The 41,909-nt window shown below is 44.1% G+C and carries 37 protein-coding genes and 1 rRNA gene (1 of these 38 only partly in view); 14 read left to right on the forward strand and 24 right to left on the reverse strand.

Features of this window, described 5'->3' with window-relative positions:
• Window positions 1–1,068, forward strand: partial view of a GntP family permease gene (locus tag AAA942_RS17505; RefSeq protein WP_338221596.1) — the 3' portion only. 264 nt of this gene lie to the left of the window's left edge; the window shows 1,068 of its 1,332 coding nt (coding positions 265–1,332); the start codon falls outside the window, past its left edge; the stop codon is at window positions 1,066–1,068.
• 10 nt (window positions 1,069–1,078) lie between these two features.
• Here AAA942_RS17505 and AAA942_RS17510 read toward each other — a convergent pair whose 3' ends face one another.
• The 4 genes from AAA942_RS17510 to AAA942_RS17525 all read right to left on the reverse strand — a co-directional run bounded on the left by AAA942_RS17510 (window position 1,079) and on the right by AAA942_RS17525 (window position 7,729).
• A complete protein-coding gene (locus AAA942_RS17510; protein WP_338221597.1) occupies window positions 1,079–1,873 on the reverse strand; it encodes an SDR family NAD(P)-dependent oxidoreductase in 795 nt (264 codons plus the stop codon).
• Between the two features lie 73 nt (window positions 1,874–1,946).
• Window positions 1,947–3,038 carry a sugar phosphate isomerase/epimerase family protein gene (locus tag AAA942_RS17515; RefSeq protein WP_338221598.1) on the reverse strand — a complete coding sequence of 364 codons (1,092 nt, stop codon included), beginning with the start codon at window positions 3,036–3,038 and terminating at the stop codon, window positions 1,947–1,949.
• Window positions 3,039–3,047: 9 nt separating this feature from the next.
• Complete coding sequence (locus AAA942_RS17520) at window positions 3,048–5,582, reverse strand: DUF7133 domain-containing protein (RefSeq protein ID WP_338221599.1); 2,535 nt, start codon at window positions 5,580–5,582, stop codon at window positions 3,048–3,050.
• 221 nt (window positions 5,583–5,803) lie between these two features.
• Window positions 5,804–7,729, reverse strand: coding sequence for an AAA domain-containing protein (locus AAA942_RS17525; protein WP_338221600.1), 1,926 nt, complete (start codon window positions 7,727–7,729; stop codon window positions 5,804–5,806).
• Between the two features lie 63 nt (window positions 7,730–7,792).
• On the opposite strand from AAA942_RS17525, the gene AAA942_RS17530 reads away from it, so the two are divergent.
• Both AAA942_RS17530 and AAA942_RS17535 read left to right on the forward strand, forming a co-directional pair.
• Complete coding sequence (locus AAA942_RS17530; RefSeq protein ID WP_338221601.1) at window positions 7,793–8,398, forward strand: acyl carrier protein phosphodiesterase; 606 nt, start codon at window positions 7,793–7,795, stop codon at window positions 8,396–8,398.
• On the forward strand, window positions 8,385–8,843 hold the full coding sequence (locus AAA942_RS17535; RefSeq protein WP_338221602.1) for a hypothetical protein: 459 nt from the start codon (window positions 8,385–8,387) through the stop codon (window positions 8,841–8,843). The genes AAA942_RS17530 and AAA942_RS17535 overlap by 14 nt, the downstream gene beginning before the upstream one ends.
• Window positions 8,844–8,859: 16 nt before the next feature.
• Here the strand turns inward: AAA942_RS17535 and AAA942_RS17540 are convergent, their stop codons facing one another.
• The 5 genes from AAA942_RS17540 to AAA942_RS17560 all read right to left on the reverse strand — a co-directional run bounded on the left by AAA942_RS17540 (window position 8,860) and on the right by AAA942_RS17560 (window position 15,648).
• Entirely contained in the window at window positions 8,860–9,399 is a 540-nt protein-coding gene (locus AAA942_RS17540) for an inorganic diphosphatase (RefSeq protein ID WP_338221603.1), read from the reverse strand.
• 71 nt (window positions 9,400–9,470) lie between these two features.
• Entirely contained in the window at window positions 9,471–10,562 is a 1,092-nt protein-coding gene (locus tag AAA942_RS17545; RefSeq protein WP_338221604.1) for a hybrid sensor histidine kinase/response regulator, read from the reverse strand.
• Window positions 10,555–12,573 carry a sensor histidine kinase gene (locus AAA942_RS17550; RefSeq protein ID WP_338221605.1) on the reverse strand — a complete coding sequence of 673 codons (2,019 nt, stop codon included), beginning with the start codon at window positions 12,571–12,573 and terminating at the stop codon, window positions 10,555–10,557. The genes AAA942_RS17545 and AAA942_RS17550 overlap by 8 nt, the downstream gene beginning before the upstream one ends.
• 85 nt (window positions 12,574–12,658) lie before the next feature.
• Window positions 12,659–13,369 carry a hypothetical protein gene (locus tag AAA942_RS17555; protein WP_338221606.1) on the reverse strand — a complete coding sequence of 237 codons (711 nt, stop codon included), beginning with the start codon at window positions 13,367–13,369 and terminating at the stop codon, window positions 12,659–12,661.
• 2 nt (window positions 13,370–13,371) lie between these two features.
• On the reverse strand, window positions 13,372–15,648 hold the full coding sequence (locus AAA942_RS17560) for an Rv1355c family protein (RefSeq protein ID WP_338221607.1): 2,277 nt from the start codon (window positions 15,646–15,648) through the stop codon (window positions 13,372–13,374).
• 177 nt (window positions 15,649–15,825) lie between these two features.
• On the opposite strand from AAA942_RS17560, the gene AAA942_RS17565 reads away from it, so the two are divergent.
• Window positions 15,826–16,299 carry a response regulator gene (locus AAA942_RS17565; protein ID WP_338221608.1) on the forward strand — a complete coding sequence of 158 codons (474 nt, stop codon included), beginning with the start codon at window positions 15,826–15,828 and terminating at the stop codon, window positions 16,297–16,299.
• On the opposite strand, the gene AAA942_RS17570 is transcribed toward AAA942_RS17565, so the two are convergent.
• From AAA942_RS17570 to porX, 3 genes are read right to left on the reverse strand one after another with little or no spacing between them, the layout of a single operon-like run.
• Complete coding sequence (locus AAA942_RS17570; protein WP_338221636.1) at window positions 16,300–17,481, reverse strand: alanine dehydrogenase; 1,182 nt, start codon at window positions 17,479–17,481, stop codon at window positions 16,300–16,302.
• A 19-nt stretch (window positions 17,482–17,500) separates the two neighbouring features.
• Window positions 17,501–17,932, reverse strand: a complete 432-nt coding sequence (gene tsaE / locus AAA942_RS17575; protein WP_338221609.1) for a tRNA (adenosine(37)-N6)-threonylcarbamoyltransferase complex ATPase subunit type 1 TsaE — start codon at window positions 17,930–17,932, stop codon at window positions 17,501–17,503.
• Window positions 17,933–17,935: 3 nt separating this feature from the next.
• Window positions 17,936–19,498, reverse strand: coding sequence for a T9SS response regulator signal transducer PorX (gene porX / locus AAA942_RS17580; protein WP_338221610.1), 1,563 nt, complete (start codon window positions 19,496–19,498; stop codon window positions 17,936–17,938).
• Between the two features lie 60 nt (window positions 19,499–19,558).
• On the opposite strand from porX, the gene AAA942_RS17585 reads away from it, so the two are divergent.
• From AAA942_RS17585 to AAA942_RS17610, 6 genes are read left to right on the forward strand one after another with little or no spacing between them, the layout of a single operon-like run.
• Window positions 19,559–20,788 carry an HD domain-containing protein gene (locus tag AAA942_RS17585; RefSeq protein WP_338221611.1) on the forward strand — a complete coding sequence of 410 codons (1,230 nt, stop codon included), beginning with the start codon at window positions 19,559–19,561 and terminating at the stop codon, window positions 20,786–20,788.
• A gap of 21 nt (window positions 20,789–20,809) precedes the next feature.
• On the forward strand, window positions 20,810–21,832 hold the full coding sequence (gene lpxD, locus AAA942_RS17590; protein ID WP_338221612.1) for a UDP-3-O-(3-hydroxymyristoyl)glucosamine N-acyltransferase: 1,023 nt from the start codon (window positions 20,810–20,812) through the stop codon (window positions 21,830–21,832).
• 32 nt (window positions 21,833–21,864) lie between these two features.
• The gene (locus tag AAA942_RS17595; RefSeq protein ID WP_338221613.1) at window positions 21,865–23,259 is read left to right on the forward strand and encodes a bifunctional UDP-3-O-[3-hydroxymyristoyl] N-acetylglucosamine deacetylase/3-hydroxyacyl-ACP dehydratase; all 1,395 of its coding nucleotides are present in this window, start codon (window positions 21,865–21,867) and stop codon (window positions 23,257–23,259) included.
• Entirely contained in the window at window positions 23,256–24,035 is a 780-nt protein-coding gene (lpxA, locus tag AAA942_RS17600) for an acyl-ACP--UDP-N-acetylglucosamine O-acyltransferase (RefSeq protein WP_338221614.1), read from the forward strand. The genes AAA942_RS17595 and lpxA overlap by 4 nt, the downstream gene beginning before the upstream one ends.
• A gap of 1 nt (window position 24,036) precedes the next feature.
• Window positions 24,037–24,657 carry an ABC transporter ATP-binding protein gene (locus tag AAA942_RS17605; RefSeq protein WP_338221615.1) on the forward strand — a complete coding sequence of 207 codons (621 nt, stop codon included), beginning with the start codon at window positions 24,037–24,039 and terminating at the stop codon, window positions 24,655–24,657.
• Between the two features lie 58 nt (window positions 24,658–24,715).
• Window positions 24,716–25,201 carry a hypothetical protein gene (locus AAA942_RS17610; RefSeq protein WP_338221616.1) on the forward strand — a complete coding sequence of 162 codons (486 nt, stop codon included), beginning with the start codon at window positions 24,716–24,718 and terminating at the stop codon, window positions 25,199–25,201.
• A gap of 111 nt (window positions 25,202–25,312) precedes the next feature.
• Here the strand turns inward: AAA942_RS17610 and AAA942_RS17615 are convergent, their stop codons facing one another.
• Together AAA942_RS17615 and AAA942_RS17620 are read right to left on the reverse strand one after the other, a co-directional pair.
• A complete protein-coding gene (locus AAA942_RS17615; RefSeq protein WP_338221617.1) occupies window positions 25,313–27,700 on the reverse strand; it encodes an endonuclease MutS2 in 2,388 nt (795 codons plus the stop codon).
• Window positions 27,700–28,053, reverse strand: a complete 354-nt coding sequence (locus AAA942_RS17620; protein ID WP_338221618.1) for a DUF4296 domain-containing protein — start codon at window positions 28,051–28,053, stop codon at window positions 27,700–27,702. Before AAA942_RS17620 ends, AAA942_RS17615 begins: the two co-directional genes overlap by 1 nt.
• Window positions 28,054–28,159: 106 nt before the next feature.
• On the opposite strand from AAA942_RS17620, the gene AAA942_RS17625 reads away from it, so the two are divergent.
• From AAA942_RS17625 to hemN, 4 genes are all read left to right on the forward strand, one after another.
• On the forward strand, window positions 28,160–29,038 hold the full coding sequence (locus AAA942_RS17625; protein ID WP_338221619.1) for a DUF58 domain-containing protein: 879 nt from the start codon (window positions 28,160–28,162) through the stop codon (window positions 29,036–29,038).
• Entirely contained in the window at window positions 29,031–29,927 is an 897-nt protein-coding gene (locus AAA942_RS17630; protein WP_338221621.1) for a hypothetical protein, read from the forward strand. Before AAA942_RS17625 ends, AAA942_RS17630 begins: the two co-directional genes overlap by 8 nt.
• Entirely contained in the window at window positions 29,908–30,951 is a 1,044-nt protein-coding gene (locus AAA942_RS17635; RefSeq protein ID WP_338221622.1) for a VWA domain-containing protein, read from the forward strand. Before AAA942_RS17630 ends, AAA942_RS17635 begins: the two co-directional genes overlap by 20 nt.
• An 85-nt stretch (window positions 30,952–31,036) precedes the next feature.
• A complete protein-coding gene (gene hemN / locus AAA942_RS17640; RefSeq protein ID WP_338221623.1) occupies window positions 31,037–32,395 on the forward strand; it encodes an oxygen-independent coproporphyrinogen III oxidase in 1,359 nt (452 codons plus the stop codon).
• Between the two features lies 1 nt (window position 32,396).
• Here the strand turns inward: hemN and AAA942_RS17645 are convergent, their stop codons facing one another.
• The 10 genes from AAA942_RS17645 to rrf form a co-directional block, all read right to left on the reverse strand.
• Entirely contained in the window at window positions 32,397–33,101 is a 705-nt protein-coding gene (locus AAA942_RS17645; RefSeq protein WP_338221624.1) for a sulfite exporter TauE/SafE family protein, read from the reverse strand.
• A complete protein-coding gene (locus tag AAA942_RS17650) occupies window positions 33,101–33,526 on the reverse strand; it encodes a FixH family protein (protein WP_338221625.1) in 426 nt (141 codons plus the stop codon). Before AAA942_RS17650 ends, AAA942_RS17645 begins: the two co-directional genes overlap by 1 nt.
• 2 nt (window positions 33,527–33,528) lie before the next feature.
• A complete protein-coding gene (gene ccoG / locus AAA942_RS17655) occupies window positions 33,529–34,959 on the reverse strand; it encodes a cytochrome c oxidase accessory protein CcoG (RefSeq protein WP_338221626.1) in 1,431 nt (476 codons plus the stop codon).
• Between the two features lie 48 nt (window positions 34,960–35,007).
• Entirely contained in the window at window positions 35,008–35,934 is a 927-nt protein-coding gene (locus AAA942_RS17660) for a cbb3-type cytochrome c oxidase N-terminal domain-containing protein (RefSeq protein WP_338221627.1), read from the reverse strand.
• A complete protein-coding gene (locus AAA942_RS17665; protein WP_338221628.1) occupies window positions 35,931–36,113 on the reverse strand; it encodes a cbb3-type cytochrome c oxidase subunit 3 in 183 nt (60 codons plus the stop codon). Before AAA942_RS17665 ends, AAA942_RS17660 begins: the two co-directional genes overlap by 4 nt.
• 11 nt (window positions 36,114–36,124) lie before the next feature.
• The gene (ccoN, locus tag AAA942_RS17670; RefSeq protein ID WP_338221629.1) at window positions 36,125–38,257 is read right to left on the reverse strand and encodes a cytochrome-c oxidase, cbb3-type subunit I; all 2,133 of its coding nucleotides are present in this window, start codon (window positions 38,255–38,257) and stop codon (window positions 36,125–36,127) included.
• Window positions 38,250–38,438, reverse strand: coding sequence for a cbb3-type cytochrome oxidase assembly protein CcoS (gene ccoS / locus AAA942_RS17675; RefSeq protein WP_338221630.1), 189 nt, complete (start codon window positions 38,436–38,438; stop codon window positions 38,250–38,252). Before ccoS ends, ccoN begins: the two co-directional genes overlap by 8 nt.
• Window position 38,439: 1 nt before the next feature.
• On the reverse strand, window positions 38,440–40,869 hold the full coding sequence (locus AAA942_RS17680) for a heavy metal translocating P-type ATPase (RefSeq protein ID WP_338221631.1): 2,430 nt from the start codon (window positions 40,867–40,869) through the stop codon (window positions 38,440–38,442).
• A gap of 72 nt (window positions 40,870–40,941) precedes the next feature.
• Entirely contained in the window at window positions 40,942–41,532 is a 591-nt protein-coding gene (locus tag AAA942_RS17685) for a hypothetical protein (protein WP_338221632.1), read from the reverse strand.
• Between the two features lie 279 nt (window positions 41,533–41,811).
• Window positions 41,812–41,909 (reverse strand): 5S ribosomal RNA (gene rrf, locus AAA942_RS17690); the annotation flags it as partial.

The raw sequence follows: 41,909 nt of genomic DNA on the forward strand, positions 1-41,909 counted from the left end.
GTACTCCGCTGGGTGGGAGAAAAATCCGTGAATTTATCCCTGATGCTTAGCAGTTGGATTCTTTCTATCCCTGTGTTTGGAGACAGTACCATTATCATGATGAATCCCATTGCCAAATCCCTTTCCGCAAAAAGTACTCTTTCCTATGCGGCGACGATTGTAGCCGTTTCCCTTGGTGCCATGGCCAGTCACTCATTGGTTCCACCCACACCAGGCCCTATAGCCACTGCAGGGATTTTGGGAGCTGATTTGGGACAGGTCATTTTCTACGGAGGATTGGTTTCATTGATTACACTCATTCCGCTCCTATTCTTTGTTCAGAAATGGGTCTCAAAAATCCCATTGAGACCTGTCATTGCTGCCAATGAAAAGACCATTGCCAAATCTGACCGCCCCAGCTTCTTTTCCTCTCTTCTACCGGTACTGATCCCTCTCACCCTGATTATTCTTGCCTCTATCGCCAATTATCCTTCCAAACCACTGGGAGAAGGTGCCTTTATCAAGGCTATTCAGTTTTTGGGAACACCAGTGATAGCTCTCCTCATCGGAGCGGTTCTTTCTTTTACCCTACCCAAAAAATTTAACAGAAAGCTACTCTCAGCCTCCGGATGGGTAGGAGAGGCGATTTTACTCTCAGCACCAGTCATCTTGATTACCGGTGCAGGGGCTGTATTCGGAAAAATGCTTCAGAACTCCGGAGTGGGTGATTTGGTCACTTCCACGATGAGTGATGCCAACTGGGGAATCTTCCTTCCTTTTCTGATTGCTTTTGGATTGAAAACAGCACAAGGCTCCACCACTGTTGCCATGATTACCACGGCTTCTATTGTAGCTCCCATTTTAGGGCCTTTAGGTCTAGATAGTGAAATCATGAAGGTTTTCACTTGTGTGGCTATCGGTGCTGGGGCTTTGGGTATTTCCCATGCCAATGATAGCGGTTTTTGGGTAGTCACTCAGCTCTCGGGCATGACCACGAAGCAAGGAAATCTTTCTCACAGCCTGGGAACCCTAATCGCTGGAATTACTGCGATAATGACCGTTTATTTCCTGACTTTGATTGTGGGGTAAGTTGCGGATATCATCTCGCAGTCCAACCACCGTCCACAGTCACCATGGACCCCACCATGTAGGTAGCGGCGTCAGAGGCCAAAAAAATCGCTGCCCCTTGGATCTCCTGAAGCCTTCCCCAGCGTCCTAAAGCCGTAGCTCCTACGACAAACTTTTTCCCTTCCTCGGTATCGGCAATAGGCAGATTCATTTCCGTAAGGAATGGCCCTGGACAAATCGCATTCACGGTAATATTCCAAGGAGCCAACTCCAAACCCAAGCCTCTTGTCATCTGCACCACCGCGCCTTTACTTGCCGTATAGGGGGTTCTATTTGCCAAGCCTACCAAGCCCAAGGTACTGGCTAGGTTAATAATGGATCCTTTCCCCTGCTTTTTCATTTGGGGAATTACCGCCTTGCAGGCAAGCCAAGTCCCTGTGACATTGACCTTCATTACCTGATCAAAATCCTCCTGACTAAGCTCGTCTATGGCTCCCCGGATATTGATGCCTGCTGAATTGATGAGCACATCGATTTTTCCAAAAGATTCCATGGCAAAAGCTGCCATAGCCTCCATTGCCTTTTGGTCGGTGACATCCGCGGCAAAGGTCAGGGCTTTTACCCCATACTTTTCGGAGAGCTCAGCGGCAGCATCTTGTCCTTCCTCCGCCTTTCTACTGACTAGAAGCACATCAGCACCGGCAGATGCCAACCCTGCGGCCATCGCCAATCCAAGTCCCTTAGTGCCTCCGGTTAGAATAGCTGACTTGCCTTGAAGAGAAAAAAGTGAAAGACCCGGAAGTTGTGAGAAATCTAGAGTTGCCATGATGGTGGATTTATAGAATGAATAAGTTTCTGTTTTTTTAATTGATCAATCGTTGTTTGAAGAGAAAAGGAGATCACGAAAGCTCTTTTCCGGCATAATTCAAGCAGGAAACTACATGCTTTTCTTCTAGGGCCAGTCGCTCTTCACCAGAAAGTCCACTGACTCCCAGCAAAGCCCCCTCAAAGGACCGATCTCTGACCATGGTGAGAATTTTGGCAAGCTGCTTGGCTTTTTCATCCGGAAAAGTGATCCAAAATTCCTCTTCAAGACAGGGGATTTCCAGAGGATCCCGAGTGATCATTTCCAAGCTGAAAGTGACTTGAGTATTGTATCTTTTACAAAGATCAACTCCTTCCTTAAGGTCAATTATTCCTTTGCCCAACTCCACTTCCGAGAGCAGAAAACCTTTTTCATAGCTTTTTACTCCCATATCCTTTACATGAGTTGAAAAAGCAAAGGGTGCCAATGTTCGAATCACCTCCATGGGATCTTCAACCAAAGAAATGTTGTTTCCAAAATCAAGGGTAACTCCCACCCACTCACTTCCTGTCTGTTGAATCAGCTGAGCCAACTCGGCAGCCTGCCAGTCTTTGTGATTTTCTATGGCCAATTTGACTTGGTGCTTTTTCACCATCGGTTCAGCCCGTTGAATCGACTGGACAGATCTTTCTTTGAATGCCTCCCATTCTTCTTCTGACTTGAAGTTTTCGTACCTCCTACCGCTTAGACAGACCGTTCTCAATACCTGAGCACCGGCTTCTTTGGCTAAGACTATTTCTTTTTCAAACCGAACCAAGTCCGCTTCATCTTTGGGAAGGCTGATGCTCCCCTCGAGATACATCCCCAACTTTTCTCTTTCTTCTCTTACTTTCTTGGCAAAATCTTCCGCCCATCCCCCTACCGTAGTTTGAATGCCGGCTGCACCCAAAGAATGACAATGCCTCATCAAATCCAAAGCATCCTTAAAACCCGGATATCGTTCACTGGGGATTTTTCCTCCATACCTCATTCCATAGGAATGAACCACCACACCCATGGATACACCTTTCAGACTTTCCGGGATAGCGGGAAATGGCCAAACCAATAAAGCACCTGCCATTGCGGATTTTTGTAAAAATTCTCTTCGGCTAGAGGTTGAATGAAATGTGATGGGCGTTTTCTTCATTGAGAAGGGTTAAGGTTTGGATGCAGAACTCAACTTTTCCATGTGGGCATTGAGCTCGGATGCGGACCAAGGATAAACTCTTCCCTGATTCAATACTCGAGTACTGCCCACAGTCCTGCCACTCACTGCGGGGGCTTGATTGCCCCATTCATTCCGAATATAAGTAAGAATTGCCGCTATGCTTCTATCATCCATAGTAGAATGTGAAGGCATCACCGGCAATATCTCCGGAGCATCGTATTTTTTGCCAGCTACTTCTATCGGACCTTCGATACCATGAAGCATAATTAAGCTAAGTCGTACTTCATCCCCCAAAACCCACTCAGAACCGGCCAATGGAGGCCCCATTCGGGAAGCTCCACGCCCGTTGTTGCCATGACAACCCGAGCAAGTTGCCAAGTATTTTTGACGGCCTTCGGCAAACAGCTTCATGCCCGCCTCATCCAGAGTAGTTTGAGAAGCCAATCTTTCAGAAGGTTTATATCCCGGCCAACTAAACACCCGATTGAGCATTGATTTTCTAATTTCATCCAAAGGCAAATCTTCTCGAGATAAGAGAGCAGGTTTTCCAGAAAGTTTGATTTGTCCGAGGGTCTCTATCTGACTGGCTTTGATTGCCAAGCCATTTAGAATAATCTCTCCATTCTTATCGATTTGAGGCTGATTGATTTCAGCAAAAAGCATTTCTATTTCCTTGGAATCCCCTTTTTCAAGAATAGCCGAAGCCAGTAACTCCATGAAAATGTCGCGATCCGCATTGGCTTTTTCTCCTTTCAAAAAGGATTGCAAGAAAGTCCATTCCATTCCTCCCAGACTACTCATGGAAGCATCGCGTATCAGCGGCAAATTTCCATAAGCTTCCAAAACAGACTGAATTACCTCCATACGGCTTTCTGGGGAAATTACATAGGCGCTGAGGGCAAGCTGCAAAGCAAGTTCTTCGGAAGCATTTTGGGAAAGTCGGACCATCTCCTTTTCCAATTGCTCCATAATAGCTTCATCGCTTTGAGACACTACTTCCAGTTGTCTTAAGGCAGAATTTTTGACCCAAGGTTCGCTTTCCCTTAAAGCCTGAAAAAGCAATTCTGGCTTTAAAGAGTCCAAGCCCTCTAAGGTCCAAATTGCATGGAAACTACCCATGGCTGACTTATTGCTTTTGACCAGTTTTTCCAACAAAGGAAGGGACTGAGGATCCGCCCGCTCTATCAAAAGCCGTTGGGCCATATCCCGATGCCAGCCATCAGAGTGAGCCAGCATTTCTACCAATTCCGCTGTAGTTGCCTCTGATAATTTGGGTGAAGGCTTCGCTTTGTATCCTTTAGGAACGACTCTCCAGATCCTTCCCATGTGTCCGGGGGACTCCAATCCCCTCTCCAGTGTCATTTCTCTCAGGTAGTCAGTCATGTAAGCTGTATGCTGAACGATGCCCTGGTACATATCCACAATGTAGAGAGCTCCATCAGGACCCACTGTACCATGCACCGGACGGAATCGCTCGTCTGTTGAGGCCATAAATTCCCGACCCGGATTGGGATCATAGGCTTCCAGCAAAATCCCATTTTCCTTGACTACGTTGCGCTTGACCAAATTGCCGGCATTCTCCATCACAAATACATTTCCAAAGAAAGATTCTGGAAAAAGATGGCTTCTGTAAACAGTAGGAGAGCAAGCAGAGGTAAATTCCTGTAATCGATTGGCAGAATCCAAAGTACCCGGAATATAACCCCGGTTTACCGCCAAATTAGACCGAATCGGAAAAACCCTGCGATCTATCGTCAATCCATGATCAATCCCCGAGGTGGGCTTGTGATTCTTGTTTCTGGAAAGATAATTGGGTGGGACCAAATCTCCGTGTAGCTGAGACCAATTGTAATTGTAAATCAGACGCCCTTTGTCATCCTGAGCGATTCCCCATTGTCCCCTAAACTCAGTGGAATCTCTCACCCATTGACCGGATATATTTCTGTATCTCAATCGGGACTTGGCACTGTAATACCAATTATCCACATTCCTTACAAATCCATTGTCGGTGTGTTCGGGGAGCCCATTGGCTGAATAAGTGGGATCTACCAAAGTTTTGAAATCTGATTTTCCGTCTCCGTCTTGGTCTTCCGTCCACCACAAGGCATTGTTTTCGGCGATCAAGGCTCCATTTTTATACAAGCCTAAGGATCTAGGCATGACCAAAGAATCCAAATAAACGGTCCGCTTATCCATCAGTCCGTCCCCATCGGTATCCTCCAAAACAGCCACCGAGCCCACAGGAAGCTTCTCTTCGGAGCCTTCCATATCATTCATATATCCTCTCATCTCCAATACCCAAAGACGGCCATCCTGATCAAACTGCACCTGTACAGGAGCCTCCACCATGGGCTCTGAAGCGACCAACTGAACCTCAAAGCCAGGTTCGATTTGAAAGGATTTCATTTCCTCCTCAGGGGATCTGGGAGGACTATCGGGAGTTTCGGGGGTGGGACCCGGTTTTTGGCAGGAAAAGAAAAAACTCAATCCAACAGCACAAATCAACAACGCACTTCTATGCATATTCTATAGGTTTTTTGGGGTAAGCGGGACAAATCTCGACTAAGTCCTAATTTAACAGGCGATTTCCAATTTGGTTTTAATTCCCAAAAATTACAAGATCAAAACAGGAAAGGGTTCTAATTCAGGGAAAAGCGGTCACAATCCCAAAGGGACGGATCTTCAATAAGCAGACGGATTCAAATCAATCTTGGAAAGAATGGATCAGCTCAAACCTTTTCCTTTTACATCAATTCCCAGACACTCCGATATGCATTTTTCTCTTCAAAATACCGTAGCAACTCATCAAAGAAAGGATGCTGGGCCAAAGTGCTGCTATCCCCAATCAGGATTAGTTTTCTCTTAGCCCGTGTAATGGCTACATTCATTCGCCTTTCTTCTGCCAAAAAGCCAATTTCTCCGGCATCATTGGACCGGGTAAGTGAAATCAGCATCAAATCCCTCTCCTGTCCTTGAAAACCATCTACCGTATCGATTGTGATCAAATCCGCGAAAGCCCGAAGATTGGGAAACTCGTAGGTTTCAAAAATAAGGTATCTGAGTCTCCTTACTTGAGCAGAGTATGGGGCAATCAATCCAATCGTCCAGTTATTCTTCCTGAAATGATTGATCCCAATACGCTTGATCGTGTCATTGAGATAAGTACAGGCCAAATGGGCTTCTTCCGGATTGAACGTACTGAGACTCTCCGCCTCTGTCTGATCGGAATAGCCTGCTCCTGCCGTATCGATCCATTCTAAGGTGGATTCTTCTGATCCAAAAGCATGAGTTTGAGTATTTTCTGCAGCCTGAAGTTTCCCATCATAAAACCACCGATTGGAAAATCCCATGATATCTTCCGGCATTCGATATTGGACCTGCAAAAGCGTGGCTGTTTCCGGCTGCCTTTGGATCAATTTTTCAAATAAAGTCACGGATAGCCCTTGTCTGGAGGCTTCATAGGACTTGATAGTTGGAGAAAGCTGAAAATGATCCCCGGCAAAGACCACTTTTTTGGCTTTCAAAATTGGAATCCAGGATGCAGCCTCCAAGGCTTGGGCGGCCTCATCGATAAATACCACATCAAAAACCATCCCTTTCAGATGATGTGAGGCGGCACCTACTAAGGTACTTGCAAATACCTGTGTCCGCTGATAAATATCCGTGCGGATATAGTCTTCCAAGAGACCCGCTGCTTCTCGGATTCGGGATACTTCCTGGTACATGAGCTTTCGTTGCGCTCGTTCTTCCGGTCCAAAGTTTCGCTTGTATTGCTTGGCTAATCTGAGATAGGACTCTCCTTCTTTTCTCACCTTCTTCAAATCCCGATAGCTGTCATGGAAAGCAATTTTGGCATCCAAAGTCTGATTCAAGATTTTTTCCTCCACTCGGGCAGGATGTCCCAACCGAAGGGTAGATATCCCTCGGTCCACCAGTTTTTCGACCAGTAAATCCACTGCAGCATTGCTTGGCGCACAGACTAGAATTCGCTGTTTATCTTGTACAGCAGAGTCAATAGCTGAAATGAGCGTGGTCGTCTTTCCTGTACCAGGAGGGCCGTGGACTATTGCAAAATCCTCCGCCGCAGCAATTTTTTGGCACGCCGAAGCCTGAGAAAAATTCAATCCAGAGATCTGTGAAGGAGAAAAAGGATAAAAACTCGGGCTTCTTTGGCCAAAAGCAATATCCCGGAGGGCTGCAAGACGTGCATTGTCCGATGTCATTACTTTTTTCAGGGCAGATTCCATTTCCCTATAGCTTGCTTCATCAAAGAGCAAATCCACACCCAATCTTCCCGACTCCATCCATTCGGGAACCTCATCTGCCTGCAAAGTTACGATCAACGTATCCTTTTTTGCCTGATTGACTACTCCGGAGACCCGGAATTCAGAACCGTGATATCCGTCTTGAGTACTGAAAAATGAAACCGATTTGCCCGAGGAAAACGCAGAAGGATAGCTCGAATCCGTGCGCTCTACCTCGATGATCAATCGCTCCCCCATGCCAATCTGCGATTTTTTAAGGACGATGGGATGCCAGGTGATTCCTTCTTTTTTCTTACCAGCGACTGAGCTATTGAGAAACTTTTTCTTGTACTGAGCCAAGTCCTCTTCCCATTCCATTTTAAGAAGTTTGAGTCCCAGCTTTAATTCTTCGAGGTAATTCGGCATCAAGTGGTATTTTAGGGTACAAACTAAGCAAAAGTCCAAGGGTTTTCCCTTTTTCGATCCATCATGAATTTTCTGGCCCACGCATATTTATCATTTGACCGAGAGGAAATCCTGGTGGGGAACTTTGTCGCAGATTTCATCAAAGGAAAAGAAATCCAGAAATACCATGACGAGATATTGCATGGCATTTTGCTTCATCGGGAGATAGACACCTTTACCGATTCTCATCCTCTTGTCAAAGCCGGTCAGAGCTACCTCAGGCGAAAGTTCCGTCACTACTCTCCAGTGATCACGGATATATTCTTCGATTATTTTTTAGCCAAAAACTGGGAAAAATATAGCTCAATACCACTGGCCATATTTGTAGAAAAGACTTACGGATCCCTCGAAAAACATTTGGATATACTTCCTGAGAGCTTTGGGAGGATGTTTTTTTGGATGAGAAAGCAAAATTGGCTGCTCAACTATGGGACTTTAGAGGGAATTCAGCAGTCGCTTAATGGACTGACAAGAAGGTCAAGTTTTGATTCAAAAATGAATGAAGCCACTTCAGTATTGGTGGAAAAAGAAATGGAATTTGAATTGATTTTCTTCGCTTTTTTCAGGGATTTGGAGACTTTTGCCCGGACAAAACTTCAGGAAATAGAAAATCACCATGGTCTACATTAAACCAAAAATATCCACCTACTTTTCCTTAAGTCTGATCTTACTGGTGCTTACTGGAGGTCTTGTACTGATTTTGAGGGATTTTTCATACAAAGGCAGCTTTCCGCTTTGGTTTTACCTTGTAGCCAGCTCCCTCATTACACTGGTTCTTCTCATGCTTTTGGTCAAAATGATGGCAGGGTGGAGATTCATCACAGCCGGAAAAGATCAAATCGTCATCCGCCTTCCACTTCGAAGAAGCACAAAGGCCTATCCTGTATCAGAAATTCTCGCTTGGGAAGAGGAGACAATCATCGCCAATAAGCGTGAATTTAAGCAGGTGACTATTGCCTTTCAGGACCATCAGTCCATTTCGGTTTCCAATCATGAGCATGAGGCTTACACTGATTTGATCAATTACCTGAAGAAAAAGGCCCAAAAGCAAATGATCAAAAACAAAAAAGCCTGATTGCTCAGGCTTCTCTCTATCGTGCGGTTCGGAAATTCTTGTCGTAGAGTTCAATACTCTCGTTGATGATTCGCATGGCATCTTCTTTTCCAAGGAAGTCTTCCACTTTCACCTCTTTGTTTTCCAGCTTTTTGTAGTCCTCAAAAAACCGATGAACCTCCTTCATCAGGTGCGGAGGAAGCTCATCAATATCGTTGATGTAGTTTACCGATTGGTCTTCTGCAGCCACGGCAATGATTTTGTCATCTGCCTCTCCTCCATCAACCATTCGCATCACGCCAATGACCTTGGCCTTGACCAAAGTCATGGATGGGATATCAATCTGAGAGATAATCAGAATATCCAAAGGGTCATGGTCCTCACAGAAGGTCTGAGGGATAAACCCATAATTTGCCGGATAGTGTACCGCTGAAAAAAGAACCCGGTCCAAAAGGAGCATCCCGGTTTTTTTATCCAATTCGTACTTTCCTTTACTTCCTTTGGGGATTTCGATGACTCCCATGACGTACTCGGGAGCTTGTTTTCCAATATTGACGTCGTGCCATGGATTGATCATAGTCTTTTGTTTTGGTGAAAAAAGTATTTCTCAGTGCAAAGATAAGGCTGAGGGGGACACAGACCCAGATTTTAGTCAATATTCATACTTGGAAGAGTGACGGTCACTGCAGTACCCTTATTCAATTCAGTATCCAAATAAATCTCTCCACCCATCTGCTCCACCGCTTCTTTGACCATATAGAGTCCAAGGCCGGTTCCCACATTTTTCTGAGTTGCCCTTGAAAAGAGGTTGAAAACCTCATTTTTGAATCGCTCTTCTATTCCGATCCCATTGTCCTCCAAAACCAACACAGCTTTGCCATCTGTGACATCCACGGTTAATGAAATTCTTTTTTCGCCCGGTTGATGTTTTTGAAACTGAACCGCATTGCTGAAAAGATTATTGAGAATTACGCGAATCTTGGAATCATCAGAAAAGAAGGGGGTCTCTTGATTGACCTGAACATCAATATGAAAGTGGTTTAGATCAAACTTTTCCCGATAGGCATTCATTTGCTGGTCTACCACATCTCTAAAATGAATTTCGGTAATCTTATGATCGATTTTTGTAGACCGATAAAAGTCAAGCATTTTATAAATGAAGTCGTCCAATTTACCAGTAGCCGTATCAATCATATTGAAGTACTCTAAGGTATTGGGATCATTCAACTCCATTTTGGCCAATTTGGAAACACCGGAAATACTCATCAATGGACCTCTTAATTCATGAGAGAGGCTGTAGACAAACTGATTCATTTCAGAATGAAGTTTTTCTAGTTTGATAGTTTTGTCCCTCAATTCCCTTCGCATAAAGAAGATATCTGCGGCATTTTTGATTGAGTTTTTGATCTGCTCTATATTCCAAGGCTTATCAATAAATCGATACACCTCACCCTTGTTGATCGCGTCAATTACACTGGCGATATCTGAATATCCCGTCAATAGAATCCTGACTGGATCAGGATTGATTTTGACCATCCGCTCAAAAAACTCCGTACCGGTCATACCTGGCATCCGTTGATCGGCGATGACTACGTGAATTTCTTCTTCTTGGGCTATTCTTAACCCTTCCTCACCATCAATGGCTGTAAAAATCTTAAAATCCTTTCTTAAAGTAGCCCGAAACGATTTTAGGTTATTGTCTTCATCATCAATGTAAAGAACATGTATTTTTTCACTCATACTTTGGGGCATTTTGATAAATAGGAAGAGTTATTTTAAAAGTTGTGCCTTGGCCCTCCTCGGTATCCACTTCCAGGGTTCCTTTGTGATTTTCAATAATAGAATAAACTATGGAAAGACCCAAACCTGTTCCTTTCCCAACGGCTTTGGTAGTAAAAAAAGGTTCAAAAATCCTTTGCTTTACATGCTCTGGCATTCCGGGACCATTGTCGGTTATTTCTATAGTTACCGTCTCCTGACTCGCAATTGTTTTGATGGTAATCTTAGGATCGGAAATGGTATTTAGATGATCAGAAAGGGCATGAACGGCATTGTTGATGATGTTCATGAATACCTGATTAATCTTTCCTGCCAAACATTCCACCATAGGCAGCTCGCCAAATTCGCGGATGATACGGATTTTGCCCGGAATCGATGAATTCAATAGAATAAGCGTGCTGTTAATCCCATCATGTAAATCCACCTTTTTGACATCCTGCTCATCTACTCGGGAAAATAATCTTAGTCCTTTGACAATCTCTACGGTTCGCTTGGCTCCATCTTCCATGCCTCTGAGTAGCTGATCTACTTCATCTAGCACATAATCCAACTCCAATTCTTCCTCTAGCTTCTTCGCACTTTTTATGGTCTCCGGCTTAAATTCTTTTTCTGCCGAACTTCTGTAAAATTCAATGACCTCCATTATATCCTTGATATCCCTTTTCAGCGGGGTGATATTGGAGCTTACAAAATTGATCGGATTATTAATCTCGTGAGCAATTCCGGCGGTTAACTGGCCCAAGGAAGCCATTTTCTCCTGATTGACCAATTGACTTTGGGTATTCTGAAGATTTCTCAGGGCTTGTTCCAATTCCACGGTTCTGATTTTGACCTTTTCTTCAAGCATGGAATTCTGCTCCCGGATCAGATTTTCATTTTCTCTTAATACGCGTAGGCGCTCGGATTGCTCCAATTCTTTTTCCTTTTTGAGTATGTTGATTTTATCAGCTAGAGCAAAAGAGAGAAGTACTACTTCCAAAGCTGAACCAAAAGGCATGATATAAATTGTCAAGTTATTGGTAGGTATGATCCCCATCTCGCTGAGAACAAACAAGAATATTCCTACCATAAAAACACTCCAGGCCAACAGATAATATCTAGCAGGCCGGAAACCTCTCTTCAGTACTGAATAAGCAACATACAAGACATAAAGAACTACAATAGACTGAGTGACCAATAAGACCTGATAGCTCAAGGTTATGGAGAAGATAAGTGCATTAGCCAGAATGAATGCATATACCCCGAAAATGTAGATAAACCCCTTATCCAACTTCGGTACATAGCGGTTGGTAGATAAGAACACTCTTAAAAACCAAATTCCAACTATACTCACCAAAGACGAAAACAGGACAATAGAACGGGAATTCATCCAATCCCATTCTGGCCAAATTAATAACTGGGTGAAACCCAAGATGGAGGCTTGAGCAAACCAAACCAAGATCGTGTGAAGAACATAAACCAAGTATATCTTATCCCTAACAGAGAGATAGATGAAGAAATTGTAGAAGAATAATCCAACAAACACTCCGGTCAATACGGCGAAAAAGATGTATTCAAAAATCAGCAACGAATCAAATTCCTTGCTTTCAATGAGGAAAGAAATGAAAATCTTTTTGTCGGAATTTTCTAGTCTGATCAAATAGAAATCGGCGTTTTTTTCATTTTCTCCCAGTTCAAAAGCCAGCTTGTGAGAGGTAACATATTCATCTTTTTCTGCGACTAGCCGGCCATTGATTAAGTCACCGATTATTTCATTATCCTTTACAGAATACAATTTGACATTATCAACGGAAGGTGAGTTAAATACTAAAAGAGGTGAGTCATATTGCTTGACCAAATCTGCCTCTAATTTGACCCAAAGTATTTCACTGTTGATCCCAAAATTAAACTGTTTGCAATTGTTGGTCTGAAATGAAGAAGCTTGTAAGAGGACATCTTCGACCGTGCTATTATTCTTTTCGAGCAAATACATAAAACAATCCAGTTTTTCCACTGTCGTGTTTTGCGAAAAGGCGACCCTGCTAAAAAACAAGAGTCCGATTAGTAAGAAATAAAATCTAAACATCTTTTCTCCAATCCGTATTTTGAATAACTAAATCATACTCTACCAGAAAATCACCCTTTGGACCCGTTTCTGTCCTTGTAGTTTGGAGATTTTTGCGCAGCATATGAATAAAATCTCTTTCATCTTTATCTGCCAAAGGGAGATTTATCGGGTCTTTCATCACAATTGAAGTAGCAACCAAATCCAATTTGGGGTAGAAAAATGTCCCAGAATTCCCCACTCCTTCCTCTATTTCAAATCCCTTTTTAAGAGATGGCATAAGCGTATATTCAGCTACCAAGGCTAAAAGTGACCCCAACTTTAATTGCTCGGCGATGGCAATTCCAGCTCTGATTAAAAGTACGGCACCTACACCGTATCCCGATATGGACTTGGAGTTCCACAATCCTGAAACCTCCCCTGTTCCATGCACCCCATACTCCCTCACCAAGCCAAAAATCTTATGATCTACCTGAGATACTGCCAACTCCATGGGAAGGGGATAATCGGGATGGGCAATATGTATGCGAAGTCCACTGACAATTTCTCCTGTCTCCTGTAGTTCCACTGTTATGACATAAACAAAAGGATTTTTCATCCAATCATTGTTGGATGAGGTCACCTTAGTCACGCCATATTGCCTCAGGACATCTGCATGGCCTTGGACGAAGTTTTGGCACCTTTCGGGGTCATCAATAGCTCTGAAAGCCTTGAATTTAAACATTTCTATAGCCGAATTAGGGTTTCGTCAACGGATCGCCTATATGCTCGGATACTTGGCTCACCAGCTTGATTTAGCCTAAACATAAATAAAGGGCAAACTTCTGAATCATTCTCGAATAGTAGATCAAATTCTGCCTTTAATTTGAGAATTTCGGCTTCTTCTTTATTGGAAAATCCATGATTAGCATCTCTAAGTACACGGTGAAAAATAAATAGCATAGCGGTAACCGGCTGGAAACTGATCCCCATCATATTTGCCTTGATCCAAATTCGCTGCAAAACTGCGCCAGCATTCAGATATTCTTTGGCAGAAAAGTCCCTCCCCTGCAATACCATGACCACGGAGGCCGTAGTCATTGTGTCTTTGGATATTTTGGTCAATCCATAGCCCATCAAAAATTTCCGGAAAAACTTCACTGTCCTTGGATCTTTCAAGAGGCCCATTGCAGCTTTTTCGGTCCCGGAAAGTTCCAAAGTAGCGATATCGATGCCGTCCTTGGTTCGTCTGGCATCCTCCTCTGTCCACCGGACCTCTTTGATAAAGTCAACTAAACCTTCTTGGTGAAAAAGTCTCATCCGGTCCATACCCCCTACGACTCCTGCGAGTTTCTCCAAATCCTTTTCTGATTCGGTAAACTTAATTTCCAGACCTCCCTCTTTTGCAATATTCTGAAGGTTCTCTATGGCATCACTTTGAAGCAGCTCTCTTTTGGTATTCTTCCTGTTCGTGCACCTAAGCGAAATCCCTTCAACCAACTCAGAATAGGGTACTTTCAATGGACTTTTCAGCTTGGACAGAAATCTAACAGAAGCTATACACTTCTGCTCAAATTCAGAAATATGATTAAGTATCTCGACCTCAATACCAAGTTTGGCTGAGATCAATCTGACATTCTCCAAGACTGCTCCAAATGCGATAAGTGAGCCTGTCCCTTTGTAATCCAGCATGGACCGGCTTCTCTCTTCATCATGGATGAGATGCAGCAGGCCTTTTTTGTCATAAATCCATATCCAAGGCTGAACATTCCCTCCGGAAGGCGCCTGATTCGCATTATTGATGATTTCATTTAACTCCTCAGTCGTCAATAAGTAGGCTGACTGGGTGATATCCTTTGGAATTTGCTGAATAATTTCCTGCTGAAAATCTGAAATAGGCCGGTAATTGGGCTCAACAGGCGCCAATTCATCAGAATCGATCTGTAGAATTTGATCAAAATCCACATAGAATCTTCCTGACTTTACTTCATCGCCAAGTAATAACCTCCTGCCTACATGGGCGACTGAAGCTCCTCCCAAAAAAACACCTGATGCCAATTGAGGCCAACTCGTGATCGTCTGACCGATTTCCAGCAAGGAGGCTTTCATTCTCAACGAGAGTGTATCCAAGCCTGTAATTTTCAGCACAATAGATACGCGCTCTTTATTGGAAAGCCCCTTCAAATCTTCTCCCTTAATACCTTGGAGCATTCCGTGAAAAATCGGACGATCGGGTTCCTGATCAAATCGTTCAATATCCAGCATACCCCTATCCGAGGTCTCCATTATCACCGGGAGGTGATAGCTCTTGGCTTTCTCTCTCAGGAGAACCTTGATATCAAGACTGTCACATTCATCAATTAATAGGTCCAGCTGGCCTCCACCAGTGATGAATTCATCGACATTGGATTCGGTAATCCCTTCTCTGAAGACTTTCAGCTTTAAATAAGGGTCTATTTCACTAATCTCCCGTGCTGCAATAATTACTTTCTCCAACCCTAAGCTTGTCACCCCTGCTTTGAGACGATTGAGATTACTGAGTTCCAGCGTATCAAAATCAGCAAGTCGAAGTTCTCCACATCCACGCTCCAAAGCAATAGCCAAAGCCACACTTTGACCAACAGAAAGACCGACAATTCCGACTTTCTTTTGACCTAAATCATTTTGCTCCTGAGGAGTTATTTTAAAATTATTTCTAACTGTTCTGATTCGTATAAAATCCTTCTCCGATAGAATATGGACGAGGGTATTTTTCCAAGAATAATATACCCAGTTGCCAAAAAAATCTTTTTGGTCAGGGGCTACATATTGATCAATTCTAGCTTGTAGTTCTTGCTTTGAAAATGATACGTCAGGATGATTAGCCTTGATCAAATCCGCGATCTGACTGTCTATCTCATTAATGACATAAACAGACGTATTATTTCTTAACTCCTCAATTTTTACCCAATCCTCTTGTTTATTAGGTATAAATATTTCTGGAGTAAACCGATCTTTAAGATCAATTTCTTCAATAGATATCATTTACTTAGGGGTGATAAGCTGAGTAAAGATAAGTTATTCGTCAAAAAGACAAATATCTTAATCATAAATTTTGGTTAGAAATCATATAATTCAAGCTTTACAAACAAAAAGAGATTTTGTTTTTAGAAGAAAAAGGAATTATTTGGTATTGGCAAGCCAATTTCAGCCAAAAACTCGATGGAAAGTCAGACAGAAGAAAAGATCAAAGTTCTTTATGTAGATGATGAGGAAAACAATCTTCAAGCGTTTAAAGCCACTTTTCGAAGAGACTACAAGGTCTTTTTAGCGATTTCCGCAGAAGAAGGAGAAAAAATCCTCAATGAGGAGGAGATCGACATCATCATTACAGACCAAAGAATGCCGGAGAAAACCGGAGTTGAATTTTTGGAAAGCATTATCCCGATTCACCCTAGGCCCATTCGTTTACTTTTGACGGGTTATACCGACATACAGGCTGTTATTGACGCTATCAACAAGGGGCAAGTCTACCACTACTTGACTAAGCCTTGGGAGGAAGAATATTTAAGAACCGTGATCAAAAACGCCTTCGAAGTTTATTCTTTGAGAAGAGAAAATGAAAGGCTTACTGCAGCTTTATTGAAAGCTAATGAACAACTAGAATTCCTCTTGAGACAAAACCTGCTTTCTTGATTAATACCTGGCTGCTAATAGCAATTGGAGCTCTTTGTGGTTGAGCCCAAATTTTCTGGCGATTACCGCATGGGTCAAGCTACCACGGTAGGTATACACACCTCTTAAAAACCATTTATAATTAAAAATCATTTCTTCAGCGCCTCCTAAATCCGCCATTTGAAGGATGATTGGAGTAAAAATATTGCTGAGTGAGTAAGATGCTGTCCGAGCCACACGTGAAGCAATATTTGGCACGCAGTAGTGAATCACATCATGAATCTGAAAGACAGGATCCTCATGAGAGGTCATTCTGGCGGTTTCGATACAGCCTCCCTGATCAATCCCCACGTCTATGATAATACTTCCGTGCATCATATTGGCCACCATTTCCTCGGTTACCACAATTTTATTTCTTCCTTTTTCGGCGCGAAGAGCTCCAATGACCACATCCGCTTCTGCCAGTGCCTGACTCAAGGTATAGTTGTCAATAGTTGAGGTGTAAATTTGCTGACCAATCAGCTGCTTGATTCTCCGGAGTTTATAAATATGATTGTCAAAGACTTTGATGTTAGCACCAAGGCCTAAGGCGGTGCGAGCAGCATATTCCGCTACTGTTCCAGCCCCGATGATTACCACCTGAGTAGGAGGTACCCCGGCCACTCCACCAAGGATGAGTCCTTTCCCTTCATTGACACTGGATAGGTACTCTGAGGCAATCAGCATGACTGTACTGCCAGCTATCTCAGACATTGCCCTAACCACGGGCATGCCTCCTACTTTATCCTCGAGATATTCAAAAGCCACAGCCGTGATTTTCTTTTCATTAAGGGCATGAATAAACTCTGCGCTTTGGTTTTCCAATTGCAAAGCAGAAATGAGGCAAGCCCCGGGAGACATTTCCTTTATTTCTTCCAGAGTGGGAGGAGCAATTTTCAAGAGAACATCTGCAGCAAGCACCTCACTCCTTGAATACGAAATTTTAGCACCTGCATCTGAATAGTCCTGGTCTTTGAATTTTGCCTGAAGCCCGGACCCGGATTCGACCATGACTTGGATTCCATTGTTGCTGAGCAAGCCTACGGCCTCTGGGGTGAGCACAATCCTTCTTTCCTGATTGGAAATTTCCTTGGGTAATCCAATTACCAAAGGTTGACTTCCCTTTTTAGTAGGGAGGGGAGACTCTTTGGTCATCAGACCCATGGAGGTTAAGGGAGAAAGTTCAGTAGGCATCTTGGGTTTTTTGAATGTGGATCTTTCTTCTGTCCTCAGCTATGATTTCTATTTTGATCAATACAAATTCTTCAGGGATATAAGGGGAGATTTTCTCCGCCCATTCAATCCAGCAATGATTTCCACTATAAAAATACTCTTCTATTCCAATATCCAATGCTTCATCGGGATCATCCAATCTATAAAAGTCAAAATGGTAGATTTTACCGACTACAGAAGAGTGATACTCATTGACAATTCCAAAAGTAGGGCTGCTTATCTCATCCTCTACATTAAAGGCTTTAGACAGTGCCCGAATGAGAGTGGTTTTTCCTGCCCCCATCTGCCCTTGGAAAATCCAAATCCGATCTTCTCCGGCGTATTTGATCAGGTCCTTGGCAGCTGAATCGATTTCCGAAAGGCTGTATTCTATCGTGGTCAATCTTTATCCTTCTTTTGCCTTCAAATGTACGAAAGGCACGATCATTTCCTCTAGTGAAATACCTCCGTGCTGGAAAGTGTCCTTGTAGTAGTTGACGTAGTAGTTGTAATTGTTTGGATAGGCAAAGAAATAGTCCTCCACAGCAAAAACATAAGTCGTGGAAACATTCAGTCTTGGAAGCTTGGCATCTTCTGGGCGCTTGACTTCAAAGACTTTTCCCGGCTCATAATTGAGGTTTTTTCCTTGCTTATACCTAAGATTGGTCGTTACATTTTTATCTCCGATGATTCGATAGGGCTTATTCACTTTTTTTGTCCCATGGTCAGTAGTGACCATTACTTCAAGACCTGCCTGATGTATTTTCTTAAAAAGCTCAAATAGGGAAGAATGCTCAAACCAGCTACGGGTCAGGGATCGATAGGCAGATTCATCTGGAGCAAGTTCCCGGATCATCTTCATGTCTGTCCGTGCATGGGATACCATATCTACAAAGTTGTATACCAAGACATTCAGATCATTTTGTACTAGAGAATGAAATTGGTCCAAAACCGTTTTACCCTGCTGGGTCTGTAAGATTTTGTGATAGGTAAACTTGATGTTGAGCCTGTTTTTTTCCAGATTGATCCGAAGCCAATCCTCCTCAAAATTATTTTTCCCCTCATCGGAATCTTCATCTTCCCAAAGATTAGGATAGAATCTTGCCATATCCAATGGCATCATCCCGCTGAAAAGGGCATTTCTGGCAAAGGCTGTCGTCGTCGGCAAAATACTGAAATACGTATCCTTCTCCTCAGTGACAAAATACTGTGAAATCAAGGATTCGATCTCTTCCCATTGATCCAATCGGAGATTGTCAATTACGATAAAAAACAAAGGTTTACCTGGCTTTATCTTAGGAAACACCTTCTCTTTCATGACCCGGTTAGAGAGGAGAGGCTTATCTTGATTTTTCTCCTCCATCCAATCCAGATAATTGTCCTTCACAAATCGGGCAAAAGAAGAATTGGCCTCGGATTTTTGGGTCTCCAGCACTTCCAGCATGCTTTTGTTTTGGGTCTCGTCGATCTCCAACTCCCAAAACGTGAGCTTTTTATATATATCCTCCCATTCTTGTGGACTGTGTGCATCTCCCAAAGCCATGCTAATCTGCATGAAATCCTGCTGATAGCTCTGTGTGGTTTTGGTATCGATCAGCTGCTTGTTTTGAAGGATCTTTTTAACCGAAAGCCAGATTTGACTTGGATTGAGCGGCTTGATCAGATAGTCTGCAATCTTTCCGCCGATAGCATCATCCATGATGTGCTCTTCTTCACTTTTGGTGATCATGACCACAGGAATCTGAGGTTTCATCTGCTTGATCTGCTGAAGCGTCTCCAGACCGGTCATGCCTGGCATCATTTCGTCAAGAAATATCACGTCAAAATTATCCGACTCGACTTCGTCGATAGCATCGACCCCTGAGTTGACGGTGACTATTTCGTAGCCTTTTTGCTCTAAAAAAAGAATATGGGGTTTGAGCAGATCGATTTCATCATCCGCCCATAGGATCCGGAACTTTTGAGCCATTGGGTTTTCCCTTTAATTTTAAAATTATAATTACTTTTGGACCAAACAAATGGACCCTGATTGAAAAGCCAGAAAATACTCAATGATCCAGTTTATGGTTTTATCACTATTCCCAGTGAGTTGATTTTTGCGATCATTGATCATCCTTACTTTCAGAGATTACGCCGGATCAGGCAGTTGGGTTTGACAGATTTTGTTTATCCCGGCGCCCTTCACACCCGATTTCATCATGCCTTAGGGGCTATGCACCTGATGAGCATCACGTTAGACAATCTGCGACTGAAAGGAACTGAAATATCGGATGAGGAGTACGAGGCAGCTCTGATTGCTATTTTGCTTCACGATATCGGACATGGGCCATTTTCCCATGCATTGGAGTTCAGTCTTCTGGAGGGAATTCCGCATGAGGAGCTATCCATACTCACCATAGAGGCTCTCAACAGGGAATTTGGAGGACAGCTGAACTTGGCCATCTCCATTTTCAAAAACAAATACCCCCGAAAATTCCTCAATCAACTGGTCTCCAGCCAACTGGATATTGACAGACTGGACTACCTTCAGCGGGATTGTTTTTTCACAGGTGTCTCAGAGGGGACCATTGGAGCAGATCGAATCATCAAAATGATGGCTGTGCACAAGGATCAATTGGTCATCGAGGAAAAAGGGATTTATTCCATCGAAAACTTCCTGAGCGCACGAAGACTGATGTATTGGCAGGTATATCTTCACAAGACCACCGTCAGCGCAGAAAAGATGCTGATCAATCTGATCACCCGCGCGAAGGTGCTTGCCAGACAAGGTCATTCCTTTCAGGTGTCCGAGGAATTTGATTTTTTCTTAAAAAACCCTTTACATCTGAAAGATTTCCAGTCAAATCCGCAAATTTTGGAACAGTTTCTCCAATTGGATGATTTTGATATTTGGGGAGCGATCAAGCTATGGAAGTCACATCCCGATTATGTTTTGAAAAACATATCCCGGATGTTTTTGACCCGAAATTTGTTCAAAATCAATTTGGTAAATGATCCATTCACTCCGGAGGAAATTCAGGAACAATTAGAAAAAACCAGGCAAAAGCTGTCGATCCCTCCGGAAGATTTGGATTACTTCTTTTCTCACGGCAAGGTGAGTAACTATGGCTACTTAGCTTCTGATCGGATCAATATTCTAACCAAAAAAGGAAAGGTATTAGACGTAGCCACGGCAGCTGATTTGCCAAACATCAAGGTGATGAGCAAGATCGTGGAGAAATATTATGTATGTAAAGCGAAAAGTTTAATTTTAACCTAGAAAAAAGTTTTCAGTCCGAATATGGAATTTACTTTAGGCCAATTAGCCGCTCTTTTGGGTGGAAAGGTAGAAGGAGATGAAAATCAGATAGTGAACCGGCTAGATAAAATCCAGGAAGGCTTGCCGGGTGGAATCAGTTTTCTATCCAACACGAAGTATGAACCTTTCCTCTACGAGACCAAGGCAACGGCAGTGATTGTTTCCGAAGATTTCAAAGCAAACAAATCATTTACTACCACACTCATTCGGGTAAAAGATGCCTACTCCGGATTCACTACCCTATTGGAGGCCTATGCTCAGTTTTCAAAAATGGCCCTGGTGGGAGTGGAAGAGCCTTCCTTCAAGCACGAAAGCAGCACTATGGGTGATGAGGGGTTTCGGGGAGCTTTTTCTTACATCGGGAAAAGTTGCCAAATAGGTGTTCAGGTAAAAATTCACGCCCATGCTTACATTGGAGACAGGGTTAAAATCGGAGACCATACCATTATCCATCCGGGAGCAAGAATCTGTTCGGACACGATCATCGGAGCCAATTGTGAAATACATCCGGGAGCTGTAATCGGGGCAGACGGATTTGGATTTGCTCCTCAGGAGGATGGCACCTACAGAGGTATTCCCCAGATAGGGAATGTAGTTTTGGAAGATTATGTGAGCATCGGTGCAAATACTACAGTAGATCGTGCCACGATGGGCTCTACAGTGATCAAAAGAGGAGCTAAAATAGATAATCAGGTCCAGATCGCACACAATGTGATCATAGGTGAAAACACCGTAATCGCTGCTCAGGCCGGGATATCAGGGTCAACCGTAATCGGAAAAAACTGTGTTATCGCAGGCAAAGCAGGGATAGTAGGACATCTCAAAATCGCTGACAACACCACCATAGGAGCCAATACAGGAATTAGTAAGTCGATCAAAGATCCCGGACAGACCCTATTTGGATACATGGGATTTGAATTAAAAAACTTTCTCAAATCCTACTCGATTTTCAAAAATCTGGAGGCCCTCGAAAAGCGAATCAAAGAACTCGAAAAAAAGGGCTAATTTTGCAGCCCTAACCTTTCCAAAGGTAAAAGATGAAAGTAAAACAGCATACCATAAAGAAACAGGTAGAACTCTCCGGAGTAGGACTTCACACCGGTGTGGTTTCCAATATGGCATTTCTACCCGCCCCACCCAATCACGGAATCAAATTTCAAAGAGTTGACCTTGAAGGTAGACCTACCGTAGATGCGGACTGCGACTTGGTAGTAGAAGTATCCCGTGGAACTACTCTTGAGCAAAACGGTGCAAGAATTTATACTGTAGAGCATGTACTTGCAGCGCTGGTAGGGTTGGAAATCGACAATGTTTTGATTCAATTGGATGGACCCGAGCCTCCAATCATGGATGGATCTTCTATCCAGTTCATTGAAGTATTGGAAGACGCCGGTCTTGAAGAGCAAAATGCCCTTAGGAGATTTTTTGAAGTACAGGAAAGTATCCAATATAAGGATAGCTCAAGGGAAGTGGAGATGGTCGCTTTACCTACCGACAATTATCGCGTGACGGTCATGGTTGATTACAACTCACCGGTATTGGGTAGCCAACATGCTTCGATCACAGACATAAGCCAGTTTAAACCGGAAATCGCCTCTTGCCGAACTTTCTGCTTTTTGCATGAGCTGGAGATGCTATACAATTCCAACCTGATTAAAGGAGGAGATCTCAACAACGCCATTGTGGTGGTAGATCGGGTTGTGGAAAAAGACGAATTAGCCCATTTGGCCAAGATGTTTAACAAGCAGACTGTCGAGGTCAAAAAAGAAGGGATCCTAAACAACGTAGATCTCAGATATAAAAACGAGCCTGCAAGGCATAAGCTTCTTGATGTAGTCGGTGATTTGGCCTTGGTAGGCCGACCTCTGAAAGCTCAGATCCTGGCAGCCAGACCGGGTCATGCCGCCAATGTGGCTTTTGCAAAGAAGTTAAAGCGGGCAATGGAGAAAGCGGGAGCATCGCATATCCCCTACTATGATCCGAAACTCCCACCGGTAATGGATATCAATCAGATATCCAACATCCTTCCTCACCGCTATCCATTCCAGCTGTTAGACAAGATTATTTATTTAGATGAAACAGTCGTAGCTGGTGTGAAAAATGTCACCATGAATGAACCTTTCTTTATGGGGCATTTTCCCGGAAACCCAGTAATGCCTGGAGTACTTCAGGTAGAAGCCATGGCTCAGACTGGAGGGATTTTAGTACTTAGTACGGTGGATGATCCAGAAAACTATTGGACCTATTTTTTGGGAATAGAGAGTTGTAAATTCAGAAAGATGGTTCTCCCTGGAGACACCCTTGTTTTTAAATGTGAACTGCTAGCCCCAATTAGAAGGGGAATTGCAAAGATGAGAGGAGAGGCCTATGTAGGTAACACTCTGGTCTGTGAAGCTGTAATGACCGCTAGCATAACTCGAAAAGAATCATGATTAGTCCCCTTTCCTCGGTATCCGAAGGCGCAAAATTGGGTCAGAATGTTCATGTAGATCCTTTTACCATGATTCACGAAGATGTGGTGATCGGAGACAATTCCTGGATTGGATCCAATGTGACCATTTTTCCTGGTGCTCGAATCGGTAAAAACTGCAAGATTTTCCCTGGTGCTGTGATTGCCGGTATTCCCCAAGACCTTAAGTTTCAAGGAGAGGAATCTACAGTCGTGATCGGTGACAACACCACCATCCGGGAATGTGTCACCATATCAAGAGGAACAGTAGACAAGCAGACGACAGTCGTAGGAAGCAATTGTCTACTTATGGCTTATGTCCACGTAGCACACGACTGTGTAATTGGCAGTAATGTAATCATCGCAAACTCTGTCCAGATCGCAGGTCACGTATCCATCGACGATTGGGCAATAGTGGGAGGCTCCAGTGCTGTACATCAGTTTGTAAAAATCGGCATGCATGCTATGATCTCCGGTGGATCTTTGGTTAGAAAAGACGTTCCTCCATTTACCAAAGCAGCAAGAGAACCTCTTTCCTATGCTGGTGTAAACTCTCTTGGTCTTCGAAGAAGAGGATTTTCCAGTGAGACCATCGCTCACATTCAAGAAGTCTATCGCTATCTGTTTTTGAATAGCATGAACAACAGTCGGGCCCTTGAAGAAATAGAAATTAACCTTCCTGCTACCAAAGAGAGGGATGAAATCCTGAATTTCATCCGGTCTTCCGAAAGAGGAGTAATGAAAGGATATATCAACTAACATGCTTGAAATCCAGCTACAGGAAGTCTCCAAGCGCTTTCAATACGAATGGATTTTTAAAAAACTCAGCTTAACGATTGCTCCAGGAGAGGCTATCGCCATCACCGGAGGAAATGGATCAGGTAAATCCACCCTTTTAAAATGCTTGGCAGGGGTAATTCCCATTACCTCAGGAAAAATCAGATTCGGAAAAGATGGAAAAGAGATAGAAGACGGGGATAAATATAAATTCTTGTCGATTTCTGCCCCTTATTTAGAAGTCCCTGAGGAGTTCACGCTTTCCGAGTTGATTCAGTTTCATTTTCAATTTAAAAGGCCATTGGAAGGAATATCCACAAATGATTTACTGGATATTATATATCTCAAAGAGCACCATTCAAAGCAGATTTCTCAATTTTCTTCAGGAATGAAACAAAGGCTTAAGCTTGGGTTAGCTCTTTTTTCAGAGGTTCCACTGATTTTACTGGATGAACCTACCTCCAATCTTGATCTAAAAGGGATAAAATGGTATCAGGACTTGATAAAAAATTATCAAAAAGGAAGAACCCTTCTGGTTTGTTCAAATGATACCCGTGAATATGAGTTTTGTTCCCAAAAAATATCCCTAGAAGATTATAAGTAGTCTGAGGGTTTTGAACTTTAGCTGATATCTCTAATTTTACATTTCTTAGTTTGTTTTTATGAAAGTTAACCTATCCTATTTATTCCTTGCGGCAATTTTGATTTTTGCTCTTCCCTCTTGTGGAGGTGATGACCCTACGCCTGAACCGCCAAAATCAGCCGAACAATTAGCCACTGAGGCGCTCACAGGATCCGGAACCCAATCTTGGGTGGTATCGGGAGGTGGATCAGTGACTCGTGACAATCGGGACGTTACAGATATTTATACAGGATTTGAATTGATTCTCAATGCAGGCTCCTCCAAAACCTACACTTCCAGAAACAGCAACGAACTTTTTGATCAGTCTGGAAATTGGGCTTTTGCGGGGACGAATTTTGATAAGTTTACCTTAACAGGATCTAAACCTGCAGCAGGTAGGGAGATTTCATTTACACAGGAGGGAAATACACTACGTTTGCAACTGACCATTCCAGCCCCGGGCGCCCGAATCAACGGTACCTTTGCCATTGCAGGCAATTACACTTTCACCTTGTTGAAAAAATAGGATTCATATCAAAAAAGGGCGTCAGAATTTTAATTCTGGCGCCCTTTTTTGATCTGCTTCATTTTTCCCCGCAGAAGGTTTAGGCCCTCATGAAAAATAATATTCAAGGAATTACTTTAAGGTAACCAGAGTCACTCCCGCTCCACCCCGATCTGCATGTTCGTCCTCAAGTTTTCCTACCTGAGGCATCGTGCGAAGAAGATTCCTTGTGATTTCACGAAGAATTCCATCCCCTTTTCCATGGACAATACGTAGGTCTTTTATTCCCAGCATAAACCCTTCGTCTATAAAAGTCTGAATCATTGGAAGAACCTCTTCCCCCCTTTTCCCACGCAGATCAAGATTGGTTGAAAAATCCATCATTTTCTCGTTGGTATTGTAATTCCCTCTACGCTCTGCTGCTTTAAATTCCTTTTTTACTTCTGTTTTAGAGATTTTCTCCAGACGTGACAGCTTCACATTAGACTTCAAATCTCCAATAGACAGCTCCACATCCTTGTTTTTAATCCCAATCACCTCTGCGATAGCACCATTGTCCTTGACCCTCACCCAATCTCCAACAGCAATCTTGCCTCCGATCACCTGAACCTCAGGTTCCGGTAATACGATTTTTTCAGGCTGAACCTCCAGTTTAAATTCCTCGAGGTCTTTTCGGACTTGCTTGGTTATTTCCTTCTCTGCCTTTCCTTCTTTGATTTCCCGGATCACAGCCTCAATCTTTTTATTGGTCTGATCAAGCAGGGATTTAGCTTCTTTTTTGGCTTCCTGAATGAGTCTTTTCTTGGTAAGCTCCACCGTCTCTTTGAGCTGATTGTACTCTTTGAGCCTGGTTTGCAAAAGTTTGTCTTTTTTCTTTACCTCCTCCAAAAGGGACGAGTATTGATTTTTCTCATTCTCCAACTGCGTCAAGAGCCGATCGTAGCGGACTCGCTCCTCCCCGATATGGGACTTGGCGTAGTTAAGAATATCTTTTGACAATCCGATCTTGGAGGCGATTTCCAAGGCAAAGGAAGACCCGGGCTTGCCAATTTCCAGCTGGTACATGGGTTCAAGGCGATCTACGTCATACCGCATGGCTCCATTAACCAAGCCTTGGTTCTTTTCTGCCAGCCGCTTCAGATTTCCGTAGTGGGTAGTGACCACCCCAAAAGCTCCCAATCGATTCAATTCCAATAAAATCGACTCGGCTATTGCCCCGCCAAATTGTGGCTCAGTCCCAGTACCGAATTCATCAATAAAAAGAATGGTCCGCTTGTTTGCAAATTGGGTGAAGTACTTCATGCTCATCAGGTGAGAGGAGTAGGTACTCAGGTCGTTTTCCAGATTCTGCTCATCTCCGATGTCGATGAAAAGATTGTCAAAAAGGGAGCTCTTAGAGTCCAGGTGAACCGGAATCAACAAGCCACACTGAAGCATGTATTGCAAAAGTGCAACGGTCTTTAATGTGACAGACTTCCCTCCTGCATTGGGCCCTGAGATGACCAGCAATCTATGCTGACCAGACAGCCGTAGATCGAGCGGAACGATGGATTTCCCCTGGCTTTTCAGGGCCTTTTCCAACAGGGGATGCCTCGCCTTAGTCCATTCAAGAACCCGCTCTTTAACCAAGACAGGTTTTGTACTTTCCGATTTCTGGGCAAAACGGGCCTTGGCCCGGATAAAATCAATCAAACCCAAATAATTGGTTGCCTTTCTAAGAGCAGGGATAGAAGGGCGAATGCGGTCAGTCAGCTGAGTCAAAATCCGGATAATCTCCCGCTTCTCCATATACTCCAGATCCCGGATTTCATTGTTGATATCCAAGGCTTCTTCTGGTTCCATGAAGACGGTTTGTCCTGTCGCGGATTCGTCATGGATAAAGCCCCGAAGCTTTCTCTTGTTTTCAGCGGCCACAGGGATCACCATTCGGCCTCCCCGAATTGTCATGGCCGCATCTTCTGGCGTCAATCCTTTGGCTCGGGCATCTTTGAATATCCGCTCCATGACCTTTCGAAGGCGGGATTCTTCATAGATCAACTGGTTTCTGATCAGCTGCAGTTCTTTGCTGGCATTGCTTCGAACCTTGCCTTTTTCATCAATGATCTGATCAATCGCCCTCAAGAGTCCCAAATCCAATTCCAGCACCAAACCCAAAAGCTGACTCAGGGCCGGGTATAATTCTCCGTTTTTCTGGAAAAACACAATGCAGCTCTTAAGTGTCTGCAGAGCGAGCTTGACTTCGTAAAACTCGTCCTGCTCCAAAAATGCTCCTTCCAACTTGGCCTTTTCAAGGTATGGCGTCAAATTGGTGAAATTCGAAGATGGGAAAACTTCCCCCGAAACCAGAATTGACAAAAACTCCTCTGTCTGATCCAAAAGCTTACTGACCAGCTTAAAATCGGAAGAAAAGGCAATTTTATCTACATATTCCTGCCCAAGAGCTGAAGTACACTCCTCCTTCAGCTGGTCCTTGATTTTTACGAAATTGATTTTTTGCTCGAGATTGGAAGGGTATAGCATCAGAAATTTTGCTCTTTTCCAGGGATGGTTTCCAGGACAGTCAGGGAGTCAATGACACGGGCGTAGATCTGCTCCATGGCTTTCGCATCTTCCAGGTAATACAACATACTTTGAGTGAAAAGCGAATCGGAAACCGAATGTTTCAAAAAAACCTCTTTTTCCAACAAAGAATAAAGTACCTGGGAGGAATCATAGGAGACGGGTAGCGCACTGACTTTTCCCTCGGTCAATTGGATATCCGTAAGCACCATGACCATTTGATCTTCAGAAAGTATTCCAGCAGGAGGATTTTTCTTTCCTGTACAGGAAAAGACCAAGACCAATGCGAGTAAAAGGATAAGAATTCGATTCACCCTTCAAAATTAGGGTATTTTAACGGATTATCCCCAGACCATTGCCGGAAGTCCGATTTTATAATTCGGCACAAGGCTTTAACTTAGGCCTCTCAATTTTCCCTGAATGAATCAGCTTTTCAGCAAACTCAGAAAGTACGAAATCATGATCAGGAAGGTGGCCAACAATCACCTTCAGGGAGAATATCAATCCCTATTTAAAGGTTCCGGGCTGGAATTTGATGATCTCCGACCCTACCAATACGGGGATGATGTGCGGACTATCGAATGGAAAGTATCTGCCAAAGGTCACGGGACATTTGTCAAAACCTTTCGGGAAGACAAAGAGCAGTCCGTCTACTTTCTTTTGGATATCTCCGGGAGTCAGGATATCGGACAGCTGGGCAATAAAAAAATTGATCAAGGAAAATTGATTGCCGGGGTCTTGACCCTGGCAGCGGTGTACGAGGGAAGTCAGGTAGGATTGATTTCCTACTCAGATCAGAAAGAACAACTCATCCTTCCCAACAAGGGAAGCAAACAGGGAGTAAAAGTGATCCGAGGAATTTTTGATCATGCCAATAAAAGTCAAAAAACGGATCTAAATGGGTTATTTACCTTTGCTCTCAATCTGATCAAAAAGAGAAGCATTATCATAGTCATTTCAGACTTTATCGACGAAAACTACGACCGTTCCTTCCGATCGCTTGCTGAACGCCACGATTTGGTAGCCATCCAGCTCACCGATCCAAGAGAATCAGCCCTTCCTTCTTTGGGTATAGTCCCTATCTACGACAAGGAATCGGGTAAAACCACTTGGGTCAACACCGTGTTTGGAAGCTTTTCCAAGAAAATCGCCGACACCTTTACTACAGAAAGAGATCACCTTAAAGATCTCTGTAAAAAAAATCAGATCAACTACCTCGCCATCGATACCACGCAGGATATCGTGGCTCCGCTGATTGATCTGTTTAAGTACCGAAACAAACGGATGAAACGTGGGTAGAATTTTAGCCTTTATTTTCTTTTTGGGATTCGCTCACATGACCTGGAGTCAACAGGTAGAGGTGGAAGGATATTTTACACAGGATTCTGCCCGTTTGGGCGAGCGGGTTGGCTTTGTACTCAAGGCCAAATATCCGGCTAACAGCCAGGTTTTCTTTCCGGATTCGACCTATGACTTTTCTCCCCTGGTCCTTTTGGAGAAGAAAACCTACATCTCCTCTACCACAGAGGAGACTACCTTGGACAGTGCAGTGTACTACTTATCCAATTTCTCTTTGGACCCCAGCGTCTACCTATCCCTTCCTGTTTATGAAGTCAATAGATACGATAGTTTGACCTACTATTCAAACGAAGCGGAACTGAAGCTTAAACTCATGCTGGATTCCATTCCGGAAGAATTGGCATTTAAGGAAAATAACGTCTACCAACCATTAGAGAAGTCTTTTAACTGGCTGATGATTGGCTTGGTTGCCGGGGCAGTGATTTTGCTTCTGGGAGCATTTTTCCTTCTGTTTTTCAAAAGAATCAAGGACTTTATCCAAGTCCGCTCAGAGAAGGCAAGATGGAAACGGTTCCAGAAAAAATGGTCAAAACAAACCGAACTGCTCAATTCCAAACCTACCATTGAAACTGCCGATGAACTTACCGGTCTTTGGAAAGGGTATATGGAACACCTCACCGGACAGCCCTATCAGGAATGGACGTCTAAAGAAATCGCTGAAGCCCTTCAGGATGTAGAAATACTCAAAGTCCTCAGAGCGTTGGATAAAATCATCTATGCAGGCGACACTTCCGGTTCTCAATTAGCCACTGACTACCTGTTGGATTTGGCCCGTAAGACCTTTCAGGAAAAGCTAACCCGAATCAATCATGAGAGAGCTTCTGCTTGAGTTTTTTAGCTGGTCCTTGTTTCTCCCGGAGACCTTCAAAAGCTACGAATGGGAAAAACCCATTCTGCTGAACCTCCTGTGGATCATTCCCGTGCTGATCTTAATCCGGAAATTCGTCAAAGCACTCAAAAATCCCGTGCTTGAGCTTTCCCTCCCAAAAAGAATAGCAAAAGGCAATCCTTGGACCTACCTGAGGCTAATCCCAACGGTATTTTTTCTCCTGGCCATTTCCCTCATTGTGATTGCGCTGGCAAGACCGCAGCGGAGCAATGAGCGCGTGGAGCAGTTTACCGAAGGGATTGACATCCTTTTGGTCATGGATATTTCCGAATCCATGGATTTGCAGGACTTTTCACCCAATCGCCTGGAAGCCGCAAAAAATACAGCAATTGACTTCATCAATGGGCGGTTTGGAGACCGAATCGGCATGGTGATTTTCGCAGGAGAAGCCTACTCTCTTTCCCCGCTCACCAACGACTACGAACTGCTCACGGACCTGATCAGCGAGATCAGCTTTGATATGATTGAGGCCAAAGGTACCGCCATTGGATCTGCTTTAGCAGCAGGGACCAACCGACTGAAGGAAAGCGAAATTCCTTCCAAAGTGATGATCTTACTTTCTGATGGGGAAAGCAATGCAGGAAATGTAGACCCTCTATTTGCTGCCCAACTGGCCACTGCCTTCGACATAAAAATCTACTCCATAGCCGTAGGCAAAGATGGAATGGTCCCCTATGGCACGGACTTTTTTGGAAGACCACAAATGGTGGAAAGCTACCTGGACGAGACTAACCTTCGGGAAATTGCCCGCATTGGAGGAGGGGAGTTTTACCGTGCCTCTGATGACAATTCACTCAAGCAGATTTTTGAGCGGATTGATACTCTGGAAAAGGCTGAAATCCTGGAAAACCGGTACAAAGAAACCACCGACTATTACAGAATCTACCTCTTTTGGGCCATTGTTTCGTTCCTGGCTTGGCTGAGCCTGAAAAGCTCCTTTCTCAACAATTTCCTTTTGGATTGATTGGATGACAAAAGTCATGAGTTGGGGTTATTCTTATCACTGAAATCTTTGAGATTAGAGGAGATTTTTGGGCAAACGAATTCCTATGGCCCTTTCTCCCGACCTGATCCAAAAGTACAACCGCCCGGTACCAAGATATACCTCCTATCCTACTGTGCCTTTTTGGGAAAATGACCTAGACCCCAATTCTTGGGAAAATCTGGTTCAGATAGCCTATAATGATTTTGGAAAAGAAGAAGGGATCTGCCTTTACATTCATTTGCCCTTTTGCGAAAGCCTATGCACTTATTGCGGCTGCACCAAGCGGATCACTAAAAATCATCAGGTAGAAAACCCCTATCTCGAAGCAGTATTGAGGGAGTGGAGAAGCTACCGGATTCTTTTTTCAGAATCCCCAAAAATCGCAGCCATTCACTTGGGAGGAGGCACTCCTACTTTCTTTTCTCCTGAACACTTGAAGTTTTTAATTTCGGAGATTCTCAACACGGCTAAACCCAGCACAAATCGGGAGTTTAGCTTCGAAGGACACCCCAATAACACCACGCGAGAACATCTTCAGGTATTGGCCGAGTTGGGCTTTGACCGGGTAAGCTATGGAATTCAGGATTTTGACCCGGCTGTCCAAAAGGCTATTCACCGGATTCAACCCTTTGAAATAGTTAAAGAAGCGACAGAGCTTGCTCGGAATTTGGGATATAAATCCGTCAATTTTGACTTGATCTATGGGCTTCCCAATCAGACTTTGGATACCCTGGAGGATACCTTTCTGAAGGTAGGTGAATTAATACCCGACCGGATTGCCTTTTACAGTTATGCCCATTTGCCCTCGGCATTTCCGGCACAGAAGAGCTTTGAAGCCCACCTTCCAAAGGAGGAGGAAAAGAGAGCACTTTACGAATTTGGAAAAGAAAAACTCCTCGAAATGGGCTACCATGAAATCGGCATGGACCACTTTGCTCTTCCCGACGATCCCCTTTTCATAGCCAAAAGGGCAGGCAAGCTGCACCGAAACTTCATGGGGTATACCACATTGGCCTCCCGAATGCTCTTGGGACTGGGAGCAAGTAGCATCAGTGATGTGGGAATCGGCTTTGCCCAGAATGAGAAAAACCACTCCGATTACCAAGAGAATACGCTCAATTCCAGATTTTTCCCGGTAAAAGGGCATGCCCTTACCCAAGAAGACCGGGAAATTCGTCCGTTGATATTGGATATTATCTGTAAGGGAGAGGCTGAAATCCCATTTAGTATCTGGGAAAAACTGCCTGAAAGTAGCCACGAGGGACTGGTGGAATTTCAAAAGGACAAGCTAATCACGCTCGAAGGATTTCATCTTAAAGTTACCGAAGATGGAATGGCCCTAGTGAGAAATATCTGCGCACTTTTTGACCTAAGGATGATCGAATCCAAAGAAGCTAAAAAAGAATTCAGCAGGGCAATTTAACTCAATGACAGACGGTAATTTCTACTTGCTGATTCCCATAATCAAAAACGGCCAATTCTGGACTCAATCCAGGAATACCCAATCCCAAACCTCTGAAAACCATCAAAATACCGATTATCAATCCGAGGTAGGGAATGGCTTTTTGGAATTGCTGTCGGCGAATCGCCGGCAAGAAACTGCCTGAAACCATCAGCCCCAAAAGCATGGGAATGGTCCCTAAACCAAAAAACAGCATGTAGCTCGCTCCCAGCCATGGACTTTGCATTCCCATGGCGACCACCAAGGCCATATACACCATCCCGCATGGAAGCAGGCCATTGACTAAACCTGTGGAAAAGAAAGCCATTTTGCTTCCGGATTTGAGGTAGTGATTCAGTTTGGATTTGATCCAGGATACTGCTCCCGAAAGTGCGGGAATTGCCAAAAACTGATCGGCTTTTTTATAACTGATGGACATTAAGACTACCATCAATCCCATGGCGACAGACACTCCCTGCTGAATTCCGGCAAGAGAAAGAGAAAAGCCAAGTCCTCCGATCAAAAGACCCAAAAAGGCATAAGTCAGACTTCTCCCCAGATTGTAGATGATCTTGTTGAAAAGAAAACGATTGCCGGACCTGCCTCCTACTGCCAAGGCAATGGGGCCGCACATTCCCACACAGTGGAATGATCCCAAAAACCCAAGTAAAAAGGCTGTCCAGAGCATCAGATGTGGATTTTCTTTTCCTGATAATAATCCACTCCCCCTTCAGACCAGGTCAATTGAACCCTCCAGTAGCCGGGCTTGAGCTTTTCTAATGGAACGAGGGTTTTGCCCTCTTCAGTGATTTCCAAAAGTAACTCCTGATCCAACCTGGCATCAGAAGGCCTGAAAAGCTGCAGGCTTCCCTTGGCACCTACCGGAAGGTCCAAGACCATGCTTTGCGAAGCTCCGTCATAAACCAAAACTTCTCTCTCCAGTGTAGATGCAGATTTTTCTCTTTCGATTTGCTCCTGATACTTGATTTCCTTTTCGTAGTAATTCTCTGTGACCAAATGGATGTCATCCTGCTTCACAGAGATCACTACCAATACCATGATGAAACCCACAAAAGCAAAAATGGTCAGCAAAATTCCTTTTCCCCAATCCATAGTTAATTGTTTTGTGCTCCGACTGGAGCCATGAAATTCGTTTCTATTTCTTCAAATTCTTCTCCTTCTGCCGCTAAGCGCAGAAGTACTTTTTCCTGAGGGACTTTAACTCCGGCTTGTTCTCTTACCAAGAAAAACCTTCCTTCAAACTTACTCTGAGGCTCCAGGACCCAATTCATATCTCCGACGATTTCCACTTTCATTCCTTCTGCCAAAGACTCAATAGTCACGCTTTGGGGTTCAAAAGTCTTGTTGATCAAAGTGATATTGTAAAGGTTGGACACCATCCCTCCTTCTCTAGCCTGATAGGTCATCCCCGGAAAGCGGGTTACTGTTCCTTCTAAATCTGATCTAGTGGCAATCAAAGCCACAAAGGCAGCCATTAGGATGACGAGAACAATTACATATCCTTTGACCCTACCAGTGATCAACTTCTGGAAACCTTGCTTGATGCTATTCTCGGAAGCATAGCGAATCAAACCCTTTGGACGCTCCACTTTGACCATCACCTCATCACAGGCATCAATACAAGCAGTACAATTGACACATTCCATCTGAGTGCCGTTACGGATATCAATTCCGGTTGGGCAGACTTGTACACATAGTCCACAGTCGATGCAGTCGCCTTTTGGGGTAGCTTCGACTTCATTTTTCCTAATGGGTGAACGAGGCTCTCCACGGACATAGTCATACATGACATTGATGGAATTGTCATCCAAAAGAACGCCCTGCAATCGACCATAAGGGCAAACAACCAAACAGGCCTGCTCTCTAAACCAGGAAAAGACAAACATGAAAATCCCAGAAAAAGCAATCAGCCCGATAAACCCCGCCAAATGAGCAGAAGGAGGCTGAGTTACAATTTCTTTGACCTGATCAATCCCGATCAGATAAGCCATCACCAAATGACCGATCAGAAGGGAGATAAGGGCAAAAATGGAAATCTTGAGCCCTTTCTTCCAGATTTTCTCCGAATTCCAAGGCCCTTGGTTAAGAGTTCTCTGTTGATTGGCATCCCCTTCGATGGCATATTCGATTTTTCGGAAAACCATCTCCATGAAGAGGGTTTGCGGACAGGCCCAGCCGCACCAAACTCTCCCGAATACTACCGTAAAGAGAATGATAAAGACAAAGAAGATCAGCAAGAGGAAGATCAGCAAATGCGTGTCCTGAGGCCAAAATGCCGCTCCAAAGATGATAAACTTCCTTTCAAAAATATTAAAGAGCATATAGGGCCTGCCATCCACTTGGATAAATGGGCCTGCGAAGAGAATAGCCAAAAGAAGCCAAGAAAGATAGCTCCTGTACTTATAGAAGAATCCGGAGACTTTCTTGGGATAGACCCAGTTTCTCTTTCCATCCTCACGCACGGTAGCCAGCGCATCCCGGAATTTCTCCGGATCCAAATGTGGGTTTTGATTCTTTTTTGCCATAACTCGGGAAATTTGCTGCCGGGGGGAAATTTCCCGGCAGCAATAAATTTATTCTATCGAAGCAACTACCGTGGTGCTATCAGTCACAGTGGGTTCAGGTGCTGCTGGACTGAAAAGTTCCCCCTGCGGTTCTTTTGGATTAGCCGGTGTCGTACCTACCAATGTCAGAATGAAGGAAGAAACCTGCTGCATCTCCTCAGGGCTCAACTGATCCTGCCAAGGGATCATCCCCTTTTCTACCACACCGTATTTCACGACTTTAAAGACCTCTTGAATAGAACCTCCATGGAGCCAATACTCATCAGTCAGGTTAGGACCGACCCCACCGCCTCCATCAGCAGCGTGACATGCTGCGCAGTTATTCTGAAAGATAGTCTTTCCTGCATTGAGCGCTCCAGCTGATTCGTCAAAAACCACGGAAGATTCATCAATACTGGCAAGCATATTGGCCTTTCTGTATTCGGCTGCTATAGCCTCCAATCTCAATTCCTCTTCGTATTCTTCCACACCTGTAGGACCATTTCCCAGTACGGTATAGTTCACAAAGTAGATGACAGCAAAAACCATAGTTCCGACGAACACCCACTGAAGCCAAGGAGGCATGAAGTTGTCCAGCTCGGTGATTCCGTCATAGGAGTGATCCTGCATCATTTTGGCTTTCTCAGCCTTTCCTCCGACGTCATCCATTTTGCCTGTGACAAATCTCTCCTTGAAGGACTCCCACCATGAAGGTTCGTTGACCAATTCAGGATTTTCTTTCTTCAGAATAGCACTCATGAAATTCATTAGATAAATCATGAGTATGAGCAATAGCACAATTACAAACAGAACTACACCCAAGATAGCCAAGATGGTAATCTGACTTGAATCCATGGCTTGCAGCTGAGTGTACCAATTGGATTCCTCAGCGGACTGAGCCCATACCGGCGAGGCGAAAAGGCTCAAAAAGGAAAATATTGCAAATAGCTTTTTCATGATTGGTGGGGTTTGGCATCATCCTCATCCATGGGAAGAGAACTCATGTGATCTACATAGCTTTTGGGTACTCGGAGTACCCATAAGAATACTCCGAGGAAAAACAGAACGAATATGAGCAAGGAGATAATTGGGAAAATCTCAATGTTCTCGATGGATCTTAATACTTCTTTATACATGGCTCGACGAATTAAGGGTTAGAAGCAGTAGGCTGCTTGATATCAGTACCCAATCGCTGCAGGTAAGCTATCAATGCCACGATTTCCGTATTAGAAGCGACTTCTACTCCTGCTTCTTTCAGATTGGCTACAATTTGAGCCGCCTGCTTGTCGTATTCTGCAATCGCCTGCTCATCAAATCCCTCAGGATAAGGCACTCCCAATTGCTGGAGGGTGCGGATTTTTGCAGGCAGGTCTGAATTGTCCAGCTCATTGGTGGTCATCCATGGATAAGGAGGCATCAAAGATCCGGGAGACATGGATCTTGGGTCGACCATATGGTGGTAGTGCCAGCTGTCTGGATATTTTTTCCCTACCCGGTGCAAATCCGGTCCGGTTCGCTTCGAGCCCCAAAGGAATGGTCGGTCATAAACGAATTCTCCTGCTTTGGAATACTCCCCGTAGCGTTCGGTTTCAGAACGGAAAGGACGAATCATCTGAGAGTGACAGCCCACACAGCCATTGGCGATGTAAAGATCCCTTCCTTCCAGTTCAAGTGGGGTGTAAGGTTTGACAGAGCTGATGGTTGGTACATTGGATTTGACCAGAATGGTCGGGATGATCTCTACAACCCCACCGATGGCAATGGCAATGGTGGCCAAAATGGTGAAGAAAACAGGCTTTCTTTCCCATGCTCTGTGCCAGAATTCACCAGCAGGATTATAAGCTTTTGCCAAAGCCGGTGCCTGATCTTCTTCAGTCTCCTGGAAGGTTCCCTGCTTGGCAGTCATCCACATATTGTAGATCATGATGATGGCTCCAGCTAGATAGAGTAAACCTCCCAAAGCTCTCAACATGTACATAGGAACAATCTGAATGACAGTCTCCAGGAAGTTAGGATAAGCCAAACGTCCAGCGTCATTGAATTCCTTCAACATCAAGAATTGAGTCAAGGCCGCTACATACATCGGTAGCGCATAGAAAATGATCCCCAAAGTCCCGATCCAGAAATGGGTATTGGCAAGCTTGGTGGAATAAATATTTGTCTTGAACAGTCTAGGCCACATCCAATAAAGGACCCCGAAGGTCAAAAAGCCGTTCCATCCCAAACCACCGATGTGAACGTGAGCTACGATCCAGTCAGTATAGTGGGCAATTGCGTTGACATTTTTGAGGGAAAGCATGGGACCTTCAAAAGTGGACATCCCATAGGCAGTCACCGCTACGACCATGAATTTCAAAACAGGATCCTGTCTAACTTTATCCCAGGCACCTCTCAAAGTCAACAATCCGTTGACCATACCGCCCCAAGAAGGAGCAATCAGCATGACCGAGAAGATCGTACCCAGTACTTGCGCCCATTCAGGAAGAGCGGTGTAAAGCAGGTGGTGAGGACCTGCCCACATGTAGATGAAAATCAAAGACCAAAAGTGGACAATAGAAAGCTTGTAGGAGTACACCGGCCGGTTGGCTGCTTTGGGAAGGAAATAATACATCAAACCCAAGAAAGGAGTAGTAAGGAAAAATGCTACCGCATTATGTCCGTACCACCACTGAACCAAGGCATCCTGAACCCCTGCATAAGCTGAATAACTTTTCCAAAACGTAACAGGGAGCTCCAGAGAATTGAAAATATGAAGGACAGCCACCGTCACGAAAGAGGCCAAATAAAACCAGATTGCCACATACATATGCCGCTCTCTTCGCTTGATCAGGGTACCGATCATATTGGCTCCAAAAGCCACCCAAACTAGGGCAATTGCAATATCAATCGGCCATTCCAGCTCTGCATATTCCTTGGAAGTCGTCAGCCCCAAGGGAAGGGTAATTGCTGCTGACAAAATAATCAGCTGCCAACCCCAAAAATGGAACCAGCCGAGGGCCTTATTCCACATAGGGGTCTTGAGTAGACGGGGCATCGAATAATAGATCCCTGCAAAGATGGCATTGCCCACAAAGGCAAAAATCACCGCGTTGGTATGCAAAGGTCTAATCCGGCCAAAGGTGGTGTAGGGATTGCCCAAATTGGCTTCGGGCCAGAAAAGCTGGGTAGCGGCGATCACCCCCACCAGCATCCCTACGACACCCCAGATAATCGTAGCGGCTCCAAAGTACTTGACAATTTTATTGTCATAGTGGAACCTTTCCAAAGTAGCATCATTCATAGGACTTGGTTTTTTTTGGTTGACTTTTTATTGATTTTTTGGGTTGGTTTTCGAATAAAATCCGCACGGAAGGAGTATATCCATCATCAAACTGCCCGTCTTTCATCGCTTTGAAAAAGAGAATCAAGAAGGTTACAGCGAGTATGAGACTGACTCCGATTAAGACAAAGATTACTTCCATATCAAGACTTGTTTAGATGGATAAGGCCCTTTTTCATTCCCATCAGATTGGTGGCAAGCGTAGTGAAAAGGACAACTGAAATACTGCTGGCAGGCATCAAAATGGCACATAACACGGGGCTAAGAAGTCCCTGAACGGCTAGACTGAGACCGACGATATTGTAGAGAAAACTGAGTCCAAAGCTCAGTTTGATGATGGTTCTGCTGGATTGGGCGAAGGATAGGAAGTTTGGAATTCGAGAAAATGAGGAAGCGTCCAAGATGGCATCGCTTGCCGGGGAAAAATGGCTGACCTGATCTGTCACAGCGATTCCTACCTGGCTTTCCTGAAGAGCGCCGGCATCATTGAGTCCGTCACCTACCATTAAGGTGGTTTTTCCTTCGGTATTGAGCTGATGAACGTAGTCCAGCTTATCCTTTGGACTCTGATTGAAATTAAAATTCACATCCTTCTCCAAACGCTTCTTAAGAGAAGCTTGCTCATGACAATGATCTCCGGACAAAATATGAAGTCCATAATTCCCAGAAAGATCCCTAACCATCTCCGGCGCACTGGATCGAAGTCCGGATTGGATGTGGAAATAGCCAATCAAAACCCCTTCTACGGAGAAATAAACCAGATTTCCCACTTCAGGAGTATCCTGATTTTCCATTTGCACCAGCTCTCCAGATCCCAGTTTGAATTCCTGGAATTGGTATTCTCCTATTAGCCCTTTTCCTTTGATTTCTCTGACATTCTTTAGGGATGCGGATGAAATAGAACCCAGCCAATGGTTGATTCGGTTGCTAAGCGGGTGAGTTGACCGCTCGACCAATGCCTTGAGAATGGATTTGGATTCCTCTGAAAGTGGCTCTCCTGAGTAAGTAATTTGTGCATTAGCCGGGTCGGTAAGCGTTCCTGTTTTGTCAAAAACTACCGTATCCACTAAGGCCAAGCGCTCAATGACGGAAGCATTTTTGAGATAAAACTTACTCTTTCCAAAAATCCGAAGCGTATTCCCCAAGGTAAATGGGGTAGACATGGAGAGCGCGCAAGGACAGGCGACGATCAATACTGTGGTAAATGCCTTAACAGCGATGGAAAGGTCTTTCCCAAACCAATAAAAAAATGCTAACACGGCAATGGTCAGAACGGTCCAGGTAAATACTCCACTGATTCGATTGGCCAAAGGCTCCAAAAGTTTTTTATTGGGTTTTTCGAAGGTCTCATTGTTCCAGAGATCAGTCAGATAGCTTTGGGAAGGTGATTTTTGCACAGTTAAAAGAATAGCATCCCCCTTTTGACGACCGCCAGCATAGATCAGTTCTCCCTTCTGCTTCGGAACGGGAATTTCCTCTCCGGTCACAAAGCTGTAATCAATGCTGGCTTGTCCGCTGAGCAAAAGTGCATCCGCTGGGATGAGTTCTTCATCCCGGACAAGAATCACATCACCCACTTCAAGCTTGCTCAGAGGAATCACTTCTTCCCGATTCTGACGCTGTCTGGTCACTGCAATGGGGAAGTAAGCTTTATAATCCCGATCAAACTCCAGGCTGGAGAAGGTCTTTTGTTGATAGACTTTTCCCAAAAGCAAAAAGAAAATCAGTCCCCCGAGACTGTCCATGTATCCGGCATTTCCCTGAAGGAAAATTTCCCATAAAGAATAGAGAAAAAAGGCAAAAATCCCCAACACGATGGGAACGTCCATGTTGATTTTACGCTGCTTAACGGCATTCCATGCGGAGATGTAATAGTCACTTGCTGCATAAAATACCACAGGCAGGGAAAGTAGCACATTGAGATAGTCAAATAGGCCCTTGAATCCTTCGCCCAACAGCTTGGCTTCCGAAAAGTATTCAGGCATGCTGAATAGCATCATATTGCCGAAGGCGAAACCTGCTACTCCCAACTTGGTCAAGGTCTTTCGATCAACCGAATTTTTAGGCTTTTGGCCCAAGTCTGAAAGGTGAATTCTGGGTTCGTAGCCTAAAGTAGAAAGCAGCGTCACCACTTCCTTTAGGCTGATTTTTTGATGGAGAAACTTGACCTGAACCTTCTTTTTCAAAAAGTCTACCCGACTGGAAACGATGGCCGAATTGATCTGAAAAAGGTTTTCCAACAGCCAAATGCAAGAAGCACAGTGGATAAGTGGAATGTGAAATGTGATGTGGCTTTCCTGCTCATTTCTGAAATCAATGAGCTGATTGACCACTTCGGGGTCGTCCAGATAATCAAATCGGTTTTTTAAGCGGGATTGATTTTTTTGAGTTTTTCCGGGAGTCGGTTCCAGTGCATAATATTCACAAAGGTCATTTTGAGAAAGGACTTCATAAACCAACCTGCATCCCTGGCAGCAGAAGTTTTTGTCATCAAAAGCAACTACACCCTCCTGGCAGTCCTCACCGCAGTGATAGCATTTGCTTAAAAGGGTAGATGGTTTGGATTGACTCATGGTAGCTGTTTGAAATAAAATTAGTAGGGGAAAACTGGGAAAAACATGATTTTGATCACCTTATTCTATGACTTACAGCGAGAGGTAAAAGGAAAGCTTGTCGCTCCAGATCTTTCCCTTATAGAAGTGGAAAAGAACTTTGGCGAGATCTGCCTGATAATTTTTTGTCGTCACCAAGAGCGTGCAGTTATGCTTCACCGCATAAGACCAGAAGTCTCCGATCCGGGAAAAATTGAATTTGATGAAGCTGGTTTCTTGGGTATGGCTACCCACCAGCTGAATGATTTCCTGCTCCTCTTTGATTTTGGATTTGGGAATAAAACTTGGGGAAATGATCGTCGCCTTACTATTAGCGATCAAATCTTGAAAAAGAAATACAAATTTCCGGATAAGCTCAGCCGATTGTGGGGTGCCATCGTAATGAAACAATAGCCTTTCGGTTGAGAATTTTGGAACAAAAAGTAAAATAGGAATACTACATACCTCTTTTTCCAAAGGCTTAGGAATAGGATGGGAATGAAGCCAATCGAGGGTTTTGTAAAGATTGAGGGTCAATAAACTCAGGTTTTCCCCTTCGATACAGGGTGCCTGTACGGTCGCCAAGGGTGAAAAAGCAGCAGGAAGCTGACGGCAAAACACCTCGTGGATGAGCTCCTCGGGCATTTCGAATTTGGAAGTGAATATTTGTGACCTTAGCTCCATAACCATTTATTGGTTCAAAGCTAATGGGACTAAGGGACAGGGAACCTGACGATAAGGGGTAAGAGATATGATAAAAATCAGTTTCTCTTTTTTTTGACAAAAGGCTATGGTATTCTAAAAACCGATTTCCACTCAATAAATGGGATTTAGGTATTAGAAGATTAAATATTAACAAGCATCCAGTTCACTATTCTCTAAAACGCCAAAAGCCCTTCGAATTATCGAAGGGCTTTTTGAATAATGTGGCGGCGACCTACTCTCCCGGGTGTAACCCCAGTACCATCGGCGCTGCAGGGCTTAACTTCTCTGTTCGGGATGGGAAGAGGTGGGACCCCTGC

The organism is Algoriphagus sp. oki45, from assembly GCF_036245605.1.
GTDB lineage: Bacteria > Bacteroidota > Bacteroidia > Cytophagales > Cyclobacteriaceae > Algoriphagus.

Excerpts from the sequence above, each read along its gene's own strand:
- AAA942_RS17550 (WP_338221605.1), bottom strand. The coding sequence starts at position 12,573 with ATGTATTTGCTCGAAAAGAATAATAGCACGGTCGAAGATGTCCTCTTA.
- AAA942_RS17520 (WP_338221599.1), bottom strand. The coding sequence starts at position 5,582 with ATGCATAGAAGTGCGTTGTTGATTTGTGCTGTTGGATTGAGTTTTTTC.
- porX (WP_338221610.1), bottom strand. The coding sequence starts at position 19,498 with ATGGCTCAAAAGTTCCGGATCCTATGGGCGGATGATGAAATCGATCTG.
- AAA942_RS17565 (WP_338221608.1), top strand. The coding sequence starts at position 15,826 with ATGGAAAGTCAGACAGAAGAAAAGATCAAAGTTCTTTATGTAGATGAT.
- AAA942_RS17560 (WP_338221607.1), bottom strand. The coding sequence starts at position 15,648 with ATGATATCTATTGAAGAAATTGATCTTAAAGATCGGTTTACTCCAGAA.
- AAA942_RS17615 (WP_338221617.1), bottom strand. The coding sequence starts at position 27,700 with ATGCTATACCCTTCCAATCTCGAGCAAAAAATCAATTTCGTAAAAATC.
- AAA942_RS17680 (WP_338221631.1), bottom strand. The coding sequence starts at position 40,869 with ATGAGTCAATCCAAACCATCTACCCTTTTAAGCAAATGCTATCACTGC.
- AAA942_RS17660 (WP_338221627.1), bottom strand. The coding sequence starts at position 35,934 with ATGAAAAAGCTATTTGCAATATTTTCCTTTTTGAGCCTTTTCGCCTCG.
- AAA942_RS17545 (WP_338221604.1), bottom strand. The coding sequence starts at position 10,562 with ATGAGTGAAAAAATACATGTTCTTTACATTGATGATGAAGACAATAAC.
- AAA942_RS17650 (WP_338221625.1), bottom strand. The coding sequence starts at position 33,526 with ATGGATTGGGGAAAAGGAATTTTGCTGACCATTTTTGCTTTTGTGGGT.
- ccoN (WP_338221629.1), bottom strand. The coding sequence starts at position 38,257 with ATGAATGATGCTACTTTGGAAAGGTTCCACTATGACAATAAAATTGTC.
- AAA942_RS17515 (WP_338221598.1), bottom strand. The coding sequence starts at position 3,038 with ATGAAGAAAACGCCCATCACATTTCATTCAACCTCTAGCCGAAGAGAA.
- AAA942_RS17530 (WP_338221601.1), top strand. The coding sequence starts at position 7,793 with ATGAATTTTCTGGCCCACGCATATTTATCATTTGACCGAGAGGAAATC.
- AAA942_RS17610 (WP_338221616.1), top strand. The coding sequence starts at position 24,716 with ATGAAAGTTAACCTATCCTATTTATTCCTTGCGGCAATTTTGATTTTT.
- AAA942_RS17570 (WP_338221636.1), bottom strand. The coding sequence starts at position 17,481 with ATGGGTCTGATGACCAAAGAGTCTCCCCTCCCTACTAAAAAGGGAAGT.
- AAA942_RS17510 (WP_338221597.1), bottom strand. The coding sequence starts at position 1,873 with ATGGCAACTCTAGATTTCTCACAACTTCCGGGTCTTTCACTTTTTTCT.
- AAA942_RS17535 (WP_338221602.1), top strand. The coding sequence starts at position 8,385 with ATGGTCTACATTAAACCAAAAATATCCACCTACTTTTCCTTAAGTCTG.
- AAA942_RS17635 (WP_338221622.1), top strand. The coding sequence starts at position 29,908 with ATGAGAGAGCTTCTGCTTGAGTTTTTTAGCTGGTCCTTGTTTCTCCCG.
- AAA942_RS17685 (WP_338221632.1), bottom strand. The coding sequence starts at position 41,532 with ATGCCCGAGGAGCTCATCCACGAGGTGTTTTGCCGTCAGCTTCCTGCT.
- ccoG (WP_338221626.1), bottom strand. The coding sequence starts at position 34,959 with ATGGCAAAAAAGAATCAAAACCCACATTTGGATCCGGAGAAATTCCGG.
- hemN (WP_338221623.1), top strand. The coding sequence starts at position 31,037 with ATGGCCCTTTCTCCCGACCTGATCCAAAAGTACAACCGCCCGGTACCA.
- AAA942_RS17625 (WP_338221619.1), top strand. The coding sequence starts at position 28,160 with ATGAATCAGCTTTTCAGCAAACTCAGAAAGTACGAAATCATGATCAGG.
- AAA942_RS17605 (WP_338221615.1), top strand. The coding sequence starts at position 24,037 with ATGCTTGAAATCCAGCTACAGGAAGTCTCCAAGCGCTTTCAATACGAA.
- AAA942_RS17595 (WP_338221613.1), top strand. The coding sequence starts at position 21,865 with ATGAAAGTAAAACAGCATACCATAAAGAAACAGGTAGAACTCTCCGGA.
- lpxD (WP_338221612.1), top strand. The coding sequence starts at position 20,810 with ATGGAATTTACTTTAGGCCAATTAGCCGCTCTTTTGGGTGGAAAGGTA.
- AAA942_RS17665 (WP_338221628.1), bottom strand. The coding sequence starts at position 36,113 with ATGTATAAAGAAGTATTAAGATCCATCGAGAACATTGAGATTTTCCCA.
- ccoS (WP_338221630.1), bottom strand. The coding sequence starts at position 38,438 with ATGGAAGTAATCTTTGTCTTAATCGGAGTCAGTCTCATACTCGCTGTA.
- AAA942_RS17555 (WP_338221606.1), bottom strand. The coding sequence starts at position 13,369 with ATGTTTAAATTCAAGGCTTTCAGAGCTATTGATGACCCCGAAAGGTGC.
- AAA942_RS17645 (WP_338221624.1), bottom strand. The coding sequence starts at position 33,101 with ATGCTCTGGACAGCCTTTTTACTTGGGTTTTTGGGATCATTCCACTGT.
- lpxA (WP_338221614.1), top strand. The coding sequence starts at position 23,256 with ATGATTAGTCCCCTTTCCTCGGTATCCGAAGGCGCAAAATTGGGTCAG.
- AAA942_RS17525 (WP_338221600.1), bottom strand. The coding sequence starts at position 7,729 with ATGCCGAATTACCTCGAAGAATTAAAGCTGGGACTCAAACTTCTTAAA.
- AAA942_RS17540 (WP_338221603.1), bottom strand. The coding sequence starts at position 9,399 with ATGATCAATCCATGGCACGACGTCAATATTGGAAAACAAGCTCCCGAG.